57 protein-coding genes, 1 tRNA gene and 1 riboswitch (2 of these 59 cut by a window edge) are annotated in these 54621 nt (G+C 67.7%); of the genes, 34 read left to right on the top strand and 24 right to left on the bottom strand.

Annotated elements, in window-relative coordinates; genetic code table 11:
* The 3 genes from AC5I49_RS25440 to flhC all read left to right on the top strand — a co-directional run.
* On the top strand, positions 1–58 hold the 3' end of the coding sequence (locus AC5I49_RS25440; protein WP_017406381.1) for a sulfurtransferase. 851 nt of this gene lie to the left of the window's left edge; the window shows 58 of its 909 coding nt (coding positions 852–909); the start codon falls outside the window, past its left edge; it ends in the stop codon at positions 56–58.
* Positions 59–377: 319 nt separating this feature from the next.
* Positions 378–704 (top strand): flagellar transcriptional regulator FlhD, encoded by a 327-nt coding sequence (gene flhD / locus AC5I49_RS25435; protein ID WP_012204159.1) that lies wholly within the window; start codon positions 378–380, stop codon positions 702–704.
* A gap of 27 nt (positions 705–731) precedes the next feature.
* Positions 732–1274 carry a flagellar transcriptional regulator FlhC gene (gene flhC, locus AC5I49_RS25430; protein ID WP_016448936.1) on the top strand — a complete coding sequence of 181 codons (543 nt, stop codon included), beginning with the start codon at positions 732–734 and terminating at the stop codon, positions 1272–1274.
* A 36-nt stretch (positions 1275–1310) separates the two neighbouring features.
* On the opposite strand, the gene AC5I49_RS25425 is transcribed toward flhC, so the two are convergent.
* On the bottom strand, positions 1311–3422 hold the full coding sequence (locus AC5I49_RS25425; protein ID WP_495790072.1) for an EAL domain-containing protein: 2112 nt from the start codon (positions 3420–3422) through the stop codon (positions 1311–1313).
* A gap of 126 nt (positions 3423–3548) precedes the next feature.
* Positions 3549–6398 (bottom strand): phosphoenolpyruvate carboxylase, encoded by a 2850-nt coding sequence (gene ppc / locus AC5I49_RS25420; RefSeq protein ID WP_017406380.1) that lies wholly within the window; start codon positions 6396–6398, stop codon positions 3549–3551.
* A gap of 112 nt (positions 6399–6510) precedes the next feature.
* On the opposite strand from ppc, the gene hemC reads away from it, so the two are divergent.
* From hemC to AC5I49_RS25385, 7 genes are all read left to right on the top strand, one after another.
* Entirely contained in the window at positions 6511–7449 is a 939-nt protein-coding gene (gene hemC, locus AC5I49_RS25415) for a hydroxymethylbilane synthase (RefSeq protein WP_133072812.1), read from the top strand.
* A gap of 13 nt (positions 7450–7462) precedes the next feature.
* Positions 7463–8272 carry a uroporphyrinogen-III synthase gene (locus AC5I49_RS25410; protein ID WP_277849579.1) on the top strand — a complete coding sequence of 270 codons (810 nt, stop codon included), beginning with the start codon at positions 7463–7465 and terminating at the stop codon, positions 8270–8272.
* A complete protein-coding gene (locus tag AC5I49_RS25405) occupies positions 8269–9411 on the top strand; it encodes a uroporphyrinogen-III C-methyltransferase (protein WP_034399587.1) in 1143 nt (380 codons plus the stop codon). The genes AC5I49_RS25410 and AC5I49_RS25405 overlap by 4 nt, the downstream gene beginning before the upstream one ends.
* 19 nt (positions 9412–9430) lie before the next feature.
* Entirely contained in the window at positions 9431–10738 is a 1308-nt protein-coding gene (locus AC5I49_RS25400) for a heme biosynthesis HemY N-terminal domain-containing protein (protein WP_016452499.1), read from the top strand.
* A gap of 198 nt (positions 10739–10936) precedes the next feature.
* Positions 10937–11530: a cytochrome b gene (locus tag AC5I49_RS25395; protein ID WP_016452500.1), complete on the top strand. Its 594-nt coding sequence runs from the start codon at positions 10937–10939 to the stop codon at positions 11528–11530.
* Between the two features lie 92 nt (positions 11531–11622).
* A complete protein-coding gene (locus tag AC5I49_RS25390) occupies positions 11623–12195 on the top strand; it encodes a YceI family protein (RefSeq protein WP_016448944.1) in 573 nt (190 codons plus the stop codon).
* 69 nt (positions 12196–12264) lie between these two features.
* Positions 12265–12843 (top strand): YceI family protein, encoded by a 579-nt coding sequence (locus AC5I49_RS25385; protein ID WP_495790071.1) that lies wholly within the window; start codon positions 12265–12267, stop codon positions 12841–12843.
* A gap of 63 nt (positions 12844–12906) precedes the next feature.
* Here AC5I49_RS25385 and pdxR read toward each other — a convergent pair whose 3' ends face one another.
* Entirely contained in the window at positions 12907–14412 is a 1506-nt protein-coding gene (gene pdxR, locus AC5I49_RS25380) for a MocR-like pyridoxine biosynthesis transcription factor PdxR (protein WP_495790070.1), read from the bottom strand.
* Between the two features lie 100 nt (positions 14413–14512).
* On the opposite strand from pdxR, the gene AC5I49_RS25375 reads away from it, so the two are divergent.
* The 3 genes from AC5I49_RS25375 to AC5I49_RS25365 are packed head-to-tail and all read left to right on the top strand — an operon-like array spanning position 14513 to position 15952.
* A complete protein-coding gene (locus tag AC5I49_RS25375; RefSeq protein ID WP_495790069.1) occupies positions 14513–15142 on the top strand; it encodes an FMN-binding negative transcriptional regulator in 630 nt (209 codons plus the stop codon).
* Between the two features lie 34 nt (positions 15143–15176).
* Positions 15177–15524, top strand: a complete 348-nt coding sequence (locus AC5I49_RS25370; RefSeq protein WP_016448948.1) for an antibiotic biosynthesis monooxygenase family protein — start codon at positions 15177–15179, stop codon at positions 15522–15524.
* Between the two features lie 20 nt (positions 15525–15544).
* Positions 15545–15952: a ribosomal maturation YjgA family protein gene (locus AC5I49_RS25365; RefSeq protein ID WP_047325856.1), complete on the top strand. Its 408-nt coding sequence runs from the start codon at positions 15545–15547 to the stop codon at positions 15950–15952.
* A gap of 15 nt (positions 15953–15967) precedes the next feature.
* On the opposite strand, the gene AC5I49_RS25360 is transcribed toward AC5I49_RS25365, so the two are convergent.
* From AC5I49_RS25360 to AC5I49_RS25350, 3 genes are read right to left on the bottom strand one after another with little or no spacing between them, the layout of a single operon-like run.
* Positions 15968–16321 carry a hypothetical protein gene (locus tag AC5I49_RS25360; RefSeq protein ID WP_034365413.1) on the bottom strand — a complete coding sequence of 118 codons (354 nt, stop codon included), beginning with the start codon at positions 16319–16321 and terminating at the stop codon, positions 15968–15970.
* 19 nt (positions 16322–16340) lie between these two features.
* Positions 16341–16589 carry a DUF1272 domain-containing protein gene (locus AC5I49_RS25355; RefSeq protein ID WP_012204142.1) on the bottom strand — a complete coding sequence of 83 codons (249 nt, stop codon included), beginning with the start codon at positions 16587–16589 and terminating at the stop codon, positions 16341–16343.
* A gap of 37 nt (positions 16590–16626) precedes the next feature.
* Positions 16627–17520, bottom strand: coding sequence for a cation diffusion facilitator family transporter (locus tag AC5I49_RS25350; RefSeq protein WP_043790489.1), 894 nt, complete (start codon positions 17518–17520; stop codon positions 16627–16629).
* 247 nt (positions 17521–17767) lie between these two features.
* On the opposite strand from AC5I49_RS25350, the gene AC5I49_RS25345 reads away from it, so the two are divergent.
* The 3 genes from AC5I49_RS25345 to galU all read left to right on the top strand — a co-directional run bounded on the left by AC5I49_RS25345 (position 17768) and on the right by galU (position 22355).
* Positions 17768–18397: a VOC family protein gene (locus AC5I49_RS25345; protein ID WP_012204140.1), complete on the top strand. Its 630-nt coding sequence runs from the start codon at positions 17768–17770 to the stop codon at positions 18395–18397.
* Between the two features lie 146 nt (positions 18398–18543).
* The gene (locus tag AC5I49_RS25340; protein WP_495790068.1) at positions 18544–21456 is read left to right on the top strand and encodes a valine--tRNA ligase; all 2913 of its coding nucleotides are present in this window, start codon (positions 18544–18546) and stop codon (positions 21454–21456) included.
* Between the two features lie 11 nt (positions 21457–21467).
* Positions 21468–22355: a UTP--glucose-1-phosphate uridylyltransferase GalU gene (gene galU / locus AC5I49_RS25335; protein WP_016448953.1), complete on the top strand. Its 888-nt coding sequence runs from the start codon at positions 21468–21470 to the stop codon at positions 22353–22355.
* Positions 22356–22440: 85 nt separating this feature from the next.
* On the opposite strand, the gene AC5I49_RS25330 is transcribed toward galU, so the two are convergent.
* The 3 genes from AC5I49_RS25330 to cysM form a co-directional block, all read right to left on the bottom strand.
* Entirely contained in the window at positions 22441–22668 is a 228-nt protein-coding gene (locus AC5I49_RS25330; protein WP_012204137.1) for a sulfurtransferase TusA family protein, read from the bottom strand.
* A gap of 26 nt (positions 22669–22694) precedes the next feature.
* Positions 22695–23297, bottom strand: a complete 603-nt coding sequence (locus AC5I49_RS25325) for an NUDIX hydrolase (protein WP_016452506.1) — start codon at positions 23295–23297, stop codon at positions 22695–22697.
* Between the two features lie 77 nt (positions 23298–23374).
* Complete coding sequence (gene cysM / locus AC5I49_RS25320; protein WP_017407070.1) at positions 23375–24280, bottom strand: cysteine synthase CysM; 906 nt, start codon at positions 24278–24280, stop codon at positions 23375–23377.
* A gap of 39 nt (positions 24281–24319) precedes the next feature.
* On the opposite strand from cysM, the gene AC5I49_RS25315 reads away from it, so the two are divergent.
* Positions 24320–24404 (top strand) — tRNA-Leu (locus AC5I49_RS25315).
* Positions 24405–25042: 638 nt separating this feature from the next.
* Here AC5I49_RS25315 and AC5I49_RS25310 read toward each other — a convergent pair.
* Positions 25043–25264 carry a hypothetical protein gene (locus AC5I49_RS25310; protein WP_016452574.1) on the bottom strand — a complete coding sequence of 74 codons (222 nt, stop codon included), beginning with the start codon at positions 25262–25264 and terminating at the stop codon, positions 25043–25045.
* Between the two features lie 252 nt (positions 25265–25516).
* On the opposite strand from AC5I49_RS25310, the gene AC5I49_RS25305 reads away from it, so the two are divergent.
* Both AC5I49_RS25305 and AC5I49_RS25300 read left to right on the top strand, forming a co-directional pair.
* Positions 25517–25894 carry a CidA/LrgA family protein gene (locus tag AC5I49_RS25305; RefSeq protein ID WP_126312443.1) on the top strand — a complete coding sequence of 126 codons (378 nt, stop codon included), beginning with the start codon at positions 25517–25519 and terminating at the stop codon, positions 25892–25894.
* A complete protein-coding gene (locus AC5I49_RS25300) occupies positions 25891–26637 on the top strand; it encodes an LrgB family protein (protein WP_016448958.1) in 747 nt (248 codons plus the stop codon). Before AC5I49_RS25305 ends, AC5I49_RS25300 begins: the two co-directional genes overlap by 4 nt.
* A gap of 120 nt (positions 26638–26757) precedes the next feature.
* On the opposite strand, the gene AC5I49_RS25295 is transcribed toward AC5I49_RS25300, so the two are convergent.
* Positions 26758–27705, bottom strand: coding sequence for a LysR substrate-binding domain-containing protein (locus tag AC5I49_RS25295; RefSeq protein ID WP_012204131.1), 948 nt, complete (start codon positions 27703–27705; stop codon positions 26758–26760).
* Between the two features lie 229 nt (positions 27706–27934).
* Between AC5I49_RS25295 and AC5I49_RS25290 the strand changes: the two genes are divergently transcribed.
* From AC5I49_RS25290 to AC5I49_RS25270, 5 genes are all read left to right on the top strand, one after another.
* Complete coding sequence (locus AC5I49_RS25290; protein ID WP_016448959.1) at positions 27935–29131, top strand: acyl-CoA dehydrogenase; 1197 nt, start codon at positions 27935–27937, stop codon at positions 29129–29131.
* A gap of 189 nt (positions 29132–29320) precedes the next feature.
* Positions 29321–30568: a CaiB/BaiF CoA transferase family protein gene (locus AC5I49_RS25285; protein ID WP_013803646.1), complete on the top strand. Its 1248-nt coding sequence runs from the start codon at positions 29321–29323 to the stop codon at positions 30566–30568.
* 140 nt (positions 30569–30708) lie between these two features.
* Entirely contained in the window at positions 30709–31683 is a 975-nt protein-coding gene (locus tag AC5I49_RS25280; protein ID WP_017405624.1) for a tripartite tricarboxylate transporter substrate binding protein BugE, read from the top strand.
* 160 nt (positions 31684–31843) lie between these two features.
* On the top strand, positions 31844–32113 hold the full coding sequence (locus AC5I49_RS25275; RefSeq protein WP_151019639.1) for a type II toxin-antitoxin system RelB/DinJ family antitoxin: 270 nt from the start codon (positions 31844–31846) through the stop codon (positions 32111–32113).
* Complete coding sequence (locus tag AC5I49_RS25270; RefSeq protein ID WP_026062230.1) at positions 32085–32414, top strand: type II toxin-antitoxin system YafQ family toxin; 330 nt, start codon at positions 32085–32087, stop codon at positions 32412–32414. The genes AC5I49_RS25275 and AC5I49_RS25270 overlap by 29 nt, the downstream gene beginning before the upstream one ends.
* Here the strand turns inward: AC5I49_RS25270 and AC5I49_RS25265 are convergent.
* Positions 32411–33277: a LysR family transcriptional regulator gene (locus tag AC5I49_RS25265; protein WP_074921598.1), complete on the bottom strand. Its 867-nt coding sequence runs from the start codon at positions 33275–33277 to the stop codon at positions 32411–32413. The two genes, AC5I49_RS25270 and AC5I49_RS25265, sit on opposite strands and share 4 nt — an antisense overlap.
* Before the next feature lie 117 nt (positions 33278–33394).
* On the opposite strand from AC5I49_RS25265, the gene AC5I49_RS25260 reads away from it, so the two are divergent.
* Positions 33395–33856, top strand: a complete 462-nt coding sequence (locus AC5I49_RS25260; RefSeq protein WP_047217797.1) for a nucleoside deaminase — start codon at positions 33395–33397, stop codon at positions 33854–33856.
* A gap of 4 nt (positions 33857–33860) precedes the next feature.
* Positions 33861–35099: a cyanate transporter gene (locus tag AC5I49_RS25255; RefSeq protein WP_046986359.1), complete on the top strand. Its 1239-nt coding sequence runs from the start codon at positions 33861–33863 to the stop codon at positions 35097–35099.
* A 6-nt stretch (positions 35100–35105) separates the two neighbouring features.
* On the opposite strand, the gene AC5I49_RS25250 is transcribed toward AC5I49_RS25255, so the two are convergent.
* The 3 genes from AC5I49_RS25250 to AC5I49_RS25240 form a co-directional block, all read right to left on the bottom strand.
* On the bottom strand, positions 35106–36329 hold the full coding sequence (locus AC5I49_RS25250) for a sugar transporter (RefSeq protein ID WP_473042594.1): 1224 nt from the start codon (positions 36327–36329) through the stop codon (positions 35106–35108).
* Between the two features lie 100 nt (positions 36330–36429).
* Complete coding sequence (locus AC5I49_RS25245; RefSeq protein ID WP_016448965.1) at positions 36430–36819, bottom strand: VOC family protein; 390 nt, start codon at positions 36817–36819, stop codon at positions 36430–36432.
* Positions 36820–36898: 79 nt separating this feature from the next.
* On the bottom strand, positions 36899–37552 hold the full coding sequence (locus tag AC5I49_RS25240; RefSeq protein ID WP_016448966.1) for an NAD(P)-dependent oxidoreductase: 654 nt from the start codon (positions 37550–37552) through the stop codon (positions 36899–36901).
* A gap of 123 nt (positions 37553–37675) precedes the next feature.
* Between AC5I49_RS25240 and AC5I49_RS25235 the strand changes: the two genes are divergently transcribed.
* Positions 37676–38632, top strand: coding sequence for a LysR family transcriptional regulator (locus tag AC5I49_RS25235; protein WP_016448967.1), 957 nt, complete (start codon positions 37676–37678; stop codon positions 38630–38632).
* 47 nt (positions 38633–38679) lie between these two features.
* On the opposite strand, the gene AC5I49_RS25230 is transcribed toward AC5I49_RS25235, so the two are convergent.
* Complete coding sequence (locus AC5I49_RS25230; protein ID WP_016448968.1) at positions 38680–39810, bottom strand: branched-chain amino acid ABC transporter substrate-binding protein; 1131 nt, start codon at positions 39808–39810, stop codon at positions 38680–38682.
* A gap of 158 nt (positions 39811–39968) precedes the next feature.
* The gene (locus tag AC5I49_RS25225) at positions 39969–40511 is read right to left on the bottom strand and encodes a 6,7-dimethyl-8-ribityllumazine synthase (RefSeq protein ID WP_016448969.1); all 543 of its coding nucleotides are present in this window, start codon (positions 40509–40511) and stop codon (positions 39969–39971) included.
* A 109-nt stretch (positions 40512–40620) separates the two neighbouring features.
* A riboswitch (FMN riboswitch) is annotated at positions 40621–40789 on the bottom strand.
* Between the two features lie 278 nt (positions 40790–41067).
* On the opposite strand from AC5I49_RS25225, the gene AC5I49_RS25220 reads away from it, so the two are divergent.
* Positions 41068–41718: a hypothetical protein gene (locus AC5I49_RS25220; protein WP_495790067.1), complete on the top strand. Its 651-nt coding sequence runs from the start codon at positions 41068–41070 to the stop codon at positions 41716–41718.
* A gap of 96 nt (positions 41719–41814) precedes the next feature.
* The gene (locus tag AC5I49_RS25215) at positions 41815–42513 is read left to right on the top strand and encodes a DUF4124 domain-containing protein (protein ID WP_034365410.1); all 699 of its coding nucleotides are present in this window, start codon (positions 41815–41817) and stop codon (positions 42511–42513) included.
* A 1-nt stretch (position 42514) separates the two neighbouring features.
* On the opposite strand, the gene AC5I49_RS25210 is transcribed toward AC5I49_RS25215, so the two are convergent.
* Complete coding sequence (locus AC5I49_RS25210; protein ID WP_016448972.1) at positions 42515–43534, bottom strand: SDR family oxidoreductase; 1020 nt, start codon at positions 43532–43534, stop codon at positions 42515–42517.
* Positions 43535–43602: 68 nt separating this feature from the next.
* Here AC5I49_RS25210 and AC5I49_RS25205 point away from each other — a divergent pair, with 68 nt between their 5' ends.
* Together AC5I49_RS25205 and AC5I49_RS25200 are read left to right on the top strand one after the other, a co-directional pair.
* Complete coding sequence (locus AC5I49_RS25205) at positions 43603–44655, top strand: CDP-6-deoxy-delta-3,4-glucoseen reductase (RefSeq protein WP_016448973.1); 1053 nt, start codon at positions 43603–43605, stop codon at positions 44653–44655.
* A gap of 100 nt (positions 44656–44755) precedes the next feature.
* Positions 44756–45724, top strand: a complete 969-nt coding sequence (locus AC5I49_RS25200; protein ID WP_043790482.1) for a Bug family tripartite tricarboxylate transporter substrate binding protein — start codon at positions 44756–44758, stop codon at positions 45722–45724.
* 84 nt (positions 45725–45808) lie between these two features.
* On the opposite strand, the gene folK is transcribed toward AC5I49_RS25200, so the two are convergent.
* From folK to hda, 4 genes are all read right to left on the bottom strand, one after another.
* Positions 45809–46324 carry a 2-amino-4-hydroxy-6-hydroxymethyldihydropteridine diphosphokinase gene (gene folK, locus AC5I49_RS25195; protein ID WP_034365366.1) on the bottom strand — a complete coding sequence of 172 codons (516 nt, stop codon included), beginning with the start codon at positions 46322–46324 and terminating at the stop codon, positions 45809–45811.
* Positions 46299–47882, bottom strand: a complete 1584-nt coding sequence (gene pcnB / locus AC5I49_RS25190; protein ID WP_495790066.1) for a polynucleotide adenylyltransferase PcnB — start codon at positions 47880–47882, stop codon at positions 46299–46301. Before pcnB ends, folK begins: the two co-directional genes overlap by 26 nt.
* On the bottom strand, positions 47879–48580 hold the full coding sequence (locus tag AC5I49_RS25185; protein ID WP_047325866.1) for a histidinol-phosphatase: 702 nt from the start codon (positions 48578–48580) through the stop codon (positions 47879–47881). Before AC5I49_RS25185 ends, pcnB begins: the two co-directional genes overlap by 4 nt.
* 88 nt (positions 48581–48668) lie before the next feature.
* On the bottom strand, positions 48669–49367 hold the full coding sequence (gene hda / locus AC5I49_RS25180) for a DnaA regulatory inactivator Hda (RefSeq protein ID WP_026062235.1): 699 nt from the start codon (positions 49365–49367) through the stop codon (positions 48669–48671).
* A 323-nt stretch (positions 49368–49690) separates the two neighbouring features.
* On the opposite strand from hda, the gene purM reads away from it, so the two are divergent.
* Both purM and AC5I49_RS25170 read left to right on the top strand, forming a co-directional pair.
* A complete protein-coding gene (gene purM, locus AC5I49_RS25175; protein WP_016452588.1) occupies positions 49691–50743 on the top strand; it encodes a phosphoribosylformylglycinamidine cyclo-ligase in 1053 nt (350 codons plus the stop codon).
* 17 nt (positions 50744–50760) lie between these two features.
* Entirely contained in the window at positions 50761–51819 is a 1059-nt protein-coding gene (locus tag AC5I49_RS25170) for an AI-2E family transporter (protein WP_016448979.1), read from the top strand.
* Positions 51820–51838: 19 nt separating this feature from the next.
* On the opposite strand, the gene AC5I49_RS25165 is transcribed toward AC5I49_RS25170, so the two are convergent.
* Both AC5I49_RS25165 and murJ read right to left on the bottom strand, forming a co-directional pair.
* On the bottom strand, positions 51839–52684 hold the full coding sequence (locus AC5I49_RS25165) for a SirB1 family protein (RefSeq protein WP_016448980.1): 846 nt from the start codon (positions 52682–52684) through the stop codon (positions 51839–51841).
* A gap of 50 nt (positions 52685–52734) precedes the next feature.
* Complete coding sequence (gene murJ / locus AC5I49_RS25160; RefSeq protein ID WP_016452589.1) at positions 52735–54300, bottom strand: murein biosynthesis integral membrane protein MurJ; 1566 nt, start codon at positions 54298–54300, stop codon at positions 52735–52737.
* Between the two features lie 181 nt (positions 54301–54481).
* On the opposite strand from murJ, the gene rpsT reads away from it, so the two are divergent.
* Positions 54482–54621: the 5' portion of a 30S ribosomal protein S20 gene (gene rpsT, locus AC5I49_RS25155; protein ID WP_016448982.1), read on the top strand. The gene runs 160 nt beyond the window's last position; 140 of the gene's 300 nt are visible here — the first part of the coding sequence; its start codon is at positions 54482–54484; its stop codon lies beyond the right edge, outside the window.

The raw sequence follows: 54621 nt of genomic DNA, 5'->3' as shown, positions 1-54621 counted from the left end.
CGCGGGCAGCTGGAGCGAGTGGTGCAGTGACCCGAAGAGGCCGGTGGAGCGCGGCTAATTCGGCTTATGCCCGCCCCTGGGAGGCTGCACAATGACAGCACTGTGTCAAAAGGCCGACATGCAACAACACCACTGCAGCGGCCTGCTCCCAGCCCCCCGGACGGCAGAGGCCGAGCGAAATCGAGTCATCCAAACCTTGCTACAGGTGTAAGGTAAATCTTACAAACGCCGTCTCACAACCAGACATCCGGCGCAGACCTGCCCCGACTTCAACGGCCAGGGACCCTCCTCCACAATCCATCCCAACAGATCGCAACAGGTTGAACATCTTGTTTCTACCCCGGTGTTGCGGCTGCCGAGATGCAAAGGATGGTCCTATGAACAATGAACAGCTGCTTGCCGAAATCCGCGAAGCCAACCTCACTTACCTGATGCTGGCCCAGACCCTGATCCGCCAGGACAAGGCGGAAGCGGTGTTCCGCCTGGGACTGAACGAAGAATCCTGCGACCTGCTGGCCGCGCTGTCGGCAGCCCAGGTGCTGAAGCTGGCCTCGCGCAATACCCTGCTCGCCAGCTTCCGCGTGGACGACGAAATGGTCTGGAGCTTGCTGACCAACCACAGCAGCAACAAGATCGGCAACGGTGCGACCAATACGCTGCACGCCAACATCCTGATGGCCAGCCGCGTTTCCGAAGTCCTCTGATCCGCCCGAAGAACTCTGGAGCCCGCCATGTCCACCGCCGTCAAAAGTGTCCTGAACGAGTCCAAGCAGATCGAGCGTGCCGCCATGCTCATCGAGATGGGTGCACGCATGCAGGTGCTCGAATCCGAGACCACGCTGTCCTACGAGCGCCTGATCCGCCTGTACAAGGAGATCGCCGGCAAGTCGCCTTCCAAGGGCCAGCTGCCGTTCTCGACCGACTGGTTCCTGACCTGGCAGGAGAACATCCACAGTTCGCTGTTCCTGAATATCTACGAATACCTGTCCAAGGGCGCCGAGCTGGATGCCGTTGAACAACTGACCAAGGCCTACCGTCTCTATACCGAGCAGATCCAGGCCGCCGAGCTGGAGGCGCTGCTGTCCTTCACACGCGCATGGCGCCTGGTGAAGTTTGTCGATGCGCAGATGCTGACCCGCACCCAGTGCTCCGTGTGCAAGGGCCAGTTCGTGACCGAGCCCTACGAGAACGAGCGCCACTACCAGTGCGGCCTGTGCAATCCGCCCGCACGCGCCGGCAAGAGCAAGAGCGCCGGCTCCCTGATGCTGCATTGAGCCCCTGCATCGCCGCAGCGATGCACCAGCACGGATTCAGACCGTCTCGCCGCCTGCCCTGGCGGCGCAGTCGCTGGCGAACTGCGGCAACTGCTCTCCCGGCAGGGCCCGGCTGAAGTACCAGCCCTGCACCAGCAGCTCGCCCTCGAAGCCCAGGGCCTGCAGCTGCGCCTGGGTCTCCACGCCTTCGGCCACCACGTTCAACTGCAGCGCCTCGCAAAAGCGCAGCAGGCCGTCCAGCACCAGCGCGCCCTTGGCGTGACCGCTGGCCACGACGAAGCTGCGGTCGATCTTGATGGCATCCACGTCGAACTGGTGCAGGTAGCTCATGGACGAGAAGCCGGTGCCGAAGTCGTCTATGGCCACCTTGGCGCCCAGCGCGTGGATCTGGCCTATGGCCTTGCGGATCGCCTCCACATCGCCCACCAGCGCTTCCTCCGTGATCTCCACGCCCACCTGGCCCCTGGCCTGCGCCAGCAGCATCAGCAGGCGCGAGCAGTACTCGGGCGATGTCAGCGTGGCGCCCGTGACATTGATGCTGATCGGCAGGGAAAAACCGTGCTGGCGCCACAGCCGGCATTGGCGCACGGCAGCGCCCGCCACCCACAGATCGACCTCGCGCATCAGGCCGGCATCACCCAGCCAGCGCAGAAAGCCGCCGGGCTGCTGCAGCCTGCCCTGCGAATCGTGGGCGCGCAACAGGGCCTCGCAGCCCAGGCACAAGCCGCTGCGGTGCGAGACCTGGGGCTGGAATTCCAGGTGGAATTCGTACTCGCTGATGCGGCGGATATGGGACAGCATGGTCTCGCGCCGGGCCTGGGTCTCGTGCGCCAGCACCAGCGGATCGCGCGTGACCAGGCCTGCCTCCTCGGGCAGCCGGGAGAACGTGGTGTCCAGCGCGCGCAGCACGATGGCGCCATCGTCCTGGCCCAGCCGGTCGATGGAGCGCACATAAGGCGCATAGACCAGCGCCCCCAACACCGTCAGCGCCAGTTGCAGCACCACGGCGCCCATGTCGCCGCCCGTGCTCACGTAGGCATTGAAGACCACGGGTGCGGTCAGGGGCAGCACCATCGAGGCCGGAGCCACCCAGCCGGCCTGCACCACCGTGACGGCCACGACCAGGTTGATGGCGGGCACCGCCAGAAAAGGCACGAGCAGGCGCAGGTTCAGGATGACCGGCAGGCCGAACAGCAGGATCTCGTTGACGTTGAGCAGGGAGATGGGCAGCGCGGCCAGCGCCAACATGCGCAGGCCGCGCCCCTTGCAAAACAGCAGCACGGCCAGCGCCAGTGACAGCGTGGCCCCCGAGCCGCCGATGAAGACGAAGGACCCCATCAGGCCGCCGTTGAGCGCCCAGGGCGCCACCAGCCCCTTGGCCACGGCGGCGGCGTTGGCCAGCACGGCCTGGTCCAGCACCTGGAAGAAGGGTTGCATGGCGTAGTAGCCCTGCACGCCAAAGAACCAGAGCACGGAATTGAGCAGCGTCAGCGTCAGCCCGCTGCGATAGGGGCTCTCGGGGGTGGCGATGGCCAGCGGCAGTTCGGCCTGGGTGATATCGGGCAGCACCTGCTGCAGGCCCAGCAGCAGCACCACCAGCAGCAGCAGCGCGACGATGGAGCCGGGCACGACCAGGTTCATCACCTCGCGTACGTTCTCGCCCACAAAGCCCGTGCGCGCAATGCGCGTCCAGCGCATGGCGCTGAGCCTGGCCATCAGCGGCACGGTGATCAGGGGCGAGGCTATGGCGATGAACAGCACCAGCGTGGCGGCCGCGCGCGGATGCTCGCGCAGCAGGAAGATGGCCATCTGCACATGGGCAAAGCACAGAAAGGTCACCGGCAGGCGCGGCAGCCTGTGGCGTATGGAGAGCATGTAGCCGATGGAGGCGGCCACCAGCAGCGGCAGGATGCTGCCGATCTGCGCATGCAGGCCCGCAAGAAGCTGCACCACGGGCTCGGGCTGGCCGGACATCTGCGCCAGCGCCGACAGTATGAGAAACAGGGCCGAGACCAGCAGGCATGGGACCAGCCAGAGCAGGCCTTCGCGTATGGCCCGCATGGAGTTGGCACCGGCCAGCCTGGCCAGGCGCTGCGTCAGGAACAGTTGCATGTCCGGGAACCCCGGCCATGGCGTCTTGTTGCCCATAAGCTCCCACCCTTCACTTCCCGGCAGGAGTCATGCGCCCCTGTCCGAAGCACATCCTACACGGCGGCCGGCCGGCGCCCTGCGCATGGCGGCGCGAGGGGCCTCCCGGCCCGCTCGCGCCCTCGATCAGCCGGTATTGCGCACGCCGGCCGCAATGCCATTGATCGACAGGTGGATGCCGGTCTTGATGCGCTCATCGGTCTGGCCGCCGCGCCAGCGGCGCACCAGCTCCACCTGCAGATGGTGCAGCGGATCGATGTAGGGAAAGCGGTGGCGGATGGAGCGCGCCAGCGCCTCGTTGTGGGCCAGGCGCTGCTTGTCGCCCGTGATGCGCGCCAGCGCATCGACGGTGCTGTGCCACTCGGCCTCGATGGCGCTGAAGATGCGGCGGCGCAGGCGTGCGTCCGGCACCAGGTCGGCATAGCGCGAGGCCAGGTTCAGGTCGCTCTTGGCCAGCACCATGTCCATGTTGGACAGCAGGGTGCGGAAGAACGGCCACTGGCGGTACATCTTCTGCAGCAGGGCCAGCTGGGCCTTGCCATCCTTGCCCGGCTGCCCGATGAAGGCCTGCACCGCCGCGCCGAAGCCGTACCAGCCCGGCAGCGTGAGCCGACACTGGCCCCAGCTGAAGCCCCAGGGAATCGCGCGCAGGTCCTCGATCTTCTGCGAGGGCTTGCGCGAAGCCGGGCGCGATCCGATGTTCAGCTCGGCAATCTCGCGGATGGGCGTGCTGCTGAAGAAGTAGCTGGTGAAGCCGGGAGTCTCGTACACCAGGGCGCGGTAGGCACCCATGCTGGCCTCGGACAGAAACGCCGCCGCGTCCAGGAAGGCGCGCGTGGCCGGCTTGGTCGGCTGCAGCAGCGTGGCCTCCAGCGTGGCGGCCACCAGGGTCTCCAGGTTGCGCCGGCCGATCTCGGGGTTGGCGTACTTGGAGGCGATGACCTCGCCCTGCTCGGTCAGCCGGATCTGGCCGCGCACGGTGCCCGGGGGCTGCGCCAGGATGGCCTGGTAGCTGGGGCCGCCGCCACGGCCCACCGTGCCGCCGCGGCCATGGAACATGCGCAGGCTGATGCCATGGCTGTCGGCCAGATCGTCGAACAGCTCGACCAGCGAGATCTCGGCGCGGTACAGCTCCCAGTTGCTGGTGAAGATGCCGCCATCCTTGTTGCTGTCGCTGTAGCCCAGCATGATGTCCTGCTCGCCGCCGCTGCGCTGCACCATGGCCGCCACGCCGGGCAGCTGGAAGTAGCGCCGCATGATGGGCGCGGCGCTGCGCAGGTCGCCGATGGTCTCGAACAGCGGCACGACGATCACGTCGCAGACGGCGCCGTCGTCCAGCGTGCCGCGCAGCAGCCCCGCCTCCTTTTGCAGCAGCAGCACTTCCAGCAGGTCGCTGACCGACTCGGTGTGGCTGATGATGCAGTGGCGTATCGCCTCGGCGCCCAGGGTCGCGCGCAGGCGGCGCGCGGCCTCGAAGATGGCCAGTTCACCGCGCGCATGCTCGGAATAGTCGGCGCCCACCACGCGCAGCGGCCGCGCCTCTTCCAGCAGGCGCACCAGCAGGGCGCACTTGGCGTCTTCCTGCAGGCCCGAATAGTCGGGCTCCAGGCGCGCGGTGGCCAGCAGCTCGGCCACCACCTCCTCATGCTTGTCCGAACTTTGGCGCAGATCCACGGTGGCCAGGTGGAAGCCGAAAACCTGCACGGCGCGCATCAGCGGACGCAGGCGCTGGGGCGCCAGCACCTCGCCATGGTTGCGGCTGAGCGAGTCGTCGATGACGCGCAGGTCGGCCAGGAACTCCTCGGGCGAGGCATAGGCGTTCTGCGGCGCCACGGCATGGCGCGCGGCCTCGCCGCCGGTCAGCACCTTGAGCGTGGCGGCCAGGCGCGCGTAGATGCCGGTGAGCGCGCGGCGGTAGGGTTCGTCGGAGCGGTGCTCGTTGGTGTCGGGCGAGCGCTCTGCCAGCGCCTGCATCTCGGGCGTGACATCGGCCAGGCGCTGGGACAGCGACAGCTCGCCGCCCAGGTAGTGCACCTCGCGCAGATAGTGGCGCAGCGCCACGTCGGCCTGGCGCGACAGCGCCAGCTCCAGGCTCTGGGCCGTGACATTGGGGTTGCCGTCGCGGTCGCCGCCGATCCAGTGGCCCATGCGCAGGAAGCTGTGCACGGGCAGGGTGTTGCCCAGCTCCTGCTCCAGTTGCGCATACAGCTTGGGAATCTCGCGCAAGAAGGTGGCTTCGTAGTAGGACAGCGCGTTTTCGATCTCGTCGGCCACGGTGAGCTTGGAGTAGCGCAGCAGGCGTGTCTGCCACAGCTGGCTGACGCGGGCGCGCAGCTGGGCCTCGTTGCGTTCGAGTTCGCGCGGGGTGAGCGCGTCCTTGGCGCTGTTGTACAGCTGGGCGCGGGCCACGATGTCCTCGCGCGCGGCCAGCAGTTGGGAGATGTCGCGCTCGGCCACCAGGATGCTCTGGCGCTGCACTTCCGTGGGGTGGGCCGTGAGCACGGGCGCCACATAGCTCCTGGCCAGCGTCTGCGCCACGGTACCGGCCGAGATGCCGGCCCAGCGCAGCCGCGCCAGCGCCACTTCGATGCTGCCTTCCTGCGTGTTGCCCGCGCGCTCGTGCACGGCGCGGCGGCGGATGTGGTGGCGGTCCTCGGCCAGGTTGGCCAGATGGCTGAAATAGGTGAAGGCGCGGATCACGCTCACCGTCTGGTCCGTGGTCAGGCCCTTGAGCAGGCGCTTGAGCGCGCGGTCGGCGGTCTCGTCGGCATCGCGGCGGAAGGTCACCGACAGCTGGCGCACCTGCTCGATCAGCTCGAAGGCCGCCACGCCTTCCTGCTCGCGGATCACATCGCCCAGAATGCGCCCCAGCAGGCGTATGTCCTCGATCAGCGGCAGGTCCTTGTCCGTCTTGCGGACAGGCTTGTCATCACGCCTGTCATCTCGCGCATTGCTCTTGCGGGGGGCGGTGGCCATCAACGAATCTCCTGGAATCGGTCAGCGTATCGGTTTGCTTGGGCTTCGGTCCTGGTGCCGGGTTTACTGCGGCGCAGCATGCTAGCATCCCGCGCTCCCCCCGAGGCTCCTGATGAATACCAAACCACTGATCCCCCACTCCATCGTGATCGCCACGCGCGAGAGCCAGCTGGCACTGTGGCAGGCCGAGCATGTCCAGGCACTGCTGCGCGCCCGGGGGCATGAAGTGGAACTGCTGGGCATGACCACCAAGGGCGACCAGATCCTGGACCGCACGCTGTCCAAGGTGGGCGGCAAGGGCCTGTTCGTCAAGGAGCTGGAAGTGGCGCTGGAAGAAGGCCGCGCCCACATCGCCGTGCACTCGCTCAAGGACGTACCCATGGAGCTGCCCGAAGGCTTTGTGCTGGCCTGCGTGATGGAACGCGAAGACCCGCGCGACGCTTTTGTCTCCAATCGCTACGCCGCGCTGGCCGAGCTGCCGCAGGGCGCCGTCGTCGGCACATCGAGCCTGCGCCGCCAGGCACTGCTGCAGGCCCTGCGCCCCGACCTGAAGATAGAGCCGCTGCGCGGCAACGTGAACACCCGCCTGCGCAAGCTGGACGAAGGCCACTACGACGCCATCGTGCTGGCCGCCGCAGGCCTGATGCGCCTGGGCCTGGCCGACCGCATCCGCGCCAGGTTCGAGCCCGCCGGCATGCTGCCGGCCGCAGGCCAGGGAGCGCTGGGCATCGAGGTGCGCGCCGACCGCCAGGACCTGATCGACGCCCTGGCCCCGCTGGCCCACCAGACCACCTGGCTGACCGTGACCGCCGAGCGCGCCGTCAGCCGCTGCATGGGCGGCAGTTGCTCCATGCCGCTGGCGGCGCACGGCACCTTCGACGGCCAGCAACTGCGCCTGGACGCAGCCTGGGGAGACCCGGAAGGCCGGCTGCCGCTGGTGCAGGTGCGCGCCGATGCCACCGTCACCGACTTCGCCAGTGCCGACGCACTGGGCCAGCACGTGGCTGCGCTGCTGCAGGCGGCGGGCGCCCAACCGGCCCCCAAGCTCTAGACGGCACGCCCACATGCCACCGCGCGTACTCGTCACCCGCCCGGCCCATGACGCGGCCGCGTGGGTGGATGCGCTGCAGGCCCGGGGCCTTCCGGCCCAGGCGCTGGCACTGATGGCCATAGGCCCCTGCCGGGATGCCGCCACGCAACAGGCCCTGCTCGCTGCCCGCAGGTCGCTGCGCGAAGGCCCCGGCTACCGCGCCGTGATGTTCGTCAGCGGCAACGCCGTCCAGCATTTCTTCGGCGCCGAACCGGCGCGGCTTCCTGCCGGCACGCGCGCCTGGACGCCCGGCCCCGGTACGGCCCGGGCGCTGCTGGCCCTGGGCATTGCGCCAGCACAGATCGACGGCCCGCCACCGGACGCCGCCCAGTTCGAATCCGAAACGCTATGGCAGCGCGTGCATGACCAGATCCATGCGGGCGACCGCGTGCTCATCGTGCGCGGCGACAGCCAGGCAGGGGCGCCCAGGACCGTGCCGGCCACGGCAGGCGCCGGCCGCGACTGGCTGGCCGCCCGCCTGCGCGAGGCAGGTGCCCAGGTCGAAATGCTGGCCGTGTACCAGCGCGAACTGCCTGCCTGGGATGCAGCCCAGACGGCACTGGCACGCCTGGCGGCCGAAGATGGCTCGCTCTGGCTGCTCAGCAGCGCCGAATCCGTTGCCAACCTGCAACAGCTCCTGCCGGCCCAATCGTGGCAAAAAGCGCGAGCGCTCGCTACGCACGAGCGAATCGCTGCCCAGGCAAGACACATGGGATTCGGAGATGTCAAGCAATGCCGGCCCGCTCTGGAGGACGTGGTTGCGTCGATAGAATCGTCGCCATGAGTTCCGACGCAGCGCAAGACCGCCCCACCCCGCAGGACCTAACGCCCGCATCCTCCGCAGCAGCCTTCGCAGCCGGCTCCGCCCAAAGCAGCCCCGCTGCAGACCTGCGCGGCGGCTCCTCGGCCCTGGTCTACGGCGTGGGCGCCGTGGCCGTCGCCGCGCTCATTGCCTGCGGCATGCTGTGGCAGCGCCTGGGCAATATCCAGGAACAGCTGGCGCGCCAGTCCGCGCAGTCCGGCTCCCAGTCGGTCGAGGCCCGCACCCTGGCGCGCGATGCCCAGGACCTGGCCCGCGATAGCGCGGCGCGCACCTCGGTCATGGAGGCGCGCATTGCCGAGCTGTCTCTGCAGCGCACGCAGCTCGACGAACTCCTGCAAAGCATGTCGCGCTCGCGCGACGAAAACCTGGTGGTGGACATCGAATCCTCCATCCGCCTGGCACAGCAGCAGGCCGAGCTGTCCGGCAGCCTGCAGCCGCTGGTGGCCACGCTCAAGAACGCCCGCCAGCGCATTGAACGCGCCGCCCAGCCCCGGCTGGCCCCGGTCATGCGCGCGCTGGACCGCGACCTGGAACGGCTGGCCCGAATGAGCGTGACCGACACCGCCGGCCTGCTCACGCGCATCGAGGACCTGGTGCGCCTGGTCGACGAAATGCCCCTGCTCAACGCCGTGGCCCAGCCACGCGCCAGCCGCCATCGCGGCGTGGCCGGCCAGGCGGCCCGCCAGCCCGAGCCCGCCCCCATCGAGGGCAGCCCCACCGAATGGCGCTGGTGGCAATCCTGGGGCGAGCGCGGCTGGACGGCCGTGCGCGAAGAAGCCCAGGACCTGCTGCGCGTCAGCCGCATAGACCACCCGGACGCCATCCTGCTGGCGCCGGAACAGGCCTATTTCCTGCGCGAGAACCTCAAGCTCAAGCTGCTGAACTCGCGCCTGGCCCTGCTGTCGCGCCAGTGGGATGCGGCGCGGGCCGACCTGGCCGCTTCCGGGATGGCCGTGAACAAGTACTTTGATCCTGCCGCGCGGCGCACCCAGATCGTGCAGGCCCAGCTGCAACAGATCCAGGCCAATCTGCGCACCACCGAACAGCCGGCGTTGCAGGAAACCCTGGCGGCGCTGGCAACAGCCGCCGCAGGCCGCTGAGCAGCCGGGAGACAGACGAATGCGCGCTGCACTGTGGTTGATCGGTTTGTTCGGCATGGCCGTTGCGGCCGCCTTGTTCGCGGGCTCCAACCAGGGCACGGTGACCCTGTTCTGGGCGCCCTACCGCCTGGACCTGTCACTGAACCTGGCCATTGCCATCATCGTGCTGGCCTTCGTGCTGCTGTATGCCGCGCTGCGCGCGCTGGCCGCGCTGCTGCAGATGCCGCACCAGGCGCGGCGCTGGCGCAGCCAGCAGAAAGAGCGCGCCATGCACCACAGCCTGCTGGAAGCCCTGTCGCACCAGCAGGCCGGCCGCTTCCTGCGCGCACGCAAGTCCGCGCTGGCGGCCCTGGCCATGGAAGAGTCCCTGGCCGAGACCCATGCCGCCGTGCCGCACGGCATGCGGCTGCGCGCCGCCGCCCACATGGTGGCCGCCGATGCCTCCCATGCCCTGCAGGACCGCCAGCAGCGCGACCACCATTGGCGTGAGGTCCTGGCCAACGCACCGGCCCAGGGCAACGCCCAGGAGCAGGAAATGCGCGAAGGCGCACAGATGCGCGCCGCGCGCTGGGCCCTGGACGACCGCGACGCATCCGACGCACTGCGCCGCCTGGCCGAACTGCCCCAGGGCGCGGCACGCCGCACGATCGCGCTGCGCATCCGCCTGAAGGCCTCGCGCCTGGCAGGCCAGACATCGACGGCGCTGGACACGGCGCGCCTGCTGGCCAAGCACCGCGCCTTCTCGCCCGCGGCCGCCGCCAGCGTGGTGCGCGGCCTGGTACTGGAGAGCATCAACGAGGCACGCGACACCACGCAGCTGCAGCACTTCTGGCTGTCGCTGGACACGGAAGAGCGCGCCATGCCCGAGATTGCGCTGCCGGCCGCATCGCGCCTCATGGCCCTGGGCGGCGAGGCCGCGCAGGCCCGTGCCTGGCTGCTGCCCGTGTGGGAGCGCCTGCTGTCCCACGCAGGCCCGCGCAGCGAATCCCACCTGCCGCGTCTGGTCCAGGTGCTGGAGCCCTGCCTGGACGGCCTGGACGGCGCCTGGCTGGCTCGCATCGAGGCGGCCAGCAATGCCCATCCACGCGAAGCCCGCCTGCAATACCTGGCCGGCATGGCATGCGTGCAGCGCCAGCTCTGGGGCAAGGCCCAGCAGCTGTTGCTGCGCGCAGCCCCCCACCTGCAGGAAAGCGCACTGCGCACCCGCGCCTGGCAGCGCCTGGCCCTGATGGCCGAGCACCGCGGCGATGCCGATGCAGCGGCTGCCGCCTGGAAGCAGGCAGCGCAGGCCGTGGTCGTGCTGCCCGCCGATCCGACCCGGCCCTGAGCCCTCCGCGCGGCACGGCGAGCCTTCATCTTTTTTGAATCGAGCCGTCAATACCGCTGAACTCTTTTGGATTTGCCGCTTCCTACACTGCACGTTGTCCGCAGTGCACGAAGTCCACGCAGAGCGCACCGCACCCTTTCTTGCCATCCAGGGCCCCTTTGCAGGGGCCCTGAACGGTTCCAAAGCCTGCCGCCATCCATGACAGAGTCCTCAGCCCGCGCCAACGCGCCAGCAAAATCCTCCTCCAAAGCCACGCGCTACAACGGCGTGGCCATGGCTGCCCACTGGCTGCTGGCCCTGGGCCTGATCGCCGCCCTGGCCCTGGGCTGGTACATGACAGGCCTGCCGTTCTCGCCCTCGCGCCTGAAGCTCTACAACTGGCACAAGTGGCTGGGCGTCACGCTGTTGACGCTGAGCCTGCTGCGCCTGGTCTGGCGCATCACCCATCGCCCGCCCGAACTGCCCGCCGCCGTGGCCCGCGCCATGCCCCAATGGCAGCACTGGGCCCACAACGGCACCCACCACGCCATGTACCTGCTGTTCTTTGCCGTGCCCCTGCTGGGCTGGGCCTACAGCTCGGCGGCCGGCTTTCCCATCGTCTTCCTCGGCGTGCTGCCCCTGCCCGACTTCGTGAGCGCAAGCCCCGAGCTGGCCGAAACCCTCAAGCCCCTGCACGGCTGGGCGGCCTGGGCCCTGGTCGCGCTGATCGCCATGCATGTGGGCGCCGCCCTCAAGCACCAGTTCATCGACCGCGACGGCCTCATCTCCCGCATGCTGCCTGGCCGCGCCTGAGTTTTCTCCCCCAGCCAGGGCCTGCGCACCGCGCTGCGCGCGCCCCAGCCATCCCCGATCGAATGTTTCCCGACCTCCAAAGGAGTCCTGCCATGCGCTTTTCCGCCACGCTGACCACCATTGCCCTGGCCGCTGCGGCCCTGACCTCCCAGGCGGCCCTGGCCGAGCAAAAGCTCGTTCCCGCCCAGAGCGCCGTGAACTTCACGGCCAAGCAGATGGGCGTGCCCCTGCAGGGCCACTTCAAGAAATTCGACGCCCAGGTCCAGTTCGACACGGCCAAGCCCGACACCAGCAAGATCCGCTTCACCGTGGACACCGGCAGCGCCACCATGGGCGCCAAGGAAACCGATGCCGAGCTGCCCAAGGCCGATTGGTTCAATGTCGCCAAATTCCCCCAGGCCGTCTTCGACTCCACGGCCGTCAAGGCGCTGGGCGGCGGCAAGTACCAGGTGGACGGCAAGCTCAGCATCAAGGGCCAGGTCCAGAACGTGAGCATTCCCGTGCAACTGGCACAGTCCGGCACCACGACCACGGCCACCGGCACGCTGCCGCTCAAGCGCCTGCAGTTCAAGATCGGCGAAGGCGAATGGGGCGATACCTCCATGGTGGCCGACGAGGTCCAGGTGCAATTCAAGCTGGCCCTGACCGGCGTGGGCAAGCTGTAAGCGGCACTCTTGCCCAGCATTGGCCGTTTTCTTTTCCGTTTCGTGCAACCCCAACTTAGGAGTTCTTTCATGCGCACTTCCGTGTTTGCCCTGGCCATTGCCGGCCTGTTCGCCACCGCTGCCCAGGCGGCTCCCGCAACCTACGCCATCGACCAGACGCACACCTTCGCCACGTTCGAGATCGACCACAACGGTGCCTCGACCAACCGCGTGCGCTTCGACAAGAAGAGCGGCACCGTGGAATTCGACCGTGACGCCAAGGCCGGCAAGGTCGAAGTCGTGCTGGAAATGGACTCGCTGAGCTCGGGCACCGCCGCCTTCGACAAGCACCTCAAGAGCGCCGACATCTTCAACGTGGCCAAGTTCCCCCAGGCAAAGTTCGTCTCCGACAAGTTCGTCTTCGACGGCGACAAGCTCAAGGAAGTCACCGGCCAGCTGACCATCCTGGACAAGACCCAGCCCGTGACCATCAAGGCCAACAAGTTCACCTGCTACCCCAACGCCATGCTGCAAAAGCGCGAGACCTGCGGCGGCGACTTCGAGGCCGTGATCGACCGCACCGCCTTCGGCGTGAACTACGGCGTGGACTACGGCTTCCCCAAGCAAGTGCGCCTGGTGATGTCCATCGAAGCGGTCAAGCAGCAGTAAAACGGTATTCGCCGCAGTGCCTTTCGGGGCGATGCGACCCAAAGCCCGTGATCCGGAAGCCGGTCACGGGCTTTTTTGCGTTGCGGGCCGGGCCTGCCACCTCCTGACCACTCCCGCCAGCCTGAGCACCCCTTGCTCGATGGCCTGCGGCTGCAGGCTCGCATAGCCCAGGACCAGCCCGGCGCAGGACTGGCGGCGATGGGCATCACCGGCCGCATAGAGCGGCGAGATGGGGCGCACGCCCACGCCGCGCTCTCGCGCCAGACGCACCAGGGCAATCTCATCGCGCTGGTGCACGGCAGGCACCCAGGCCACCACATGCAGGCCCGAGGCCGAACCTTCGACCTGCACCGCGCCCGGCAGGTGCCGCTCCAGCGCCTGCAGCAATGCCGCCCGCCGGCCTTCGTTGCGGCGGCGGGCGGCGCGCACATGGCGCTCGTAGCTGCCGTCCTCGATCAGCGCGGCCAGCACCAGCTGGTCCAGGCGCGGCGCATGCCGGTCGGCCAGCCGCCGGGCTTCCCGGAAAATGGGCACCAGGGACGGCGGCAGCACCAGGTAGCCCATGCGCATCTGCGGGGACAAGGCCTTGGAGAAAGTGCCGACATGGATGACGCAACCCACCTCGTCAATGGACTGCAGGGCGTCGATGGGGCGCAGCCCGTAGCGGAACTCGCCGTCGTAGTCGTCTTCCAGAATCCAGGCACCCGTGGCGCGCGCCCAGGCCAGCAGCTGCTGCCTGCGGCCTATGGGCAGCACGCCGCCCAGCGGAAACTGGTGCGATGGCGTGACATAGGCCAGACGCGCCTGGCGCCCGACCAGCGCCGAGGTATCCAGGCCCTGTTCATCGACAGCCATTTCCTGCAGGCATGCGCCCTGGGCCTCGAACACGCGGCGCGCCATCAGGTAGCAGGGCTCTTCCATCAGCACGGTCTCGCCCGGATCGACCAGCACGCGCGCGCACAGGTCGATGGCCTGCTGCGAGCCCTGCACCACCACGATCTGATCGGCCGAACAGACAAGCCCCCGCGCCCTTCGCAGATAGCCTTGCAGCGCCATGCGCAGCGCCGGCTCGCCTTCGGGCGCGTCGTAGGACAGGGAAGACTGGCGCTGCACGATGGCGCGGTTGTAGGCACGCCGCCAGGCCAGCGTGGGAAAGTCATCAAAGGCCAGGGCGCCGTAGAGAAAGTCGATCACGGCAGGCTCTTCATCCCCGGCGCGAGCGGGCTGGGCCTGCGCCAGCGCATCCACGCGCCGTCCATAGGAAGACAGGCGGGATCGGCAATCCTGCGCCGCAGCCGCAATGCGGGGCGCGCGGCTGCGCTGCTCCGCGCCAGCTGCCACGCGCGCCCGGGCGCCCTGTGCAGTCTCCAGATAGCCCTCGGCCGCAAGCTGCTCGTAGGCCGCCGTGATGGTGGTGCGCGACACACCCAGGTCCAGCGCCAGCGCGCGGGTGGAAGGCAGGCGTGCGCCCACGGCCAGGCTGCCGTCGGCCATCTGGGATTTCAGCCATTCGTGGATGCGGCGGGCGCTGGGCGCAGCCCCGGTATCCGCGGCGAAATGGGACTTCAACTGGTCTTCCAAAAAATCACGAAACTGGATTTTTCATTGTGCCAGGGATGGTGGATAGTCCTGTTTCCCCCGATGCCGATCCACCGTTGCACCAAGCTCCATGTACACGCCCGCCCATTTCTCCCTCACCGATTCCGACAGCCTGCACGGCCTGATCCGCAGCTACCCCCTGGGCACGCTCGTCACCCAGGCCAACGGCGTGCTGGACGCCAACCACCTGCCGTTCCTGCTGGATGCGGCCCCAGGGGAGATGGGCACGCTGAGCGCCCATGTGGCCCGCGCCAATCCCATCTGGCAGCAGTGCCGCGACGGCGCCGAGGTGCTGGTCATCTTCCGTGGTGCCGAAGGCTATATCTCGCCCAGCTGGTATCCAAGCAAGCACGAGACGCACCGCCTGGTGCCCACCTGGAACTACGAGGCCGTGCATGTGCACGGGCAAATCAGCATCCATGACGACGAGAGATTCGTGCGCGGCCTGGTCGGCCGGCTCACCCGGGTCCATGAGGCATCGCAGGCCCAGCCCTGGAAGATGTCCGACTCGCCGCGGGAATTCATCGACGGCATGCTGCAGGCCATCGTCGGCCTGCAGATCCGCATCACCCGCCTGGAGGGCAAGGCCAAGCTCAGCCAGAACCGGCAGGCCCGCGACCTGGAAGGCGCCATCGGCGCGCTGCGCGAGCGCGGACAGGAGCCGCTGGCCCGCACCATGGATGCGGCGCCGCGCATCTAGCGCCAGCCACCCTCATACAGATTGCCAACCACCGATGTACACATCCACCTTCACCTTCGCGCCGGGCGAATACGACGCGCAGTTCCATGCCCTTGACGGCCGGATCGCCGAGATCGCCCGCGCCATCCCCGGCTACCTGGGCGAAGAGGCCTGGGAGAACCCCGCCACAGGCTTGGTCTCCAACGTCTACTACTGGCAGACCTGGGAGGCGCTGCAAGAGCTGATGCGCCACCCTGCGCATATCGAAGCCAAGCGGCAGCAGGCGCGCTGGCTCAAGGGCTACCAGGTGGTGATCGCCCAGGTGGTGGGCAGCTACGGCGATGGCGGGATAGCGCACCCGCTGGCCACCGCTGCGCAAGGCACTGCGCACCCGGCTCGCTGACCGGACCCGCTTTTGGCCCGATGATGGCGGCCATGCGATGGCGTTTTGATCCTGTTTCCCTGGCGTGGGCGGTGGCCCTGTTTGTTCTGCTCGTGCTGCTGGCCACCGTCGGCGCGCGCTGGGGCTGGGTGCGCAGCTTCTTCGGCGACGTGTTGGCCGTGGCCTGGGTCTATGCCGTGTTCAAGACCGTGATCGCCGCGCGCGTGCTGACGCTGGCATCGGCCGCACTGTGCGTGGGCCTGCTGGTGGAGCTGGGCCAGTTCCTGGCATCGACCTTCCAGTTGCACATTCCCAACCGAGCGCTGCGCATCGTGCTGGGCAGCACGGCCGACTGGTGGGATGTGCTGGCCTATGTGATGGGTTTTGCAGCCGTGCTGGTGGTGGAGGCTGCGTTCCGTGGCCGCAGGAGCCCTCTCTTCACGGCATAAACCCGCAGCGGTCCGCTACGGCTCTGGAACAAGCTCCTCGACAACGGATTCGCAGTGGATTTTCAGCCGCCCGTAGTGGGACAGCTGCAAGAACAGATGCTGCGCCATTGCTGACGAAGGCCTCTTCGTATCCCGCTGCAGCACTTCGCAGCGGTCCAGGCAGTCATCCATCTCTGCGGCTGCGTCGCGCTGGACGTCGGCAAAGTACGCCTGCACGGCAGGAAAGTTGACGATCCGTTCAAGGCGGATGGCTACCCTGGCCTGCGGCCTGTCGAACACGGCATAGAGAAAGAAACGCAGTTCCACGCTCCGGGCCGCCACATCCAGGCGCACCTGCTCCAGCAATCCATCGTGGTACGGGTACTGCAATCGATGGCTCCGCGCCCGATCAGGCCCGTACAGCGCAGCCACCGGCCTTGAGCACCCGCTTCGTAGAGGCCGGATACCGCTCCAGCTTGTCCGCCGGCCGGCGCGGCCTGGCCACCAGCTCGCCACCGCAGTTGGGGCAGGCGCCGTGCAGCACATGATCCGCACAGCCGGCACAGAACGTGCACTCGAAGGTGCAGATGCGGGCCTCGGCGGACTCTGGCGGCAGGTCCTTGTCGCAGCATTCGCAGTTGGGTCGAAGCTCAAGCATCGGTGCACTCCGGGTGTGGTCCATGAAGACTGGCATCCTAGTGGATGTGCTCTGCCGGGGAGCGGTCCTCGCGCTCCATCTGCAGCGTCGTATGGTGCAGGTCGAAGCCGGCCTGCAGCCTGTCTTCGATATCGCGACGCACCTGCTCGCCGTCCGCGCCGGGCAGCAGCACCACATGGCCGGTCAGCATGGGCTTGCTCTGCGTGACCGCCCACAGGTGGACATCGTGGATCGCTGCCACGCCCGCCGTGCCCGCAATCGTCTCGCGCACTGCCTGCAGGTTCATCCCGGAGGGCACGCCTTCCAGCAGGATATTGATGCACTCGCGCAGCAGGGTCCAGGTCCGCGGGAACACCATGAAGCCGATGCCCACGGCCACCGCCGAGTCGATCCACCGCCAGCCCGTCAGCCAGATCAGCGCGGCACCGGCGAGCACGCCGATCGAGCCCAGCATGTCAGCCCATACCTCCAGGTACGCGCCCTTCACGTTCAGGCTCTCGTCCTTGCCGCCCGACAGCAGGCGCATGGAGATCAGATTGATCACCAGGCCCGCGGCCGCCACCGCCATCATGCCCAGGGACTGGATTTCCGCGGGTGCCGACAGGCGGCGGTAGGCCTCATACAGGATGTAGAAGGCCACGCCCAGCAGCACCAGTGCGTTGACGGCGGCGGCCAGGATCTCGAAGCGCGCATAGCCGTAGGTGCGCAGCAGGTCGGCTGCCTTGCGGCCGGCGCGTATGGCCACCAGGGCCAGCAGCAGCGCCATCGCGTCGGTCAGCATGTGCATGGCGTCGGAGATCAGGGCCAGGCTGCCCGTGACCATGCCGCCGATGATCTCCACCACCATGAAGGTGCCGGTCAATCCGAAGGCAAACCAGAGACGGGATTCCGGCAGGGCGCGCACGTCGCCGTGCTGATGGCTGTCGCTCATGAGGTTCCTTGACTTGAAAACGGTTGTGAACAGAGGGCCGCCGCATCCATGGCGACCATGGCAAGCGGGGGGATCGGACCTTGATGAGAAAGCGTGAAGTGACTTGAAGGTCAAGTGCTGGCGGCAACTCGGCACCGCAGGTGGCCCGGACACCGCAGCGCGCATATCCCTGCATCCATCGCAACATTTCATTTAGGTAAATTGATTACGAATAGTAGAATCAAGACATCCACCAAGGAGACATTCGATGAACACAAGCGCCCGTCCCGACCTGTCCACGCTGCCACCGCCCGCCGCCGTGCAGCAGCTGCACCACTACGCCTACAAGGCCCGCGATGCCGAGGAGACCCGCCACTTCTACGAGGACATCCTGGGCCTGCCGCTCTACCACATCATCCAGAGCGACTACGTGCCCAGCACGGGCGAGTACTGCCCCTACACGCACTTCTTCTTCCGCCTGAAGGATGGTTCGTTCATCGCCTTCTTCGACATCGGCGACGACGAAAAGGCCCTGCCCTCGCCCAACACGCCGCTGTGGATCAACCACATCGCCTTCCGCGTGGACACCGTCGAGGAACTGGAGAACACCAAGGCCCGCCTGGTGGCGCATGGCATCGAGGTGCTGGGCGTGACCGACCACCACATCTTCAAGAGCATCTATTTCTTCGATCCCAACGGCATCCGCCTGGAGCTGTCGGCCCAGCTGGCCGACGAAGTGCAGATGGCGCGCGAAAGCACCACCGCCCACGCCCGCCTGAACGAGTGGACGGCACGCAAGGAGCAATGGCGCAAGGAACGCGCCGAAGGCAAGGCCGCCCAGCCGCTCAAGCCCCAGAGCAACGACCGGCCCGAGTTCGTCCCCGACGCAGCGGCCTGAATAAGACCCGGCGAACAGGCAGGCGGACGGGGTCGGTAGAATCCCCGTCAAACCGTCATCCATTTCGCATATGCAGACGGCATCCCTTCAACGGATGCCGTTTTCATTTGCCAAACGCCATTCGCACAATTCCCCGCAAGCAAGCCATGAGCGACACCATTGCCCAGCCAGGCCTCGACAGCCTGTCCAAATCGTTTGAACCCGCAGCCATCGAGGCCCAATGGGGCCCCGAATGGGAAAAGCGCGGCTACGGCGCAGCCGGCGTGCGCGGCACGGGCCAGGCAGATGCATCCCAGCCCTCGTTCTCCGTCCAGCTGCCACCGCCCAATGTGACGGGCACGCTGCACATGGGCCATGCGTTCAACCAGACCATCATGGACAGCCTCACGCGCTACCACCGCATGAAGGGCCACAACACGGTCTGGGTGCCCGGCACCGACCACGCGGGCATCGCCACGCAGATCGTGGTGGAGCGCCAGCTGCAGGAGCAGGGCATTGCCAGCCGCCACGACATGGGCGCGACGCCTCCCGAGGCGCGCAAGAACTTCGTGAGCAAGGTCTGGGAATGGAAGAACCAGAGCGGCAACACCATTACCGGCCAGATGCGCCGCATGGGCGACAGCGTGGACTGGAGCCGCGAGTACTTCACCATGGACGACAAGCTGTCGTCCATCGTCAACGAGACCTTCGTGCGCCTGTACCAGCAGGGCCTGATCTACCGTGGCAAGCGCCTGGTGAACTGGGACCCCAAGCTGATGTCCGCCGTCTCCGACCTCGAGGTCGAGAACGAGGAAAAGGACGGCTCGCTGTGGCACATCGCCTATCCGCTGGCCGACGGCTCGGGCCAGCTCGTGGTGGCCACCACGCGCCCGGAAACCATGCTGGGCGACGCAGCCCTGATGGTGCACCCCGAGGACGAGCGCTACCAGGCGCTGATCGGCAAGACCGTGATCCTGCCCCTGGTGGGCCGCGAGATCCCCATCATTGCCGACGACTACGTGGACCGCGAGTTCGGCACGGGCGTGGTCAAGGTCACGCCTGCGCATGACAACAACGACTACGCCGTGGGCCAGCGCCACGGCCTGCCGATGATCTGCGTGCTGACGCTCACGGCCACCATCAACGACGAGGCGCCCGAGAAGTACCGCGGCATGGACCGCTTCGTGGCGCGCAAGGCCATCGTGGCCGACCTGGACGCGGCCGGCCTGCTGGTCGAGACCAAGAAGCACAAGCTCATGGTGCCCATCTGCACGCGCACGGGCCAGGTGATCGAGCCCATGCTGACCGACCAGTGGTTCGTGGCCATGAACAAGGTCGGCGAAGGCGATGCCACGGGCAAGTCCATCGCGCAGAAGGCCATCGATGCCGTCTCCAGCGGCCAGGTGCAGTTCGTGCCCGAGAACTGGGTCAACACCTACAACCAGTGGATGAACAACATCCAGGACTGGTGCATCTCGCGCCAGCTGTGGTGGGGCCACCAGATTCCCGCCTGGTACGACGAGGACGGCAAGGTCTACGTGGCCCGCACCGAGGAAGAAGCCCAGGCCCAGGCCCCCGGCAAGACGCTCACGCGCGACGAGGACGTGCTGGACACCTGGTACTCCTCGGCCCTGGTGCCGTTCTCCACCATGGGCTGGCCGAACCAGACCGAGGCGGCCGACGATGACTACAACCTCTACCTGCCCAGCTCGGTGCTGGTCACGGGCTACGACATCATCTTCTTCTGGGTCGCCCGGATGATCATGATGACCACGCACTTCACGGGCCGCGTGCCCTTCCGCCATGTCTACATGCATGGCCTGGTGCGTGACGCCCAGGGCAAGAAGATGAGCAAGTCCGAGGGCAACGTGCTCGACCCCGTGGACCTGATCGACGGCATCGACCTGGACACCCTGCTGGACAAGCGCACCCAGGGCCTGCGCCGCCCCGAGACCGCCCCCCAGGTGCGCAAGAACACGCAAAAGGAATTCCCCGAGGGCATTCCCGCCTACGGCGCCGATGCGCTGCGCTTCACCTTCGCGGCCCTGGCCTCGCTGGGCCGCTCCATCAACTTCGACAGCAAGCGCTGCGAGGGCTACCGCAACTTCTGCAACAAGCTGTGGAACGCCAGCCGCTTCGTGCTGATGAACTGCGAAGGCCATGACTGCGGCCTGCTGCCCCACACCAAGGAGCAATGCCAGGCCGGCGGCGAGTTCGCGAGCTACATGCAGTTCAGCCAGCCCGACCGCTGGATCACCTCGCAGCTGCAGAAGGTCGAGGCCGAAGTGGCCAAGGGCTTTGCCGAATTCCGCCTGGACAACGTGGCCAACGCGCTGTACGACTTCGTCTGGAACGAGTTCTGCGACTGGTACCTGGAAATCGCCAAGGTGCAGATCCAGACCGGCAGCGAGGCCCAGCAGCGCGCCACGCGCCGCACGCTGATCCGCACGCTGGAGGCCATCCTGCGCCTGGCCCACCCCATCATCCCGTTCGTGACCGAAGCCCTGTGGCAGAAGGTCGCCCCGGTCGCCGGCCTGCCCGGCGAGTCCGTGGCCGTAGCCCGCTACCCCGAGGCCCAGCCCGAGAAGATCGACGAAGCCGCCATCGCCTACGTGGGCCGCATCAAGCAGATGATCGACGCCTGCCGCACGCTGCGCGGCGAGATGGGCGTGTCGCCCGCACAGCGCCTGCCGCTGCTGGCCGTGGCCAGCTCGGCCGACGAGGCGCAGTTCCTGCGCACCAACGCCGCCGTGCTTCAGAACCTGGCCAAGCTCAGCGAAGTCAAGGTGTTCGACGACGAAGCCGCCTGGGCCGAGGCCGCCCAGGCCGCGCCCGTCTGCGTGGTGGGCGAGGCGCGCCTGGCGCTGTTCGTGGAGATCGACGTGGCGGCCGAAAAGGCCCGCCTGTCCAAGGAAGCCGCACGCCTGGAAGGCGAAATCACCAAGGCCAATGCCAAGCTGGGCAACGAGGCCTTCGTGGCCAAGGCACCCCCGGCCGTCATCGACCAGGAAAAGAAGCGCGTGGCCGACTTCGGCGCAACGCTGATCCGCATCCAGGAACAACTCGCCCGCCTGGGTTGAAAGATCCGTTTATGAGCACCCAGACCCGTGTCCGCAAAGCCGTGTTTCCCGTTGCCGGGCTCGGCACGCGCTTTCTGCCCGCCACCAAGGCCTCTCCCAAGGAGATGCTGCCCGTGGTGGACAAGCCGCTGATCCAGTACGCCGTGGAAGAGGCCTACGAGGCCGGCATCCGCGACATGATCTTCGTCACCGGCCGCAGCAAGCGCGCCATCGAGGACCATTTCGACACCGCCTACGAGCTGGAAAACGAGCTGGAGAACGCCGGCAAGCAGGCCATGCTGGAGCTGGTGCGCAGCATCAGCCCCGCCGACATGAACTGCCTGTTCGTGCGCCAGCCGCGCTCCCTGGGCCTGGGCCATGCCGTGCTATGCGCCGAGCCGCTGGTGGGCAACGAGCCCTTTGCCGTGCTGCTGGCCGACGACCTGATGGTGGGCGAGTCTGGCGGCCCGGGCGTGATGGCCCAGATGACCTCGGCTTTCCAGAAACAGGGCCGCTCCCTGCTGGCCGTGCAGGAAGTGCCGCTGGAGCAGACCAAGCGCTACGGCATCGTGGCCGGCGAGCCGGCCGGCGGCGCGCTGATGCGCATCGAGAAGATCGTCGAAAAGCCCGCGCCCGAGAAGGCGCCTTCGCGCATGGGCGTGGCCGGCCGCTATGTGCTGACACCGGCCATCTTCGAGGAGATCCGCAACCAGCCCAAGGGCGTGGGCGGCGAGATCCAGCTGACCGACGCCATCGAACGCCTGATGGCCCATGAAGCCGTCTACGCCTTCCAGTACCAGGGCAAGCGCTACGACTGCGGCAGCAAGGAAGGCTTTTTGCAGGCCACGGTGGAGCTGGCGCTGCAGCATGAGGACGTGGGCGCGAGCTTCCGCGAATACCTGCAGGGCCTGAGCATCTGAGGCCGGGCCCCAGGGCCGCCCCTGCCCCATGCAAAAGGCCTGCGAAAGCAGGCCTTTTTCTTTGGAGCGAGCCGCGTGCAGCCGCTCAGCGCCGGCGCAGGATGTGGATGAACTCCGCGCCCACGGTCTGCTGCTCCACCAGCTCATTGCCGGTCTGCTTGGCGAAGGCCTGGAAGTCGCGCAGCGATCCGGTATCCGTGGCCACCACCTTGAGCAGCTGGCCGCTGTCCAGTTCGGCCAGCGCCTTCTTGGCCTTGAGAATGGGCAGCGGGCAGTTGAGCCCGCGCGTGTCGATTTCCTTGTGAATTTCCATCGGATGCACCTCTTGAGCCTGGGATTCTAGGCGGCATCGCGGCTGAGGCCGGCAGCAGTGTCTTGATCGGCGCGACTCGCTTCAGCCTCCTGGGCCTGCTCGGCACGCTTCCAGAAGTCACGGATCACAGGATCATGCCCCCGGCTGCGCAGCCACTTGGCCAGCGCCATGCCCGTGCCCGAAGGCCAGGCCTGGACTTTCTCGGGCTCCAGCAGGCGGTATTCCAGCAGCTCGGGCGACAGCCGCACCTGGCCGCTGGCGCGCACATGGAAGGCGATGATCACCTGGTTCATGCGCAGGAACTCATGCACGCTGATCAGCTCCAGCGACTCGGCCTTCAGGCCGGTTTCCTCCGCCACCTCGCGCGCCACGCCCTCCTCGGGCGACTCGCCAGCCTCCATGAAGCCCGTGATCAGCCCGAAGACCTTCTCGGGCCAGGCCGCATTGCGCGCCAGCAGCACCTTGCCGTCCAGCTCCACGATGGCGGCCAGCACGGGCGTGGGATTGTTCCAGTGCGTCCAGCCGCACTCGGGGCAGCGCAGGCGCGATACATCGCCGCCGTCCTCGGCCTGGATCACCCACTGCAGGGGGGTAGCGCAGTGCGTGCAATAGCGGGTTTCATAGTGCATGGGGCTGTTCCTGGTTTTTTGCTGTCCTGGCTCAATGCAAACAGGAAGGCCCGCCGGAAGGCGGGCCTGTCGCTGCGTCAGGCGGGGAAGACGCCCGTGGACAGATAGCGGTCGCCGCGGTCGCAGACCACGAAGACGATGGTGGCGTTGTTCTCGCGCTCGGCAATCTGCTGGGCCACCCAGCAGGCGCCCGCCGCCGAGATGCCGGCAAAGATGCCTTCCTCGCGCGCCAGGCGGCGCGCCATGTCCTCGGCATCGTCCTGGCCCACGAGCACGGTCTCGTCGATCAGCGAGGCGTCGTAGATCTTGGGCATGTATTCCTCGGGCCACTTGCGGATGCCGGGGATGCGCGAGCCCTCGGCCGGCTGGGCGCCCACGATGCGGATGGCAGGGTTCTTTTCCTTGAGGAACTTCGCCACGCCGGTGATCGTGCCCGTGGTGCCCATGGCGCTCACGAAATGGGTGATCTCGCCGCCGGTCTGCTCCCACAGCTCGGGGCCGGTGGTCTCGTAGTGGATACGCGGGTTGTCGGGATTGCCGAACTGGTCGAGCACCACGCCCTTGCCCTGGGCCACCATCTGGTCGGCCAGGTCGCGCGCATATTCCATGCCGCCGCTCTTGGGCGTGAGGATCAGCTCGGCGCCATAGGCCTTCATCGTCTGGGCACGCTCGATGGACAGGTCCTCGGGCATGATCAGCACCATCCGGTAGCCCTTGATCGTGGCGGCCATGGCCAGCGCAATGCCGGTATTGCCCGAGGTGGCCTCGATCAGCGTGTCGCCGGGCTTGATGTCGCCGCGCTCTTCGGCGCGGCGGATCATCGACAGGGCCGGCCTGTCCTTGACCGAACCGGCCGGATTGTTGCCTTCCAGCTTGCCCAGCACCACGTTGCCACGTTCCTGGCGAGACTGCGCACCGATGCGCTGCAATGCCACCAGGGGCGTGCGGCCGATGGCGTCTTCGATGGTCGGATAAATTTTCATAGCCTCACACTGTGCCATAATTCGCCCCTGCGCTAAGTAGCCCGGGTGGTGAAATTGGTAGACGCAGGGGACTCAAAATCCCCCGCCGCAAGGCGTGCCGGTTCGATTCCGGCCCCGGGCACCAGAGATTACGTAGCCGAAAAAGCAGTCCGCTGCTTTTTCGGCTATTTCTTTTCCGGCCGCTGTCTTCACAGTGTCCGCACACCCCTCCTTCCTGCACCAGCCCTTTTCAGCGGCTGCACTGCAATTCAAGGCCTCCAGCCTGACCAGATCCTGCGTCCTCATGCCTTGGGCGGGATAGCCCCTGCGCGCTTTCACCCGCACACCACCCAACCTGTGTACAACTTTGGCATCAAGCCACCGCCAAGGCGGAAACGGACTGCAATCAGGCGCATGTCCAGCCCGCCTCGAATCGCCCCCACCGCGGCCTGCCCCCTAGCCTTGCCCAGTGCGCGAAATCCGGCACCTTCCCTCTGAAAACCGGTATCTGCACCATCGCCATGCAGCCAATTTCCGGCGCGGGCACCAGCCCGGTGCGCCCGCTGCAAAAGCCTGGTGATGCCCATGAATAAAGCCACCCTGGGGTGGCTTTATTTCTCCACAGAACCCTTGAACAACCCTGTGGATATTAAGTGAACAGCAAGTGAACGAGGCGTCCAAGTGCTTGCATTCACTGGCCGCAAGCTAGGCTGCCTGCAAATCAGGCAGCCCCTGAATCCAAGGGAAAACCCTTGAAACCGAGGTCACCTGCCGCGCCGCGCCTCAGGCATCGGAGCGGCGGATCTGGGCACGGCCCGCCGCCGTGATGTGCCATTGATGGCTGCTGTCCACTTCGACCAGTCCACGCTCGCGCAGCCTCTTGGACAGATGCTCGCGCGCCGCGCTTTCCAGCGACACGGGCTCGCCCATTTCCAGCTTCTTGAGCACTTCGAGTTCATCCACCGTCGGCTCGTACACGGGTGCGTGATATGTGGTTTCGGCCATCGCTACTCCTTCGCTATTCAAAGTCTCATGCCCCGGCACTGCCCAAGGCATGGGTCCCAACATAGCGTTGGCCGGGACGCCGCGCAATCGGTGTCCGCACCTTTTTTCGCGATGTGGGCGATGATGGCACGCTTTGCGGCGGCGTCCCACAGGTGCCAGGGCACTGCCCTGTCCGGGAAACGGGCAGCCCGCTCTCTTGCCGCCGCCCTCTGCTCTCCGCTCTTGCCATCTGCTCCAGGGATTCAGGTTTTCATGCTGTACGCCATCACCGCCTTGTTCGCCTTCCAGTTGCTGGGAGAGGCCATCGTCCAGCTCACGGGGCTGCCGCTTCCGGGAGCGCTCATGGGCACGCTGCTGCTGCTGGCGGCGCTGCTGCTGCACGGTCGCCTGCCCGAGTCGCTGGAGAAGGCCGCCGGCGTGCTGCTGCAAAACATGATGCTGCTGTTCATTCCCGTCATTGCAGGCGTGATGCTGGAGTTCGACCGGCTGTCGCGCGAATGGCAGCCCTTCGTGATCGCCTGCGTAGCGGGTGCAGCCATTACCTTCCTGGCCACGGCCTTCACCTTCCGCTGGTGCCTGGAGCGCCAGCGCGCCCGGGAAGCGGCTGCCCACCAGGGAGACAAGGCATGAACGCGCTCACCACCCACTGGCACAGCGCCTGGCAGTCGCTGTCCGGCAATGCCTCCACCGCCCACCTGCCCTGGCTGGTGCTGACGATGGCCGTCTACCTGGCGGCCATGGCGCTGTACCGCCGAAGCGGCAACCATCCGCTCCTGATTCCCGTGTTCACGGCCGTCGTCGTCATCGTGGGCGTGCTGCTGGCCACGGGCACCTCCTATGCCAGCTACCGCAGTGGCGTCTCGCTGCTGGGACTGCTGATCGGCCCGGCCACCGTCGCGCTGGCAATTCCGCTGTACGCCCAGCGCGAGCGCATCCGCGCGCTGTGGCTGCCCATCAGCGTGGCGCTGGCCGTGGGCTGCGTGGTGGCGTTGCTGTCGGCACTGCTGATTGGCTGGAGCCTGGGCGCCACGGTGCAGACGCTGGTGGCGCTGGCGCCCAAGTCGGCCACCATTCCCATCGCCCTGCCCATGGCCGAGCGCTTTGGCGGGCCGGCCTCGCTGGCGGCCGTGGCCGTGGCCATCACTGGCATTGCGGGCACGATGATGGCGCCGCTGCTGATCCGCTTGGTGCGCAGCGATGACCCGGCCGTGCAGGGTTTTGCCCTGGGACTTACGGCCCACGCCATCGGCACGGCACGCGCGCTGCAGGTGAATCCGACCATGGGCGCCTTCTCGGCCCTGGCCATGGGCCTGAACGGCGTGGCCACGGCCGTGGTCATGCCGCTGTGCCTGGCCGTGCTGCCCTGGTTTTGAGCGCGATTACGGGTTTTCCCCAGAGACACCCCCACAAGCCTGTGGACAAGCGCCGCCAGCAGCAAGGATAAGTCAGTTAAGTGACTGTCATCGTTGAACAATCCAAGGCCTGCTTAATTTTCAGGCAGGCCGGTGCTCCCTGGCGCGCTGCTGCAGCCATGAAGAGAACACGCGCAGGGCGGGCGCGGGCTGGGCATCGGGCGCCAGGGCCGGGGTGACCAGGTAGTAGGCGCGGTTGCCGCGCAGCGGCTGGGGGCAGGCAATGATGAGGTCGCCGCGCGCCAGTTCCTGCTCGATCAGCATGGGCGGCATCAGCGCCACGCCCAGGCCCTGGCTGGCGGCCACGGCCAGCATGGAAAACAGCTCCAGCCGCATGCCATCCAGCGCGCGCGGCGCGGCCACGCCCATGGCATCGAACCACTGCTGCCAGCCGTAGGGCCGCGTGCTTTGCTGCAGCAGCGGCATCCGGGCCACGATGTCCGCCCCCACAGGCAGCCAGGCCCGGCCCGGCTCGCGCGCCTGCGCCGTGGCCAGCAATTGCGGGCTGCACACGGGCACCACCTCTTCGTCCATCAGCCATTGCGCCTGCACACCGGGCCAGCGTGCCACCTGCTCGGGCGTGCCTGCATAGAGCGCAGCGTCGAACACGGTATCGGCAAACAGGAAGGGCCGCGTCTGCACGTCGATGTGCACCGTGACCTCGGGATGCTCGCGCGCCAGCTGCGGCAGGCGCGGCAGCAGCCAGCGCGTGGCGAAGGTGGGCACGGCCGCCAGGTTGAGCGGGCCTCCCTCGCCCTGGTGGGCCATGATGTCCAGCGTGTCGCGCTCCAGGCCGTGCAGCCAGCGCGAGACCTGCTGGGCGTACTGCGTGCCGGCCTCGGTCAGCAGCACGCCGTGGCGCGTGCGCCGGAACAGTTGCACGCCCAGGAACTCCTCCAGCGCAATGATCTGGCGCGATACCGCGCTTTGCGTGAGCGACAGCTCCTGCGCAGCACGCGTGTAGCTGATGTGGCGGGCGGCCGACTCGAAGCAGGCAAGGGCTTGGGTGGATGGCAGGGCTCTACGCATATCTCATGAATTCAATGCACTTCAGAGCCTCGCATCATAGGGAATAACCCGCAACAACCCATTCATACATGCGTTTTACGCATTCATGGATGAACAAACATCGTTTGCGCCACGCGCAGGCCCGCTTCTAAGATGCGTCGCAACAACGCTCCATGGTCACAGCCTGCCCGGCTTTGGCATATGGCAGCGACCCGCCCTTGACCTCTTTGTTTTTTGGAGAAACCACGCCATGGCCCGCAACAGCTTCCAATGGGATGACCCCTTCCAGCTCGACCAGCAACTGAGCGAGGACGAGCGCATGATCCGCGACGCGGCCCATGCCTACTGCCAGGAGAAGCTGGCACCCCGCGTGCTGGAAATGTTCCGCCATGAAAAGACCGACGTGAGCATCTTCCGCGAGATGGGCGAGCTGGGCCTGCTGGGCCCCACCATTCCCACGCAGTACGGCGGCGCGGGCCTGAACTATGTCAGCTACGGCCTGGTGGCGCGCGAGATCGAGCGCGTGGACTCGGGCTACCGCTCCATGGCCAGCGTGCAAAGCTCGCTGGTGATGGTGCCCATCAATGAATTCGGCACCGAAGACCAGAAGAACAGGTACCTGCCCAAGCTGGCCAGCGGCGAGTTCATCGGCTGCTTCGGCCTGACCGAACCCGACCACGGCTCCGACCCCGGCAGCATGTCCAGCCGCGCCTACAAGGTGGACGGCGGCTACCGCCTCAAGGGCAACAAGATGTGGATCACCAACAGCCCCGTGGCCGACGTGTTCGTGGTCTGGGCCAAGGAAGTGACCGAGGACGGCCATGTGGGCGAGATCCGCGGCTTCATCCTGGACAAGGGCATGAAGGGCCTGTCGGCCCCGGCCATCCACGGCAAGGTGGGCCTGCGCGCCTCCATCACGGGCGAGATCGTGATGGACGATGTCTTCGTCCCCGAGGAAAACGCCTTCCCCGAGGTGCGCGGCCTCAAGGGCCCCTTCACCTGCCTGAACAGCGCACGCTTCGGCATTGCCTGGGGCGCCCTGGGCGCAGCCGAGTTCTGCTGGCACACGGCGCGCCAGTACACGCTGGACCGCAAGCAGTTCGGCCGCCCCCTGGCCGCCAACCAGCTGGTGCAGAAGAAGCTGGCCGACATGCAGACCGAGATCACCCTGGGCCTGCAGGCCGCGCTGCGCGTGGGCCGCATGAAGGACGAGCACCAGAACGTAATCGAGATCACCTCGCTGATCAAGCGCAACAACTGCGGCAAGTCGCTGGACATTGCCCGCATGGCGCGCGACATGATGGGCGGCAACGGCATCAGCGACGAGTTCGGCGTGGCCCGCCACCTGGTCAACCTGGAAGTGGTCAACACCTACGAAGGCACGCACGATGTGCATGCGCTGATCCTGGGCCGGGCGCAGACCGGCATCGCAGCTTTTGCCAACTGACCCCCTGAGGCGCTTCGCGCCTTCCCCCTTCTCGCTTCGCGGAGGGGGACGACGCCCTCGCCGCGAGGCGGCTCTTGCTCGGCGTCCCTGGCCTGTTCCACGCCCATGTCACACGCTATGGGTGATGGAAGCTCAAGCCCAGAGCTGAACTACCAGCGGCATCGGGCGCGCTCATATTTCTTCCCTCTCATGTCCTCCACATCCTCCGCGCCGGCCGCATTGGCTGGCATCAAGGTGCTTGATCTTTCCCGCGTGCTGGCCGGGCCCTGGTGCACGCAGACACTGGCCGACCTGGGTGCCGATGTGATCAAGGTCGAGCGGCCCGTGGCAGGCGATGACACGCGCCACTGGGGGCCTCCGTTCCTGCCGCGCGACGATGGGCAGGCCACGCAGGAGGCCAGTTATTTCACGGCCTGCAACCGCAACAAGCGCTCGGTCACCATCGACATGTCCACCCCCGATGGGCAGCAGCTGATTCGCCAGATGGCGGCCGGGGCCGATGTGCTGGTGGAGAACTTCAAGGTCGGTGGCCTGGCGCAGTACGGGCTGGACTACGAAAGCCTCAAGGCGCTCAACCCGCGCCTGATCTATTGCTCGGTCACGGGTTTCGGTCAGACCGGCCCGTATGCCGAGCGCGCGGGCTACGACCTCATGGTGCAGGCCATGTGCGGGCTGATGAGCATCACCGGCCATGCCGACGAGGCGCCCGGAGGCGGCCCGCTCAAGGTGGGCGTGGCCGTGATCGATGTCTTCACGGGCCTGTATGCCAGCAATGCCATCCTGGCCGCGCTGCATGCGCGCCAGGCCTCGGGCCGGGGCCAGCACATCGACATGGCCCTGCTCGACGTGGGCATGGCCGTGCTGGCCAACCAGGCCGCCGGCTTTCTGGCCACGGGCGAATCGCCGGGCCGCGCCGGCAACATCCACCCCAGCCTGGCGCCCTACCAGGACTTCGCCACGGCCAACGGCAACGTGCTGCTGGCCATTGGCAACGACGGCCAGTTCGCGCGCTTTTGCGCCGCCGTCGGCGAAGCCGGCTGGGCGCAGGACGAGCGCTTTGCCACCAACACCGCGCGCGTGCGCAATCGCCAGGCGCTGCTGGAGCGGATGGTGCCCCTCATGAAGACACGCGGCACGGCCGAATGGATTGCGCTGCTGGAAGACAAGGCCGTGCCCTGCGGCCCCATCAACACCATCGCCCAGGCCTTCGACGACCCGCAGGTGCGCGCACGCGGCATACGCGTCGAGCTGCCGCGCGAGGCCGGCGACGGCATCTCGCGCATCGCCGGCGTGGCCAGCCCCATGCGGCTGAGCGACACCCCGCCCGTGCTGCGCAGCGCACCGCCCTCCCTGGGCCAGCACACCGATGAAGTGCTGGGCGAGCTGGGCATTGCGCCCATGGCCATCCAGGCGCTGCGCTCGCGCGGCGTGGTCTGATCGCCTGCGCCAGGCAACACCGCCTCCTCCCCATCTTTTTCCTCAAGCACCGCCATACGAATGTCTTAAAAAACCCAGCCTTCCCACCCGTCGGTGCCTCACAACAAACGCTCACAACATCCATTCAAGGAGACAACACCATGACTCACACCACTCGAATCGCGCTCGCCGGCATCCTCGGCGCCCTCGCGCTGTCGGGCGCAGCCCATGCCCAGGGCTACCCTGCCAAACCCATCAAGCTGCTCGTGCCCTTCGCGGCCGGCGGCACCACCGACCTGATCGCGCGCATCGTGGCCGAGCCGCTGGGCCGCGCCCTGGGCCAGCCCGTGGTGGTCGAGAACAAGGGCGGAGGCGGCGGCAGCATCGGCGCGGCCGAGACGGCGCGCGCCCAGCCCGACGGCTACAGCCTGGGCATCGCCACCGTGTCCACCACGGCCACCAACCCGGCGATCAATCCCAAGATCCCCTACAACGTGCTGACCGACTTCACGCCCATCGTGAACATCGCGGCCACGCCCAACATCATTGCGGCCCACCCCAAGTTCGCGGGCAAGAACTACCAGGAGTTCCTGGCCGAGGTGAAGAAGAACCCCGGCAAGTACTCCTACGCCTCGCCCGGCAACGGCAGCATCACCCATCTGATGATGGAGATGTTCAAGCTGTCCACGGGCACCGACATCACCCACGTGCCCTACCGTGGCAGCGGCCCCGCGCTGAACGACGCCGTGGCCGGCCAGGTTCCGCTGATCTTCGACAACCTGCCCTCGGCCCTGGGCTTCGTCAAGGAAAAGCGCCTGGTGCCCATCGTGGTGGCCGCGCCTCAGCGCCTGGCAGCGCTGCCCGATGTGCCCACCTTCAAGGAAGTGGGCCTGGCCCCCGTCAACCGCATGGCCTACTACGGCATCGTCGGCCCCAAGAACCTGCCGCGCGACATCGTGGACAAGGTCAATGCCGCCACGCGCAAGGTGCTGCAGGACCCCGCCATCAAGAAGCGCATCGAGGAAACCGGCTCGCTGATCGTGGCCGACACGCCCGAGCATTTCTTTGAAGAGATCAAGGCCGAACTGGCGGTCTACAAGGACGTGGTGCAAAAGCAGAACCTGACGATGGATTGAGCCTGCGCGTCACCCACTGACCATCCCCGCCACGGCGGGGATTTTTACTGGAGGGCTCGAAGGCGGGAGCCGCCAAGCGACATCCCAGCAACCTGCCTGCTTACCTGTCTTCTGCCCTGCGAGATACAATGTATCTCACCCATTTTTGCAGAAGCACACCATGGCAACCACCACCATGATCCACGTGCGCGTGGATGAAGAGATCAAGGCACAGGCCGCCGAAACCCTGGCCGGCATGGGCTTGACGGTGTCGGATGCCGTACGTGTCTTCCTGATGCGCGTGGTGGCCGACCAGCAATTGCCCTTCGACCTCAGGGCACCCAACGCCGAGACGCGCGCAGCCATGCAGGAGGCGCGCGCCATGCGCAAGGCACGCTTTGCCACCTCGGACGATTTGCTCCATGACCTCGAAAAAGGCAGCGAGCAGTAAGCGCGCAGTCCTTCCCCGCGCATCGGACCGGACCAAGGCTTTCGCCAAGGACTGGGTCCGGCTGTCGCATTCCGGCCGCCATGACATGAAGCGGTTGAAGGAGGCCATGCTGCTGCTGATTGCCAACGACGCCCCCCTGGAGCCTCAGTGGCTTGACCATGCCCTCACCGGCGACTGGGCCGATCACAGGGAGTGCCACGTGGGGGGCGATTTCCTGCTGATCTACCGGCTCGATGGCCAGGGCGCCAACGAATCGATCATTTTCGTGCGAGCCGGCACGCACGCCGAGCTGTTCGACTAAGACACGCCCAGCAACGCCTCGCACACCTCACACAGGCGCCCGGCCAGACGCCGGCCCGGCGCCGACAACTGGGCGCGCACATGCAGTGCCACTTCCACATCAGGCACGGGGGCGAAGCCGGCCATGCCGTCGAGCAGGCGGTGGCCGGGCCCGACCAGCCGGCGCGGCAGCAGGCTGATGCCCAGGCCCTGCTCCACGGCGGCTTCCAGGCTGGCCAGGCTGGCGCTCACATAGGCCAGGCGCCAGCGCCGGCCTGCGGCATCCAGCGCATGCGTCATCTCGCTGCGGTACAGGCCGCCCTGTGGAAACACCACCAGAGGCAAGGGATCCATCCCGTGACAGGGATGCAGCGCACTGTCTATCCAGGCCAGCGGTTCAGGCCAGCGCGCCATGCCGGGCGTGCTGCCGCTGCGCTGCTTGACGATGGCCAGGTCCAGCTCGCCGGACTGGAACTGCTGCCATATCGCCTGCGATAGCCCGCTGGTCAGCTCCAGGCGCAACTGCGGCTGGCTGCGCGCCAGCGCGCCCAAGGCGGGCATCAAGGCATTGCCGGCAAAGTCCTCTGGTACGCCGATGCGCAGCACGGCTTCGGTGGCGCCAGCCAACTGCTCCACGGCCTCGTCCATGAGCGCGAGGATGCGTTGCGCATAGGCCAGCAGGCGCTCTCCTTCCAGCGTGCATTCCACATGGCGCCCGCTGCGGTCCAGCAGCGTGCAGCCCATTTGCTCCTCCAGCCTGCGGATCTGCTGGCTGACCGTGGACTGGGTCAGGTGCACGCCCTGCGCCGCGCGCGTGAAGCTGCCGGTTTCGGCCACGGCGCAGAAGCTGCGCAGCAGGGTGGGGTCTATGGAAGAGGGCTGCATGGGGCTTGGGCGAATTTCAGTGGCTTTGTCACTGCCTGGCATTTGATCATTTAATTTTCCAATTAATGGCCCCCGTCCTAGACTGCGGCCTCAGCTCCCGATTGCCCAGCCATCCCCATGCAAGAACAAGAACACATCCGCCTGCTGCGCCATGCCGTGCAGCTGGCGCACGACAACCGCCTGCGGGGCGGCCGGCCCTTCGGCGCCCTGCTCGCGCGCGAGGGGCAGATCCTGTCCACGGGCGTCAACGAGATCGTGCAAAGCCATGACCCCAGCGCCCACGCAGAAATGCAGGCGCTGCGCGCGGGCACGCGCGCCCAGGCCAACGCCAGCCTGGCCGGCTGCACCATCTACGCCAGCGGCCACCCTTGCCCCATGTGCCTGGCGGCGCTGGTGATGGCCGGGGCCGAGCAGGTCTTCTTCGCCTTCGACAACGCGGATGCACAGCCGTATGGCCTGTCCAGCGAGGGCGCCTACCAGCGGCTGCGCATGCCGCTGCAGCCGCCACCGCTGCCCCTGAGGCGGCTGGACACGGGCATCACGGCGGCCCAGCTGTACGGCAACGCCCCCTGGGCCTGAAGCCATGTCGTCCATTGCGCCTGCGCACACCGAGACCCCTGCCGCGGCACACGCCATTCCAACGGCGCTGTGGCTGGCCACCGTCGTGCTGGTCACGCTGAACCTGCGCCCGTTTCTCACGGCCATCGGCCCGCTGGGACCGCAGATCCAGTCCGCCACCGGCATGGATCTGTCCACGCTGTCCTGGCTGACCCTGCTGCCCATGGCGTTGATGGGCCTGGGCGCCTGGCTGGCCCCGGCCGCGCTTCAGCGCCTGGGTCCGCGCCGCGCCGTGGTCGGGTCCTTGGCGGTGATTGCGCTGGGCTGCGCGCTGCGCGTGGCGGGCTCCAGTGCGGCCACCCTGCTGGCCACGGCCGCGCTGTGCGGCGCTGGCGTGGCCCTGGTGCAAGGCGTGCTGCCGGGCCTGATCAAGCGCCAGTCGCCCGCACGCATGGCGCAGATGATGGGGCTGTACTCGGCCGCGCTCATGGGCGGCGGCGCCCTGGGCGCCCAGATTTCGCCGCTGGCCGTGCAATGGGGACTGGACTGGCGCCTTGCGCTGGCGCTGTGGACTGCGCCCGCCCTGCTGGCATTGGCGCTGGCGCGGCATGCGCTGCGTGCGTTGCCGGCTCCGGCGCCCATGGCAGGGGCCAACGCCACGCAAGACACCGGCTGGCTGCGCCGGCGCCCGCGCACCTGGATGCTGATGGCCTGCTTCGGCCTCATCAACGGCGGCTATGCGGCCATGGTGGCCTGGCTTGCACCCTTCTACCAGACGCACGGCTGGAGCCCCGCGCAAAGCGGCGGCCTGGTCGCCCTGCTGTCGGTGGCACAGGCCGGCGCCGCGCTGGGACTGCCCGTGCTGGCCGCGCGCCATGCCGACCGGCGGCCATGGCTGGGGTTCACGCTGCTGTGCCAGATCATCGGCCTGGCCGCGCTGGCCTGGTGGCCTGATGCGGCGCCGCTGCTCAACATCGTCATCCTCGGCATCGGCCTGGGTGGCTGCTTCGCGCTGATGATGGTGGTGGCGCTCGACCATCTTCCCCACCCCACGCAGGCCGGGGCGCTCAATGCGCTGATGCAGGGCGGCGGCTTTCTGATTGCGGCGCTGGCGCCCTATGTGATCGCCCGGCTGCACCAGTTCACGGGCGGATTCGGCGCCGGCTGGCTGGCACAGATGGCCGCCGTGCTCGTGGTCTGCGTACTGGTGTCCCGCCTGGCACCGCAGCGCTACGCCCAGGCCATGCGGGCACCCGGCGGCTGACCTGCTTCAGTGCGCGGCCTGGAAGCCGGCCGACCAGCGCACAAAGGCCCAGATGCACCAGGCCAGGCCCAGCGCCACCAGGCCGCCGCCGATCCAGCCGATGTTCTGCATGCCCGCGTGCATGCTGACCTGGCTGCCCAGCAGCGCACCGCCGCCAATGCCGATGTTGAAGATGCCCGAGAACATGGACATGCCCACATCGGTGGCGTCGGCTGCCAGCTTGAGCACCTGGGACTGCATGGCCAGGGCGAAGCAGATCATGGCGACACCCCAGACCGAGCTCATCACATAGAGCGAGGCCTCATGGCCCGAGGCCGGCACCAGCATCAGCAGGCTGGCCGACAGCACGCCAATGGCGGCCAGCAGAAAGCCGCGCGGATGGCGCAGGCCCCACCAGCTGAACATCACGCTGCCCACGATGCCCATGCCGCCGTACAGCAGCAGCACGGCCGTGGTCACCTTGCTCTCGAAGCCCGCGATGTCCTGCACGAAGGGCTCGATATAGCTGTAGGCCGTGAACTGCCCGGTGATCACGACCACCAGCAGGATGTAGATGGACAGCAGCGCCGGACGGCGCAGCAGCATGGGCACGCTGGCCAGGTTGCCCGCGTTCTCGCTGGGCAGACGCGGCAGCAGCCGGGCCAGGGCCACCATGACGATGGCGGCCACCCCGCCCACGGCCAGGAACGTCGTGCGCCAGCCCAGCCATTCGCCCACGATCCGGCCCAGCGGAATGCCCAGCACCATGGCCATGGAGGTGCCGGTGGCCAGCAGGCTCAGCGCCACGGCCTTCCTGCCGGGCGGCGCCACGCGCACGGCCAGCGAGGCCGTGATGGACCAGAACACCGCATGCGACAGCGCGATGCCGATGCGGCTGACCATGAGCGAGGCAAAGCTCCAGGCCACGCCCGACAGCACATGGCTGGCCACGAACAGCGCGAACACGCCCATCAGCAGCTTGCGCCGCTCCACATTGCGCGTGAGCAGCATGAAGGGCAGCGAGGCCAGGGCCACGATCCAGGCATAGATGGTCAGCATCAGCCCGACCTGCTCGGTGGGCATGCCAAAGCTCGCGCCAATGCTGCTGAGCAGGCCCACGGGCACGAACTCGGTGGTATTGAAGACGAAGGCGCCCAGCGCCAGCGCGATCACGCTGAGCCAGGCCTGGGCGGCCGTGGGTGTGGATGACGCGGAAACGGAGCCGGCCGCAGCGGAAACGGAAGGGGGCATGGGGAACGTGGGGCCTTTTTTGTTGCAGCGCAATATTGTGCTGCGCCATGCGACCGCCTGATGTCAGCTGCCGCGCAGGCCCCAGTGCCGCCAGGGGGACTCAGGCCGGAGGCAGGTGGCAGACGGCCTCGATGTTGTGGCCGTCGGGGTCGAGCACGAAGGCCGCGTAATAGTCGTCATGGTAGTGCGGTCGCAGGCCGGGCTCGCCATTGCAGCGCCCGCCTGCGGCCAGGGCGGCCGCGTGGAAATCATCGACCATGTTGCGGTTGTCCACGCGAAAGGCCACATGGATGGGCGGCTGGTTGGGCTCGCCGCCGGTGATCCAGAAATCAGGCTTGGGCGGCTCGCCAAAGCCGGCCGTGTCGCCGTGGCCGGTGAGCTCGGCGGACAGCTCCATCAGGATCTCGTAGCCCAGGGGAGCCAGCGCCCGCGCATAAAACTCCCGGCTGCGGTCGAAGTCCGATACGAGGATTCCCGTGTGGTCGATCATGGCGGCGCTCCTGCCTGTTCGTGACAGGCACCAGCATGCCATGGAGGCCGCCTGCGCACCAGCCGGGAGCCCCCGGTGCTCAGTAAGCGACGGTAAAGCGCTCGCGCAGGTGCAGGCCCTTGTCCAGCGCATCCACCAGGGCCACGGCCAGATCGGCGGCCGAGATGGTGCCGGGCTGGCCGTCGGCCTGCATCAACGGCTCATCCTTGCCCGTGCGGTACTGGCCCGTGCGCTCGCCATGGTCACCCAGGTGCAGGGCAATCGGCGGGCTCAGCATCGTCCAGTCCAGGCCCTGCTCCTTTTGCAGATCGTTGAGGGCATCGCGCGCAGCCGAGGCGCCGGGCTTGATGGCGGCCGGGAACTCGGGCGTGTCCACCAGTTGCCTGCCGGGCGCGATGTAGAGGCTGCCCGCACCGCCCACCACCAGATAGCGCTTGACGCCAGCCGCCTTGGTGCCCGCCACGATGGCGCGCGAGCCGCGCATGAAATCCTCATAGATGTCGGGATTGCCCCAGCCCGCGTTGTAGGCGCTGACCACGGCGTCCGCGCCTGCCACGGCCCGCTGCACGGCGGCGGCATCCAGCACATCGGCCTGCACGGCGTGCAGATGCGGCTGGGCCGCCAGCCTGGCGGGGTCGCGCACCAGGGCCACGACCTCGTGACCGCGCTGCAGCAGCTCCTTCAATACCGCCGAACCCACAAAGCCGGTTGCGCCAATGAGTGCCACTTTCATCTTCATTCCTTTGCGGCGCCTGGGCGCCTGTTCACGATGGCATTGAGATTACGCCGTTCACAATCGCTGCGGAAGACGGCAGTTTTCACCAACAGCTTGAAGCACCACTTCACAATACAGCCTATGGACGACTACAAACGCATGGCCGTTTTCGCCGCCGTGGTGCAGCACGGATCGATGAGCGCCGCCGCGCGCGCCCTGGGCATGAGCCCCTCGGCCGTGAGCCAGCAGGTGCGCCAGCTCGAGCGCGACGGCGGCGTCACCCTGCTGCACCGCTCCACCCGGCAGATCGCCCTCACCGACACGGGCGAGCGCTACTACCAGCAGTGCGCCGCCATGGCACAGGCCGCCAGCCAGGCGCGGGCCGAGCTGGCCGCCGCGCGCGACGAGCCCGGCGGCGAACTGCGCCTGTCGGCCACCGTGGGCTTTGCGCGCCACATCGCGCCGGCCCTGGGCAGCTGGCTGGCCCGGCATCCGGCACTGCGCCTGCACCTGGATGTGGACGATGCTCCCATCGACCTCATCCAAAGCCGCATCGACCTGGCGCTGCGCTTTGGCCGTCTGGCCGACTCAGGCTGGGCGGCCCGGCGCCTGGGCGCCATGCGCAACTGGCTGTGCGCCTCGCCCGCATGGATACAGGAGCACGGCGGCGGCGCGGCCTGGCGCCACCCGGCACCGCTGGCCAGCGCGCGCTGGCTGGGCCTTGCGCGCGAAGGCCAGGGCCAGGCCCTGCGGGCCGAGGCACGCCACCCGGCCACGGGCGAGACCTACAGCCTGCAGGTGCAGCCCCATGTGGCCAGCAACAACCAACTGTCCCTCCAGCAGATGTGCGAGGCCGGCCTGGGCCTGGCCCTGCTGGGCAGCATGGACGTTGCCGACGCGGTGGCCGAAGGACGCCTGGTGCGCCTGCTGCCCGACTGGGACTTCGGCGGCCTGGACATCTGGGCCGTCACCCCCCAGCGCCAGGCCCAGCCCGCCAAGGTGCGCCAGGCCATTGCCGCGCTGCAGGCCTATCTGGCGCAGTTGCCCGGCGTGGTCGATGCGCCGGCGCAGGCCCCGGCCGAGGTCCCGGGCCGATAAAAAAAGCCCGCACAAGGCGGGCATGAAAACGAAGGGAGGACAGGCTCTCAGTCGAGGGCCGTCTTCTGGCCGTTCTTGAACACGCTCAGCGTGTACGAAGGGTTCTTCATCTCGCCGTTCTTCTCGAAAGCGATCTTGGAGGTCACGCCCGAGTAGTCGGCCTTCTGCAGGAAGGGGATGTAGACCTTGGGGTCCCAGGAGTTGGCGCGCTTCATGGCGTCGGCCAGCATCATGGTGGCGTCGTAGAAGTACGGGCTGTAGACCTGGAACTGGCCGGGGTACTTGGCGTCGTAGCGCTTCTTCCATTCCGTGCCGCCAGGCATCTTGGCCAGCGAGGCGCCGCCGTCGGCGCAGATCACGTTGTCCAGCGGCTTGGCGCCGGCGGCCACCTTGGCCAGCTCGGGCACGCACAGGCCGTCGCCGCCGAAGTACTTGGCATCGTTCATGCCCAGCTGGGCCATCTGGCGCAGCATGGGGCCGGCCTGGCCATACATGCCGCCGTAGAAGATGCCTTCGGGCTTCTTGGCCTTGATCGAGGTCAGGATGGCCATGAAGTCCGTGGCCTTGTCGTTCGTGAACTCCGAGGCCACGACCTTCACGCCCAGCTTTTCCGCATCCTTCTTGAACACATTGGCCAGGCCCTGGCCGTAGGCCGTGCGGTCATCGATGATGGCCACGGTCTTGAGCTTGAGCGTTTCGGCCGCGTACTTGGCCAGTGCCGCACCCAGCGCGTTGTCATTGGCAATCACGCGGTAGGTGGTGTTCCAGCCGGGCTTGGTCAGGTCGGGGTTGGTGGCCGCGCCCGTGATCATGGGAATGCCGCAGTCCTGGAAGACCTTGGACGAGGGAATGGCCACGCCCGAGTTGAGGAAGGCCACGGCGCCGGCGACCTTGTCGTCGCACAGCTTCTGCGAAGCGGCCGTGCCCTGCTTGGGATCGGCCACATCGTCTTCGGCCACCAGCTGGAACTTGACCTTCTTGCCGGCGATCTCCATGCCCTTGGCATTGAGGTCGTCAATGGCCATGCGCACGCCGTTCTCGTTGTCCTTGCCGAAATTGGCCTGGGGTCCGGACACGGGGCCGATGTGGCCGATGCGGATCACCTGCTCCTGGGCCATGGCCACGCCACCCATGCCGGCCACGACGGCCGCAATACACAACTTCCGGGACATCTTCATCGCGCACTCCTCAGTTGAAACAGGCCGTCACGTTATTCCCGTCATCGCGGCTTGGCAATGGCGCGTCACGCCGCGTGACGGGACCGCGACACTCGGCCCCAACTCAGTGTTTACGAGAATCCATCCCCAACCAAAGCTGTGCTGGGAGGCTGGCCGGCTCACGCCGCGCGCGCCTGGCCCAGTGCCTGTACCTGCGCCAGCTGGTCCAGCGCCGCCAGGCAGGCATGCGCCACTTCCACGCCCTTCTTCACGAAGTGGGCACGGAAGAACTCCACATGATCGCCATGTTCGTGGAAATCGCGCGGCGTGAGCACGGCCGAGAACACCGGCACTTCGGTATCGAGCTGCACGCGCATCAGGCCGTCGATCACGGCCGAGGACACGAACTCGTGGCGATAGATGCCGCCGTTGACCACCAGCGCGCAGGCGATGACCGCGTCGAAACGGCCGCTGTCGGCCAGCTTCTTGGCCAGCAGCGGGATCTCGAAGGCGCCGGGCACGTTGAAGTGGCTGATGTTCTGCGCGGCCACTCCCTGGGCCTGCAGCTCGGCCGCCATGGAGTCGCGCGCCTGGTGCACGACATCGGTATGCCAGCTCGCGCAGATCACGGCCACGCGGCTGCGGCCCGCGACGGCCTTCCACGGCGTGCCCGAGGCCGTGCCGTGTGCGGAGAAGTTCAAGGAGACAGGAGTCTGATTCATGGTGCTCTTTCGAGATGAGACAAATGAATCAGGGCGCGCGCCATGGCGCCGCATGGCGCGGCACAGCCCATGGGACAACCATGGGCATGGCGCCTGCCATGCAGGTGCTGCGCGATCTCTTTCATCCGGACTGTGACCGTCGGCTCTGGCATCTCACCAGATCTGCTGACCCCGGCCGGCCTTGCGGCTAGCCGGGCGCTCGCGGGCTGCTGGACACATGCCGAAAGACAGATCCAGATACCGCCGGTGGGGAATTTCACCCCGCCCTGAGAACGCTGCTTTGCGGCGCACGGACTGCGCGCCGCCAAAGACAGCGGCTATTCTAGTCCCGCGCAGATGCCATTGCGGCGATCGGGGCGACCGCAGCCATTGCGCGCTGTGCCTGCGGATTTCATCTGGAAGCACCTACAGTACATGGACCAATTGCTATCAAAATAGAAGTCCCGCTGTCGCCGTCGTTGCCTCGCCAGGACGATCCAGGTCAACCATTGAGGCCTGTCAAACGTCATATGAAGAGATCCAGACAGGAAACACGCCTTTGCCCGGACACCACACCATGACCCGAACCAACGCCTCCCCCACGCAGCAGCGCCCGCAGCCTGGCCTGCGCCCCCTGCGCCTGCTGGCCGGCCTTGGCCTTGCAGCCCTGGTCACCGCCTGCGCCGTGCCGCCCGATGGCTATTCGGACATGGGCTCCGGCTACCCCAGCTATCCCAGCTACCCCAGCTACCCGTCCTATCCCAGCTATCCGTCGGGCGGCGTCGTCTACCCCTCGTATCCCACGCAGCCCGCCTATCCGGACAACGGCTGGTACGAGCGCCAGCGCCTGCAGCGCGAACGTGAGCGCCTGCAATACGAGCGCGAGCGCATCCAGCAGGAACGCAACCGCGATGCCTGGCGTGACCGCCAACAACGCGAGCGTGAAATGCGCGAGCGCGACCGGGACCGTGACCGCCAGGCCCAGGACCGCGACCGCCAGTTGCGCGAGCGCATGCAGGAGCAGCAGCGCCGCGAAGCCGAGCGCCAGCAGCGGGAGCGCGAACGCGACCAGGGCCAGCAGCAGCGCGAGCGCGAACGCCAGCAACGGGACCGGGAGCAGCAGCAGCGTGACCGCGAGCAGCAGCAACGCGCCATCGAGCGCATGCAGCGTGAAAGCCAGGGCGGCGGCAACCCCTACCCCACCCAGGATCCGCGCCACTGGCGCTGAACGGCTGACCGGCGGCATTTCCAGCCCCTGGGCGCCGCACCATAATCGGCAATACACCACATCCTTGTGCCGCTTGTGATGGGAAAGGAAACCGCCATGCACCGCACCCAAGACCTTGGCCACACCGGCCGCCGTTCATCGGCGGCCGCGCGCTGGGCGCTGGCGGCGCTTGTACAGATGTTTGTACCGCTGGTGCTGGCGCTCACCGCAGGCCCGGCCTCGGCCCAGGTCATCCGCTGCACGGACGCCAAGACCGGCCGCGTCACCTACACCAACAGCAGTTGCAAGGACGGCGAAAACCGCGTGCAGGTGCAGGAAGCCCCCAGCCCCGAAGAGCTGGAGCGCGAGCGCGCGCAGTCCGCCGCCGCCATAGAGCGCAAGAACCAGCAACTGGCCCGCGAAGAGGCCGAGCGCCGCACGCGTGCCCAGCAGCAGGAACGCGAGGCACGCAGCCGGCGCGAGCGCGAGAACTCGGCCCAGCGCGACGGCGGCGACTCCCCGGCCTGCCAGCAGGCGCGCCGCCGTCTGGACACCATCCTGGCCGAGGCCAATCCCGATCCCGCCACCTGGGGCCCGCGCAGCCAGGCCGCCCAGCAGCAGATGGAGATGGCCTGCCTGGGCCCCAAGGCCTATGAACAGCTGCAGCAATCGCGCGCATTGCAGCCCAATGCCATCAACCGGCCGTGGATCGTCGGACGCCCCGTGCCGCCGCAGCCGCTGCCGCCTTCGGCCCCCATCTCGCACTGCAACGTGTTCCGCTGCTACGACACCAACGGCGGCATCCACCCGCGCTGATTCAGGCGCGCAGCCCCTGCTCCACGGTCGGGTAGCGCAATCTCAGGCCCAGCTCCTCCTTCAGGCGCTGGTTGCGCAGGCGGCGTGACTCCCCCATGAAGCTCAGCAGGCTGGCCGGCAGCTCGCGCTGCGCCTGCTCGCGCGTGATGCGTGCGGGGCGCGGCAGTCCATAGAGATCGGCCGCAAGGTCGAAGTAGTCGCCCATGCGCAGCTGCGTATCGTCGCTGGCGTGGTAGATGCGCTGCGGCCGGCCGAGCCACAGCGCCCGCACGCAGGCGCGGGCCAGGTCGTCGGCATGGATGTGGTTGGTATAGACATCCTCTGCGGCGCACAGCAGGGGTGTCCCTCGCAGCAGGCGCCCGCGGGGCGTGCCGTTTTCCCGGTCCGGCGCATAGATGCCCGGGATGCGCAGAATGCTGGCGCGCAGGCCGCCGCGCCCGGCAAAGCGCACGGCTCGCTCGGCGTTCACGCGGCGCTGGGCACGCGCCGTGGCCGGTGCGGGCGGGCGGCTTTCGTCGATCCAGGCGCCCTCGCAGTTGCCATAGACGCCGGAGGTCGAGCCATAGACCAGGCTGGCCGGCCGGCCGCGAAGGCGCAGCACGCGCAGCAAAGCCGTGGTGCGCGGGTCCAGCCACCAGCCATCTTCGCCGGCAGGCGGATTGGGCGGCGGCGCCAGGTGGACGACGCGCGTGGCCAGGCCGGCCAGACGGCGCAGCGTGGCAGGTGCGTCCAGATCGCCCAGCAGCGGCGTGATGCCGCGCCCGCGCAGATCCTGCAGGCGCTCGGCGCCACGCGTCAGGGCCAGCACGCGCGGGCCCCGTCGTGCGGCACCCGAACGGGCGACGGGCGCGCCCGCCAATGCACCAGCCACGCGCAGCCCCACGTCGCCGCAGCCGACGATGAGCACGCGTTCGCGTCGAAAGCGCGCCGGCAGCGCGCCCAATGGGTTTTGGTTTGAGGGCAAAATCCTGGCCTGTTGCGAGGGCGGCCACCCGCGCGCCGCCGGTCGCGGCAGCGGCATGTCCGTCCGGGAAAGAAGATCGCCGGCGCGCTCCACGCGCCGCCAGCGCCCCCGAGGATACCGAGAACATGACCGAGATAGCCAACGCTTCCCACGAAATCACCGTACAGCCCAGCGGCCGCGCCTTCGCCACGCAGGGCAGCGAGACCATCCTGGCCGCCGCCATCCGCTGCGGCGTGGGCCTGCCCTATGGCTGCAAGGACGGTGCCTGCGGCTCCTGCAAGTGCAAGAAGCTGCTCGGCGAGGTCACCCATGGCGCCCACTCGGAAAAAGCGTTGACCGCCCAGGAAGAGGCCGACGGCTATGTGCTGACCTGCTGCGCCACGCCCAGCACCTCGGTGGTGCTGGAGTCGCGCCAGGTGACCGATGCCAGCGCCTTCCCGATCAAGAAGATGCCCGTGCGCGTGGCCACGCTGGAGAAGAAGTCGCACGACGTGATGCAGGTGCGCCTGCAGCTGCCCGCTGCAGACAAGTTCCGCTACCACGCAGGCCAGTACGTGGAATTCATCCTGCGCGACGGCGCCCGCCGCGCCTACTCCATGGCCACGGCCCCCCATGTGCAGGACACGGCACCGGGGCTGGAGCTGCACATCCGCCACATGCCGGGCGGCAAGTTCACCGACCACGTGTTCGGCGCCATGAAGGAAAAGGAAATCCTGCGCGTGGAGGGCCCGTTCGGCAGCTTCTTCCTGCGCGAGGACAGCGACAAGCCCCTCATCTTCCTGGCTTCGGGAACGGGCTTCGCCCCCATCAAGGCGCTGCTGGAGCACATCCGCCACAAGGGCATCACCCGCTCCGTCACCCTGTACTGGGGAGGACGCCGACCCGAGGACCTCTACCTCGACGCCTGGGTGCGCGAGCAGGCCGAGGCCATGCCCCAGCTGTGCTATGTGCCCGTGGTCTCCGACGCGCTGCCGGAAGACGGCTGGACCGGCCGCACGGGCTTCGTGCACCAGGCCGTGCTGGACGACTTTGCCAACTTGTCTGGCCATCAGGTCTATGCCTGCGGTGCGCCCATCGTGGTCGATTCGGCACGCCATGCCTATGTGGAGCAACGCGGCCTGCCGGCGGAAGAGTTCTACGCGGACGCGTTCACCTCCGAGGCCGACAAGGCTTCCTGAGTGCGCAGAAGGTGGCACGGATCAAGCAATACGCAGAAAAACTGCTTCCCATACCTGCGCGCAGCCAGGTGTCGCAATTTTTTTGCACAATAGCGCCCCTATGAACCGTAGAAACAGCCTTCTCTCGGTCATGGCGGCCGCTGCTGCCCTGGCCTCCCCGCTTGCCCTGGCGCAAGAGCCCATCCGCCTGATCGTGCCCTATGCGCCCGGCGGTCCGCTGGACATCACCGCGCGCGCGCTGGCCGAGCGGGTGCGTGACTCCCTGGGGGTGGTGATCATCGACAACAAGGCCGGCGCCGGCGGCAACATCGGCGCCGACGCCATTGCCCGCGCCACGCCGGACGGCATGACCATCGGCCTGGCCGCCACGGCCACCCATGCCGTCAATCCCTGGCTGTACACCAAGATGCCCTACGACGCGGGCAAGGACTTCGCGGGCATCACCCAGATGGTGCGCGTGCCCAACGTGCTGGTGATGAATGCGGCCCGTGCCGAGCAGCTCAAGATCCACAGCGTGGCCGACCTGATCGCCTACGCCAAGTCCCACCCCGGCAAGCTCAACTACGGCAGCGGCGGCAACGGCAGCGCAGGCCACCTGGCCGGCGAAATGCTCAAGCAAAAAGCCGGCATCTTCGCCCTGCACGTGCCCTACCGTGGCGCCAACCCGGCCCAGCTGGCCCTGCTGTCGGGCGAGGTGGACTTCAACATCGACAACCTGGCTGCCGCTGCGCCCAATATCCGCTCGGGCAAGCTCAAGGCGCTGGCCGTGACCTCGCTGAACCCCACCACGCTGCTGCCCGGCGTGCCCGCACTGTCCAAGACCTTCCCCGGCTTTTCCATCGACACCTGGTGGGGCCTGGTCGCCCCGGCCGGCACGCCCAAGCCCGTGCTGGACAAGCTGAGCCGGGCCTTTGCCGACGCACTGGCCGCGCCCGAGACCAAGACCCGCTTCGAGACCCTGATGGCCGAGCCCGTGTCCTCCACGCCCGCCGAGTTCGACAGGTTCATGGCGGCCGAGCGCGCCAAGTACCAGGCCATCGTCAAGGCCTCCGGAGCGAAGGTGGACTGAGCCGATCCACCGCGTCCCGCCTGGCAAAAAGCCGCAGCCGCCCTCAGGGCGCTGCGGCTTTTTCATTCAGGCCACTGTCGGGATTCAGGCTTGCCGGAGATGCCAGCCAGGCTTGTGCGCCAGGCAGATGCCCTGCCCCGCCACGGCCTGCAGCTGCGCGGGCGTGACGCGCTCAGGCGCGATCTCGGCCAGCGGCACGAGCACGAAGGCGCGCTCGTGCATGCGCGGGTGCGGCACGCTCAGGCGCGGCAGCGCGATGCGCTCGTCGCCCCACAGCTCGATGTCCAGGTCCAGCGTGCGCGGCGCATTGCGGTAGGGGCGCTCGCGCCCGGCCGCCAGTTCGATGGCCTGCAGCGCATCGAGCAGCGCCAGCGGCTGCAGCGTGGTGCGCACGGCGGCCACGGCGTTCAGATAGTCGGGACCGCTGGAATCGATGGGCGCCGTGCTGTAGAGCGAGGAGACGGCCAGCAGGCGCGTGCCCGTCAGGCCGCCGATGGCCTTCAAGGCCTGGCCCAGGGCCTGGCCGCAGTCACCGAGGTTGGCGCCCAGGCCGATGGCGACCCAGTGGCCTGGCTCATTCATCGCCGCCCATGCCGCCATCGCCCCCGCCCTGGGGCTTGCGGCGGCGGCGCCGCCGCTTCTTGGGCGCTGCAGCCTCCTCGCCGCCAGCCTGTGCCGCTGCGGGATCCTCAGGCTGCACGCCTTCCGCCAGGTTCACGCCATCGCGCGGCTGGCGGACCTTGGGCACGCGATGCACCTTGGGTTCGGCGCTGCGCTGGCGGGCGCGCTGCTCGTCGCGCGCCTGGGCGATCAGGTCGTCGCGGCGCGCGTCGTCGGCATTCTGGAACTCCTGCCACCAGCTGGCCAGGCTTTCCTCGACCTCGCCGATGTCGGCGCGCAGCCGCATGAAATCGAAGCCCGCGCGAAAGCGCGGCTGGGCCACCAGGCTGAACGGCGTGGCGCCCGTGCGCTTGTCGAAGCGCGGCTGCATGACCCAGATCTCGCGCATGTCGGCGGCCAGCTTGCCGCGGCCCGAGACATCGCCGATGCGCTGGTCGAACACTTCGTCGATGGATTCCTGCAGCGCGGGGAACGGGTGCTGGCGCTGGTTCAGGCGGCGCTCCCAGCCGGTCTTCACGTCATGCCACAGCACGCAGGCCAGCAGGAAGCTGGGCGCCACGGGCTTGCCTTCCTCGACACGGCGATCGGTATCGGTCAGCGCGGCCTGCACGAAGGGCTGCTCGGCACGCTCGACCACCACATCCAGCAGCGAGTAGATGCCGCGCGCCAGGCCCAGGCCGCGCAATTGCTCCACCGAAGCCAGCGCATGGCCGGTCTGCAGCAGCTTGAGCATTTCATCGAACAGGCGGCTTTGCGGCACATCGGCCAGCAGCGGCTCGCACTCCACCAGGGGCTTGGCCGTCTTGGGCTCGAGCTTGAAGCCCTTGCCCGCCAGCTTGGCGGCGAAGCGCACGGCGCGGATGATGCGCACCGGATCTTCACGGTAGCGCGTGGCCGGGTCGCCAATCATGCGCAGCATGCGCTTCTTGGCGTCGTCAATGCCCTTGTGATAGTCGACCACGATCTGCGTGCGCGGGTCGTAGTACATGGCGTTGATCGTGAAGTCGCGGCGCGTGGCATCCTGGTCCTGCGGACCCCAGACGTTGTCGCGCAGCACGCGGCCGCTGGCGTCCACCGCATGGTGCATGCCGGCGAGCTGGGCCTTGCTGGTGCGCTCGTTGCCGCTCACGGCCTCGGCCGCGCTGTTGTCCAGGAAGGCGCGGAAGGTGGAGACTTCGATGACCTCGTTCTCGCGCCCGCGACCATAGACCACGTGCACGATGCGAAAGCGCTTGCCGATGATGAAGGCGCGGCGGAACAGGCCCTTGACCTGCTCGGGCGTGGCATTGGTGGCCACGTCGAAGTCCTTGGGGCGCAGGCCCAGCAGCAGGTCGCGCACGGCGCCGCCGACGATGTAGGCCTCGTAGCCCGCGTCCTGCAGCGTCTCGACCACGTCGAGGGCACGCCGGTCCACCAGGTTGGGATCGATGCCGTGCACCTGCACGGGCACCTCCTGGCGCTTGCCGAAGGGCGACTTGCGCGCCCGTGGGGCGGCCGAGGCCTTGCCCAGCAGCTTGTCGATGATGTTCTTGATCATGGTGCTTCGCCAAACAGGTCCAGAATGCGCCAGCCACGTTCCTGGGCCAGGGCGCGCAGCCGAGTGTCGGGGTTGGTGGCCACGGGGTGGTCCACGCGCTCGAGCAGGGGAACGTCGTTCCAGGAGTCGCTGTAGAAGGAGGTCTCCACGCCGCTCCACTGCAGGCCGCGCGCATCCAGCCACTGCTGCATGCGCTGCACCTTGCCGCCGCGCATGCTGGGCGTGCCACGGATCTCGCCCGTGAACCAGCCCTGCGCGTCGCGCTCCAGTTCCACCGCGATCAATTCCTGCACGCCGAGGGCGGCGGCGATGGGGCGCGTCACGAACTCGTTGGTGGCCGTGACGATGATGATCTGGTCGCCCGCCTGCTGGTGCGTGCGCAGCAGCTCCAGTGCCTGGGGACGGATGGCGGGGGTGATCACCTCGCGCATGAAGCGCTCGTGCGCCTCGGCGGCCTGCTGCGCGCCACGGGCGCAGAAGGCCTCGGTGGCAAAGCGCACATAGTCGTGCACGTCGAGCGTGCCCGCCTGGTAGTGCGCGAAGAACTCGGCATTGCGGCGGCCGAACTCGACCGGATCGGTCCAGCCGATGCGCGTCGTGAACTCGCCCCACTCATAGTCCGAATCGAGCGGCAGCAGCGTGTGGTCCAGGTCGAACAACGCCAGCCGGGGCCGGAGTTGCTTCTGATCAGAGGTCATGCATATCCTAAAAAAATGGGTCCCGCGCTGCCCTTGCAACGCAGGCTCCGCCGGCTCCCGCAGTCCCTGCCCACAAGAAAATGCGGGCTCATTCGGTTTCCAGCATCGTCTTGAGCAACGGAATGGTGATGGCGCGCTTGTTGCGCAGCGCAAAGCCGTCGAGCATGTCGAGCAGCTGCATCAGGCTGCCCAGGTCACGCGAGAAGCGCTTGAGCATGTAGTCCATCACATCGTCGCCCAGAAAAACGCCACGGGCATCGGCCTCCTGGCGCAGCACCGCGCGGCGCGCGGTTTCGTCGAGCAGCTGCAGCTGGAACACATGGCCCCAGCCCAGCCGCGTGCGCAGATCCTCGCGCAGCTTGAGGTCTGCCGGCGGCAGCGGGCCGGCCCCCAGCACCCAGCGCGGCGAGCCCGTGGCCGGGCTCGTCGCATTCACAAACCAGTTGAAGGCCCGCGCCTGCTGCAGCGGAGTGTAGATGTCCACATCGTCCATCAGCACTGCCGCCCAGCGCTCGTCGAAGGGCGGCGGGAACAGGGTGGAGGCATCCATCCAGCCCACCATGGCGCCCTGCTCGCGCAGGGCCTCGCGCACGGCCTTGAGCAGATGGGTCTTGCCCGAGCCCGATTCGCCCCAAAGATAAGTGGGCACTGGCGTGCGGGCCGTCTGCATGCGGCCATCGCCCACCCAATGGCGCAAATGATCGATCACCGCGGCATTGGGGCCGACGAAAAAGCGCGACAGCGTCGGGCTCGACGCCATGCTGATATCCAGAGCCAGCTGCTTCATCTGCGACATACGCGCAGCGCCCCCTTTCCTGTGTCCAGGCGGGTCCATGCGGCAAAAGCAGGCAAAGGAATCGGCAACGGCATTGGGTTGATAGCAAAGACAGGCCCGCCCTGCCGCAGCGCTGCGGCAAGGCGGGCGACGCCGGGGCGTTCCCGGGCGCAACAGGGATTTTAGTCTGCGCGGCGCACGGCACGGCGGCAGCCGGCCCGCTTGTGCAACGAAAGCCCCCTCGAAGCCCACTGGCGCGCGCGCCTGCCGGCGGCCGGCGCCGTAGAATCCCGGGGTTCCAGCCCGGCCTCGGGCCTACCGCACCGTACCCATCCATGAGCTCTTCTGCCCCCTCCTCTACCCCGATCTCCTACAAAGACGCCGGCGTCGACATCGTCGCTGGCGACGCGCTGGTCGAGCGCATCAAGCCGCTGGCCAAGAAGACCATGCGCGAAGGCGTGATGGCCGGCATCGGAGGCTTCGGCGCACTGTTCGAGGTGCCCAAGCGCTACAAGGAGCCCGTGCTGGTCTCGGGCACCGACGGCGTGGGCACCAAGCTCAAGCTGGCCTTCGAGTGGAACATGCACGACACCGTCGGCATCGACCTGGTGGCCATGAGCGTCAACGACGTGCTGGTCCAGGGCGCCGAGCCCCTGTTCTTCCTCGACTACTTCGCCTGCGGCAAGCTGGACGTGGACACGGCCGCTGCCGTGGTAGGCGGCATTGCGCGCGGCTGCGAGCTGTCGGGCTGCGCACTGATCGGCGGTGAAACCGCCGAAATGCCCGGCATGTACCCGGCCGGCGAATACGATCTGGCCGGCTTTGCCGTCGGCGCCGTCGAAAAGTCCAAGATCCTCACGGGCCAGAGCGTTGCTGCTGGCGACGTGGTGCTGGGACTGGCCTCGGCCGGCGTGCACTCCAACGGTTTCTCCCTGGTGCGCAAGTGCATCGAGCGCGCCGAAAGCCAGGGCAGCCTGCCCGAAACGCTGGACGGCAAGCCGTTCAAGCAGGCCATCATGGAACCCACGCGCCTGTACGTGAAGAACGTGCTGGCGGCGCTGGAGCAGCACCCCATCAAGGCGCTGGCCCACATCACGGGCGGCGGCCTGCTGGAGAACATCCCCCGCGTGCTGCCCGAAGGCCTGGCCGCCCACCTGGATGCCGGCAGCTGGCCCCAGACCGAGCTGTTCGCCTGGCTGCAGAAGACGGCCGGCATCGACGCCGTGGAAATGAACCGCACCTTCAACAACGGCATCGGCATGGTCGTTGTCGTGCCCGCCGAGGCTGCCGAAGCCACGGCCGCCACGCTCGCGAAGCTGGGCGAGACGGTCCACACCATCGGACGCATCGCCGCACGCGGCGAGGGCGAGCCTGTCGAGGTCCGCTGACCACGGGCCCGCAGCGCATGACCCAGCACCTGCCCTCGCCCATCATCTCCCCGCAGCCCGCGCCCACGCGCGGCGTGACGCTGTCCAGCTATGTGCTGATGGCCGGCGCCCTGCTGCTGATCATGTGGCAGGGGCTGCTGCCGGGCATGCTGTGCGTCTGCGTGGGCTTTCTGGTCACGCGCGCGCTTGCCGGGCTGCTGTCACGCGCCCAGCCCAAGTCCCGGCGCGGCTCGCTGCCGCGCTGGACGCAACTGGTGGCAGCCACCATCGTCATTCTTGCGCCGCTGGCCCTGCTCAGCGGCGCGCTGTCGCACACGCGCACCTACATCACCGACGCGCCGCAGCAGTACCGCGAGCTGCTCGACTATCTGGCGCACACGGTGCTGGAGCTGCGTGACAAGCTGCCGGCCGACATGGCCGACCAGCTGCCGGACGGCGCACAGGAAATCCAGCACCTGCTGGCCAGCTACCTGGCCGCCAAGGCCGGCGCCCTGGCCCATGCGGGCCGCGCCTGGCTCACCGGCCTGCTCTATGCCTACGTGGGCCTGATCATCGGCGCCCTGGCCGCCGTGCGGCCCATGGTCACGCGCCGCCCGCCCCTGGTGGCAGCGCTGCGCGAGCGCATCCGGCTCATGGGACTGGCCTTCCGCCAGATCGTGGCGGCCCAGTTCTGGATTGCGGCCTTCAATACCTTCCTGACGGCCATCTTCCTTCTGGGCGTGCTGCCGCACTGGAACCTGACCCTGCCTTACACGCCAGCCCTGATCACGCTGACCTTCATTGCAGGCCTGGTGCCCATCGTGGGCAACCTGCTGTGCAATGCGGTGATCACCATCGTGGGCCTGTCGGTGTCCCCTGTGGCCGCCGCCGCCTGCCTGGGCTTTCTGATCCTGATCCACAAGGCCGAGTACGTGATCAACGCCAAGGTCGTGGGCCAGCGCACGCACATGGGCGTATGGGAGCTGCTGGCGGTGATGTTCGTGGCCGAATCGGTGTTCGGCCCTGCAGGCCTGGTGGCCGCTCCGCTGTTCTACGCCTATCTCAAGAAAGAGCTGGAAGCCGTCCGGCTGGTCTGATCAGCCCACGCGCGGGCGGCTACAGCCCTCTCAGCCGCCGGATCACCTCGCGCACGGCCACGGCCTGCGCGCCCTGCTGGGACTGCAGGAAGCGCTCCAGGTCTTCAAGCGCACGCTCGGTCACCCCCCATTGCGCATAGGCCAGCCCCCGGTCCCGCAGGATCTCGGGCATGTCGGGCCGCAGCACGGCCAGCCGGTTGAGCACGGCCACCAGCAGCGGCCAGTCGCGCCGGGCATGGTGGATTTCCTGCAGGTTGCGCAGCATGCGCTCCAGAACGTCGCGCGGCGAGGCGCCCTGCAGGTACATGCCCAGCGGAGCGGCCTCTTCGGCCGACAGGCCCGCGCTCTGCCAGAAGGGCTCCAGCCGCTCGGCCAGGCTGTTGGCAGAAAAGGACTCGCCACTCAACGGGTCCATCACCACCTGCCCCTGGGGCAGGCGCATCTTGACCAGGAAATGGCCGGGAAAGCTCACGCCCTGCGCCGGCAGATCGATGGCCGCAGCCAGCTCCAGCCAGATCAGCGCCACACTGATGGGAATGCCGCGCCGCGTCTGAAGCACATGGTGGATGTAGCTGTTGGCGGGGTCGTAGTAGTCGTTGAGATTGCCGCCAAAGCCCAGCTCGCCGTAGAAGAACTGGTTGAGTCCGCGCAGGCACTGCAGCGGATCGGTTTCGCCAGCCAGGCGCTGGACCAGGCGCACCTGCAGCCGGTCCAGTTCGGCGCTGGCCGCCTGCAGGTCGAGATCGGGCACGGCATCCTGGGCGATGCTGATTGCCGCCTCCATCAGCGGCAGGTGTTCATCGCTTTGCACCAGCGCTGCAAAGTATTGCAGGGCCGTTGGCGTGTCGTCGTAGCTCCAGCTCATGATGCCTTGTGAATTTGCAGCGCCCAGGCCTGCAATTATGCGGGTTCGGGCTAGCGCCGCAGCAGTGCCCGCAGCTTGAGCCCGGCTGCCCACAGCGCGCCAAAGTACAGCAGGGCCGAGGCCGCCATCAGGCCGGCAAGCAGGCCCACGCGCTGCCATCCGTTGGCACGCAGCGCAATCCAGTCGAAATGCTGGCTTCCCCAGGTCAGCAGCACGGCCAGCAGACTGCTGGCCGCAATCACCTGCAAGGCCAGCCGCCCCCAGCCGGGCTTGGGACGGTAGACGCCCCGGCGCAGCAGCCCCCACAGCAGCCAGCCCGCATTGACCAGGGCCGCCAGGCCGATGGACAGCGCCAGACCCGTATGCGCCATGAAGGGCACCAGCACCAGGTTGAGCAGCTGGGTGATGATCAGCACCACGATGGCGATCTTGACGGGCGTGCGGATGTCCTGGCTTGCGTAGTAGCCGGGCGCCAGCACCTTGATGGCCACCAGGCCCACCAGGCCGGCGCCGTAGCCCACCAGCGCCAGCGCGATCTGGCCCACATCGCTGTCCTGCAGCGCGCCACGGTGGAACAGCGTGGCCACGAGCGGCTCGGCGAAAGTGAGCAGCCCCACCGCGCAGGGCACGGAAAACAGCACCACCAGGCGCAGCCCCCAGTCCAGCATGGCCGAGTAGCGCTCCGAGTCGTCGGCCGCCTTGGCCGCGGCCAGCTGGGGCGTAAGCACCACGCCCAGCGCCACGCCCAGCAGCGCCGTCGGAAACTCCATGAGCCGGTCAGCATAGAACAGCCAGGTCACGCTGCCCGGCTGCAGATAGGAGGCGATCTGGGTGTTGATCATCAGCGAGACCTGGGCCACGCCCACGCCCAGCAGCGCCGGCGCCATCAGCCTGAGGATGCGGCGCACGCCGGCCTCTTGCCAAGCCTGGCGCAAGGCGGCTGGAGAAAACCCGATGCGCGGCAGCAGGCCCAGGCCTGCCAGCGCCGGCAGCTGTACCGCCAGCTGCAGCACGCCGCCCAGCATCACACCACCGGCCATGGCATAGATGGGCTCTATGCCGCGCGCCTGCAGCCAGGGTGCACCCCAGAAGGCGGCGGCAATCATGGCCAGGTTCAGCAGCACGGGCGTGGCGGCCGAGACGGCAAAGCGCCGCCAGGTATTGAGCACGCCGGACGACAGCGCCACCAGCGACATGAAGCCGATGTAGGGGAACATCCAGCGCGTCATCAGCACGGCTGCGTCATAGCCTTCGGGCGACTGGCGCAGGCCGCTGGCCAGCAGCCAGACCAGCAGTGGCGCGCCGACCACGCCCAGCACGCAGGTCACGAGCAGCACCCAGAACAGCAGCGTGGCCACATGGGAGATCAGCCTGCGCGTGGCCTCCTCCCCCTCCTTGGCCTTGCTGGCGGCCAGCACCGGCACAAAGGCCTGGCTGAAGGCGCCTTCGGCGAACAGGCGCCGAAAGAGATTGGGAATCCTGAACGCGACATTGAACGCATCGGTCAGCGCATTGGCTCCGAACATGGAGGCCATGAGCAGATCGCGCACCAGCCCGGTGATACGGGAGGCCAGCGTCAGCAGGGAAACGGTGGAGGCGGCTTTGAACAGTGACACCGTGGGGAGTGTATGCGCTGGCACGGCCACCGCAGTTGCGTGCCAGGGCGGGCCGGACGGCTCTTGCACTCCGTTGCAACAGGCCCGATTGCGCGGCCTGGGGCCCACAGGCCCTGAAGGGACTGCATGCTATAATCCCGCGCTTCGCCGACAACATCCTCAGACACTAGGAATACATATCATGGCATCCAAGCCCGTAAAGAAGAACCCCCGCCTGGCATCCGGCCGCAAGCGCGCCCGCCAGGACGTCAAGCTCAACGCAGCCAACACTTCGCTGCGTTCCAAGTACCGCACCGCCGTCAAGAAGGTCGAGAAGGCCGT

Source organism: Delftia sp., assembly GCF_059499305.1.
The sequence above is the reverse complement of the archived record's forward strand: the minus strand, read 5'-3'. Positions and strand labels throughout refer to the sequence as shown.

Bases quoted from the DNA above. Each gene is read 5' to 3' on its own strand.
- AC5I49_RS25295 (WP_012204131.1), bottom strand. From the start codon at position 27,705: ATGCGTAGAGCCCTGCCATCCACCCAAGCCCTTGCCTGCTTCGAGTCG.
- AC5I49_RS25245 (WP_016448965.1), bottom strand. From the start codon at position 36,819: ATGATCGACCACACGGGAATCCTCGTATCGGACTTCGACCGCAGCCGG.
- AC5I49_RS25185 (WP_047325866.1), bottom strand. From the start codon at position 48,580: ATGACCTCTGATCAGAAGCAACTCCGGCCCCGGCTGGCGTTGTTCGAC.
- AC5I49_RS25365 (WP_047325856.1), top strand. From the start codon at position 15,545: ATGATGGCGGCCATGCGATGGCGTTTTGATCCTGTTTCCCTGGCGTGG.
- AC5I49_RS25275 (WP_151019639.1), top strand. From the start codon at position 31,844: ATGGCAACCACCACCATGATCCACGTGCGCGTGGATGAAGAGATCAAG.
- galU (WP_016448953.1), top strand. From the start codon at position 21,468: ATGAGCACCCAGACCCGTGTCCGCAAAGCCGTGTTTCCCGTTGCCGGG.
- AC5I49_RS25265 (WP_074921598.1), bottom strand. From the start codon at position 33,277: ATGCAGCCCTCTTCCATAGACCCCACCCTGCTGCGCAGCTTCTGCGCC.
- AC5I49_RS25215 (WP_034365410.1), top strand. From the start codon at position 41,815: ATGCACCGCACCCAAGACCTTGGCCACACCGGCCGCCGTTCATCGGCG.
- AC5I49_RS25355 (WP_012204142.1), bottom strand. From the start codon at position 16,589: ATGCTTGAGCTTCGACCCAACTGCGAATGCTGCGACAAGGACCTGCCG.
- AC5I49_RS25375 (WP_495790069.1), top strand. From the start codon at position 14,513: ATGTACACGCCCGCCCATTTCTCCCTCACCGATTCCGACAGCCTGCAC.
- AC5I49_RS25270 (WP_026062230.1), top strand. From the start codon at position 32,085: ATGACCTCGAAAAAGGCAGCGAGCAGTAAGCGCGCAGTCCTTCCCCGC.
- AC5I49_RS25250 (WP_473042594.1), bottom strand. From the start codon at position 36,329: ATGCCCCCTTCCGTTTCCGCTGCGGCCGGCTCCGTTTCCGCGTCATCC.
- AC5I49_RS25230 (WP_016448968.1), bottom strand. From the start codon at position 39,810: ATGAAGATGTCCCGGAAGTTGTGTATTGCGGCCGTCGTGGCCGGCATG.
- flhC (WP_016448936.1), top strand. From the start codon at position 732: ATGTCCACCGCCGTCAAAAGTGTCCTGAACGAGTCCAAGCAGATCGAG.
- AC5I49_RS25410 (WP_277849579.1), top strand. From the start codon at position 7,463: ATGCCACCGCGCGTACTCGTCACCCGCCCGGCCCATGACGCGGCCGCG.
- AC5I49_RS25305 (WP_126312443.1), top strand. From the start codon at position 25,517: ATGCTGTACGCCATCACCGCCTTGTTCGCCTTCCAGTTGCTGGGAGAG.
- AC5I49_RS25235 (WP_016448967.1), top strand. From the start codon at position 37,676: ATGGACGACTACAAACGCATGGCCGTTTTCGCCGCCGTGGTGCAGCAC.
- folK (WP_034365366.1), bottom strand. From the start codon at position 46,324: ATGGCGGCATGGGCGGCGATGAATGAGCCAGGCCACTGGGTCGCCATC.
- AC5I49_RS25280 (WP_017405624.1), top strand. From the start codon at position 30,709: ATGACTCACACCACTCGAATCGCGCTCGCCGGCATCCTCGGCGCCCTC.
- hemC (WP_133072812.1), top strand. From the start codon at position 6,511: ATGAATACCAAACCACTGATCCCCCACTCCATCGTGATCGCCACGCGC.
- AC5I49_RS25210 (WP_016448972.1), bottom strand. From the start codon at position 43,534: ATGCCGCTGCCGCGACCGGCGGCGCGCGGGTGGCCGCCCTCGCAACAG.
- cysM (WP_017407070.1), bottom strand. From the start codon at position 24,280: ATGAAAATTTATCCGACCATCGAAGACGCCATCGGCCGCACGCCCCTG.
- pcnB (WP_495790066.1), bottom strand. From the start codon at position 47,882: ATGATCAAGAACATCATCGACAAGCTGCTGGGCAAGGCCTCGGCCGCC.
- AC5I49_RS25205 (WP_016448973.1), top strand. From the start codon at position 43,603: ATGACCGAGATAGCCAACGCTTCCCACGAAATCACCGTACAGCCCAGC.
- AC5I49_RS25400 (WP_016452499.1), top strand. From the start codon at position 9,431: ATGCGCGCTGCACTGTGGTTGATCGGTTTGTTCGGCATGGCCGTTGCG.
- AC5I49_RS25240 (WP_016448966.1), bottom strand. From the start codon at position 37,552: ATGAAAGTGGCACTCATTGGCGCAACCGGCTTTGTGGGTTCGGCGGTA.
- AC5I49_RS25165 (WP_016448980.1), bottom strand. From the start codon at position 52,684: ATGAGCTGGAGCTACGACGACACGCCAACGGCCCTGCAATACTTTGCA.
- AC5I49_RS25220 (WP_495790067.1), top strand. From the start codon at position 41,068: ATGACCCGAACCAACGCCTCCCCCACGCAGCAGCGCCCGCAGCCTGGC.
- AC5I49_RS25290 (WP_016448959.1), top strand. From the start codon at position 27,935: ATGGCCCGCAACAGCTTCCAATGGGATGACCCCTTCCAGCTCGACCAG.
- AC5I49_RS25170 (WP_016448979.1), top strand. From the start codon at position 50,761: ATGACCCAGCACCTGCCCTCGCCCATCATCTCCCCGCAGCCCGCGCCC.
- AC5I49_RS25395 (WP_016452500.1), top strand. From the start codon at position 10,937: ATGACAGAGTCCTCAGCCCGCGCCAACGCGCCAGCAAAATCCTCCTCC.
- AC5I49_RS25340 (WP_495790068.1), top strand. From the start codon at position 18,544: ATGAGCGACACCATTGCCCAGCCAGGCCTCGACAGCCTGTCCAAATCG.
- AC5I49_RS25345 (WP_012204140.1), top strand. From the start codon at position 17,768: ATGAACACAAGCGCCCGTCCCGACCTGTCCACGCTGCCACCGCCCGCC.
- AC5I49_RS25425 (WP_495790072.1), bottom strand. From the start codon at position 3,422: ATGGGCAACAAGACGCCATGGCCGGGGTTCCCGGACATGCAACTGTTC.
- AC5I49_RS25225 (WP_016448969.1), bottom strand. From the start codon at position 40,511: ATGAATCAGACTCCTGTCTCCTTGAACTTCTCCGCACACGGCACGGCC.
- AC5I49_RS25285 (WP_013803646.1), top strand. From the start codon at position 29,321: ATGTCCTCCACATCCTCCGCGCCGGCCGCATTGGCTGGCATCAAGGTG.
- AC5I49_RS25200 (WP_043790482.1), top strand. From the start codon at position 44,756: ATGAACCGTAGAAACAGCCTTCTCTCGGTCATGGCGGCCGCTGCTGCC.
- AC5I49_RS25260 (WP_047217797.1), top strand. From the start codon at position 33,395: ATGCAAGAACAAGAACACATCCGCCTGCTGCGCCATGCCGTGCAGCTG.
- AC5I49_RS25390 (WP_016448944.1), top strand. From the start codon at position 11,623: ATGCGCTTTTCCGCCACGCTGACCACCATTGCCCTGGCCGCTGCGGCC.
- AC5I49_RS25255 (WP_046986359.1), top strand. From the start codon at position 33,861: ATGTCGTCCATTGCGCCTGCGCACACCGAGACCCCTGCCGCGGCACAC.
- AC5I49_RS25325 (WP_016452506.1), bottom strand. From the start codon at position 23,297: ATGCACTATGAAACCCGCTATTGCACGCACTGCGCTACCCCCCTGCAG.
- AC5I49_RS25405 (WP_034399587.1), top strand. From the start codon at position 8,269: ATGAGTTCCGACGCAGCGCAAGACCGCCCCACCCCGCAGGACCTAACG.
- AC5I49_RS25330 (WP_012204137.1), bottom strand. From the start codon at position 22,668: ATGGAAATTCACAAGGAAATCGACACGCGCGGGCTCAACTGCCCGCTG.
- AC5I49_RS25370 (WP_016448948.1), top strand. From the start codon at position 15,177: ATGTACACATCCACCTTCACCTTCGCGCCGGGCGAATACGACGCGCAG.
- AC5I49_RS25300 (WP_016448958.1), top strand. From the start codon at position 25,891: ATGAACGCGCTCACCACCCACTGGCACAGCGCCTGGCAGTCGCTGTCC.
- ppc (WP_017406380.1), bottom strand. From the start codon at position 6,398: ATGGCCACCGCCCCCCGCAAGAGCAATGCGCGAGATGACAGGCGTGAT.
- AC5I49_RS25310 (WP_016452574.1), bottom strand. From the start codon at position 25,264: ATGGCCGAAACCACATATCACGCACCCGTGTACGAGCCGACGGTGGAT.
- AC5I49_RS25385 (WP_495790071.1), top strand. From the start codon at position 12,265: ATGCGCACTTCCGTGTTTGCCCTGGCCATTGCCGGCCTGTTCGCCACC.
- AC5I49_RS25350 (WP_043790489.1), bottom strand. From the start codon at position 17,520: ATGAGCGACAGCCATCAGCACGGCGACGTGCGCGCCCTGCCGGAATCC.
- hda (WP_026062235.1), bottom strand. From the start codon at position 49,367: ATGAAGCAGCTGGCTCTGGATATCAGCATGGCGTCGAGCCCGACGCTG.
- flhD (WP_012204159.1), top strand. From the start codon at position 378: ATGAACAATGAACAGCTGCTTGCCGAAATCCGCGAAGCCAACCTCACT.
- purM (WP_016452588.1), top strand. From the start codon at position 49,691: ATGAGCTCTTCTGCCCCCTCCTCTACCCCGATCTCCTACAAAGACGCC.